This is a genomic window from uncultured Sphingomonas sp., assembly GCF_934560975.1.
In the GTDB taxonomy this organism is placed as follows: Bacteria; Pseudomonadota; Alphaproteobacteria; order Sphingomonadales; family Sphingomonadaceae; genus Sphingomonas_I.
In genome coordinates this window covers 1-55,428 of sequence record NZ_CAKTFO010000014.1, presented here as the reverse complement: position 1 = coordinate 55,428, position 55,428 = coordinate 1, and the positions used below count along the sequence as shown (strand labels likewise).

The 55,428-nt window shown below is 67.1% G+C and carries 54 protein-coding genes and 1 tRNA gene (1 of these 55 only partly in view); 29 read left to right on the top strand and 26 right to left on the bottom strand.

Annotation, left to right across the window (positions count from 1 at the left end; genetic code table 11):
* Positions 1–124, bottom strand: the 5' end (the start) of a protein-coding gene (locus Q0D93_RS10110) for an RNA-binding S4 domain-containing protein (RefSeq protein WP_294393515.1). 137 nt of this gene lie to the left of the window's left edge; the window shows 124 of its 261 coding nt (coding positions 1–124); it begins with the start codon at positions 122–124; its stop codon lies beyond the left edge, outside the window.
* Complete coding sequence (locus Q0D93_RS10105) at positions 124–2,634, bottom strand: helicase-related protein (protein ID WP_294393512.1); 2,511 nt, start codon at positions 2,632–2,634, stop codon at positions 124–126. Before Q0D93_RS10105 ends, Q0D93_RS10110 begins: the two co-directional genes overlap by 1 nt.
* A 210-nt stretch (positions 2,635–2,844) precedes the next feature.
* Here Q0D93_RS10105 and Q0D93_RS10100 point away from each other — a divergent pair, with 210 nt between their 5' ends.
* Positions 2,845–4,311 carry a M23 family metallopeptidase gene (locus tag Q0D93_RS10100; RefSeq protein WP_294393510.1) on the top strand — a complete coding sequence of 489 codons (1,467 nt, stop codon included), beginning with the start codon at positions 2,845–2,847 and terminating at the stop codon, positions 4,309–4,311.
* Here Q0D93_RS10100 and Q0D93_RS10095 read toward each other — a convergent pair.
* Positions 4,308–4,595, bottom strand: a complete 288-nt coding sequence (locus Q0D93_RS10095; protein WP_294393507.1) for a BolA family protein — start codon at positions 4,593–4,595, stop codon at positions 4,308–4,310. The two genes, Q0D93_RS10100 and Q0D93_RS10095, sit on opposite strands and share 4 nt — an antisense overlap.
* Positions 4,596–4,631: 36 nt before the next feature.
* Here Q0D93_RS10095 and Q0D93_RS10090 point away from each other — a divergent pair, with 36 nt between their 5' ends.
* Positions 4,632–5,222, top strand: a complete 591-nt coding sequence (locus Q0D93_RS10090; RefSeq protein ID WP_294393505.1) for a J domain-containing protein — start codon at positions 4,632–4,634, stop codon at positions 5,220–5,222.
* Positions 5,223–5,503: 281 nt separating this feature from the next.
* Here the strand turns inward: Q0D93_RS10090 and Q0D93_RS10085 are convergent, their stop codons facing one another.
* The 3 genes from Q0D93_RS10085 to Q0D93_RS10075 all read right to left on the bottom strand — a co-directional run bounded on the left by Q0D93_RS10085 (position 5,504) and on the right by Q0D93_RS10075 (position 6,700).
* Positions 5,504–5,947, bottom strand: a complete 444-nt coding sequence (locus Q0D93_RS10085) for a MucR family transcriptional regulator (RefSeq protein ID WP_294393503.1) — start codon at positions 5,945–5,947, stop codon at positions 5,504–5,506.
* Between the two features lie 191 nt (positions 5,948–6,138).
* Entirely contained in the window at positions 6,139–6,396 is a 258-nt protein-coding gene (locus Q0D93_RS10080) for an SWIB/MDM2 domain-containing protein (RefSeq protein WP_294393500.1), read from the bottom strand.
* Between the two features lie 97 nt (positions 6,397–6,493).
* The gene (locus Q0D93_RS10075; protein ID WP_294393498.1) at positions 6,494–6,700 is read right to left on the bottom strand and encodes a DUF2945 domain-containing protein; all 207 of its coding nucleotides are present in this window, start codon (positions 6,698–6,700) and stop codon (positions 6,494–6,496) included.
* Positions 6,701–6,782: 82 nt separating this feature from the next.
* On the opposite strand from Q0D93_RS10075, the gene Q0D93_RS10070 reads away from it, so the two are divergent.
* From Q0D93_RS10070 to Q0D93_RS10060, 3 genes are all read left to right on the top strand, one after another.
* Positions 6,783–7,898 carry a glycosidase gene (locus Q0D93_RS10070; RefSeq protein WP_294393495.1) on the top strand — a complete coding sequence of 372 codons (1,116 nt, stop codon included), beginning with the start codon at positions 6,783–6,785 and terminating at the stop codon, positions 7,896–7,898.
* Positions 7,899–8,004: 106 nt separating this feature from the next.
* Positions 8,005–9,540 carry an alpha-amylase family glycosyl hydrolase gene (locus tag Q0D93_RS10065; protein ID WP_366510272.1) on the top strand — a complete coding sequence of 512 codons (1,536 nt, stop codon included), beginning with the start codon at positions 8,005–8,007 and terminating at the stop codon, positions 9,538–9,540.
* Positions 9,541–9,548: 8 nt separating this feature from the next.
* Positions 9,549–10,568 carry a glycosyltransferase family 4 protein gene (locus tag Q0D93_RS10060; RefSeq protein WP_294393491.1) on the top strand — a complete coding sequence of 340 codons (1,020 nt, stop codon included), beginning with the start codon at positions 9,549–9,551 and terminating at the stop codon, positions 10,566–10,568.
* On the opposite strand, the gene Q0D93_RS10055 is transcribed toward Q0D93_RS10060, so the two are convergent.
* Positions 10,549–10,881, bottom strand: coding sequence for a DMT family protein (locus Q0D93_RS10055; RefSeq protein ID WP_294393607.1), 333 nt, complete (start codon positions 10,879–10,881; stop codon positions 10,549–10,551). The two genes, Q0D93_RS10060 and Q0D93_RS10055, sit on opposite strands and share 20 nt — an antisense overlap.
* A gap of 83 nt (positions 10,882–10,964) precedes the next feature.
* On the opposite strand from Q0D93_RS10055, the gene Q0D93_RS10050 reads away from it, so the two are divergent.
* Both Q0D93_RS10050 and Q0D93_RS10045 read left to right on the top strand, forming a co-directional pair.
* Entirely contained in the window at positions 10,965–11,687 is a 723-nt protein-coding gene (locus Q0D93_RS10050; RefSeq protein WP_294393605.1) for a metallophosphoesterase, read from the top strand.
* Positions 11,688–11,730: 43 nt separating this feature from the next.
* Positions 11,731–13,047 carry a dipeptidase gene (locus tag Q0D93_RS10045; RefSeq protein WP_294393489.1) on the top strand — a complete coding sequence of 439 codons (1,317 nt, stop codon included), beginning with the start codon at positions 11,731–11,733 and terminating at the stop codon, positions 13,045–13,047.
* Here the strand turns inward: Q0D93_RS10045 and Q0D93_RS10040 are convergent.
* The 3 genes from Q0D93_RS10040 to Q0D93_RS10030 all read right to left on the bottom strand — a co-directional run bounded on the left by Q0D93_RS10040 (position 13,008) and on the right by Q0D93_RS10030 (position 15,836).
* Positions 13,008–13,202, bottom strand: coding sequence for a hypothetical protein (locus Q0D93_RS10040; RefSeq protein WP_294393485.1), 195 nt, complete (start codon positions 13,200–13,202; stop codon positions 13,008–13,010). The two genes, Q0D93_RS10045 and Q0D93_RS10040, sit on opposite strands and share 40 nt — an antisense overlap.
* Before the next feature lie 301 nt (positions 13,203–13,503).
* Positions 13,504–14,475, bottom strand: a complete 972-nt coding sequence (glpX, locus tag Q0D93_RS10035) for a class II fructose-bisphosphatase (protein ID WP_294393483.1) — start codon at positions 14,473–14,475, stop codon at positions 13,504–13,506.
* 68 nt (positions 14,476–14,543) lie between these two features.
* Positions 14,544–15,836, bottom strand: a complete 1,293-nt coding sequence (locus Q0D93_RS10030) for a homoserine dehydrogenase (protein WP_294393481.1) — start codon at positions 15,834–15,836, stop codon at positions 14,544–14,546.
* Between the two features lie 106 nt (positions 15,837–15,942).
* Between Q0D93_RS10030 and Q0D93_RS10025 the strand changes: the two genes are divergently transcribed.
* Positions 15,943–16,161: a hypothetical protein gene (locus Q0D93_RS10025; protein ID WP_294393479.1), complete on the top strand. Its 219-nt coding sequence runs from the start codon at positions 15,943–15,945 to the stop codon at positions 16,159–16,161.
* The gene (locus tag Q0D93_RS10020) at positions 16,158–16,409 is read left to right on the top strand and encodes a hypothetical protein (protein WP_294393478.1); all 252 of its coding nucleotides are present in this window, start codon (positions 16,158–16,160) and stop codon (positions 16,407–16,409) included. The genes Q0D93_RS10025 and Q0D93_RS10020 overlap by 4 nt, the downstream gene beginning before the upstream one ends.
* Here Q0D93_RS10020 and Q0D93_RS10015 read toward each other — a convergent pair.
* Positions 16,406–16,687, bottom strand: a complete 282-nt coding sequence (locus Q0D93_RS10015; RefSeq protein WP_294393476.1) for a hypothetical protein — start codon at positions 16,685–16,687, stop codon at positions 16,406–16,408. The two genes, Q0D93_RS10020 and Q0D93_RS10015, sit on opposite strands and share 4 nt — an antisense overlap.
* 211 nt (positions 16,688–16,898) lie before the next feature.
* Between Q0D93_RS10015 and Q0D93_RS10010 the strand changes: the two genes are divergently transcribed.
* On the top strand, positions 16,899–17,168 hold the full coding sequence (locus Q0D93_RS10010; protein WP_294393474.1) for a hypothetical protein: 270 nt from the start codon (positions 16,899–16,901) through the stop codon (positions 17,166–17,168).
* A gap of 117 nt (positions 17,169–17,285) precedes the next feature.
* On the opposite strand, the gene Q0D93_RS10005 is transcribed toward Q0D93_RS10010, so the two are convergent.
* The gene (locus Q0D93_RS10005; protein WP_294393472.1) at positions 17,286–18,857 is read right to left on the bottom strand and encodes a sodium:proton antiporter; all 1,572 of its coding nucleotides are present in this window, start codon (positions 18,855–18,857) and stop codon (positions 17,286–17,288) included.
* Between the two features lie 186 nt (positions 18,858–19,043).
* Here Q0D93_RS10005 and Q0D93_RS10000 point away from each other — a divergent pair, with 186 nt between their 5' ends.
* The 3 genes from Q0D93_RS10000 to Q0D93_RS09990 all read left to right on the top strand — a co-directional run bounded on the left by Q0D93_RS10000 (position 19,044) and on the right by Q0D93_RS09990 (position 24,366).
* Positions 19,044–20,501: a hypothetical protein gene (locus Q0D93_RS10000; RefSeq protein WP_294393469.1), complete on the top strand. Its 1,458-nt coding sequence runs from the start codon at positions 19,044–19,046 to the stop codon at positions 20,499–20,501.
* A 183-nt stretch (positions 20,502–20,684) separates the two neighbouring features.
* Positions 20,685–22,469, top strand: a complete 1,785-nt coding sequence (locus tag Q0D93_RS09995) for a thiamine pyrophosphate-requiring protein (RefSeq protein WP_294393466.1) — start codon at positions 20,685–20,687, stop codon at positions 22,467–22,469.
* 115 nt (positions 22,470–22,584) lie between these two features.
* A complete protein-coding gene (locus tag Q0D93_RS09990) occupies positions 22,585–24,366 on the top strand; it encodes a glycoside hydrolase family 15 protein (protein ID WP_294393464.1) in 1,782 nt (593 codons plus the stop codon).
* 48 nt (positions 24,367–24,414) lie between these two features.
* Here Q0D93_RS09990 and gyrB read toward each other — a convergent pair whose 3' ends face one another.
* The 4 genes from gyrB to dnaN form a co-directional block, all read right to left on the bottom strand.
* Positions 24,415–26,883, bottom strand: a complete 2,469-nt coding sequence (gyrB, locus tag Q0D93_RS09985; protein ID WP_294393461.1) for a DNA topoisomerase (ATP-hydrolyzing) subunit B — start codon at positions 26,881–26,883, stop codon at positions 24,415–24,417.
* A gap of 58 nt (positions 26,884–26,941) precedes the next feature.
* On the bottom strand, positions 26,942–28,033 hold the full coding sequence (gene recF, locus Q0D93_RS09980) for a DNA replication/repair protein RecF (RefSeq protein ID WP_294393458.1): 1,092 nt from the start codon (positions 28,031–28,033) through the stop codon (positions 26,942–26,944).
* A gap of 31 nt (positions 28,034–28,064) precedes the next feature.
* Positions 28,065–29,540 (bottom strand): PQQ-dependent sugar dehydrogenase, encoded by a 1,476-nt coding sequence (locus Q0D93_RS09975; RefSeq protein ID WP_294393456.1) that lies wholly within the window; start codon positions 29,538–29,540, stop codon positions 28,065–28,067.
* Positions 29,541–29,609: 69 nt separating this feature from the next.
* Positions 29,610–30,719 carry a DNA polymerase III subunit beta gene (gene dnaN, locus Q0D93_RS09970; RefSeq protein WP_294393453.1) on the bottom strand — a complete coding sequence of 370 codons (1,110 nt, stop codon included), beginning with the start codon at positions 30,717–30,719 and terminating at the stop codon, positions 29,610–29,612.
* A gap of 100 nt (positions 30,720–30,819) precedes the next feature.
* Between dnaN and Q0D93_RS09965 the strand changes: the two genes are divergently transcribed.
* From Q0D93_RS09965 to Q0D93_RS09955, 3 genes are read left to right on the top strand one after another with little or no spacing between them, the layout of a single operon-like run.
* A complete protein-coding gene (locus Q0D93_RS09965; RefSeq protein ID WP_294393448.1) occupies positions 30,820–31,275 on the top strand; it encodes a hypothetical protein in 456 nt (151 codons plus the stop codon).
* 54 nt (positions 31,276–31,329) lie between these two features.
* Complete coding sequence (gene rlmN, locus Q0D93_RS09960; protein ID WP_294393445.1) at positions 31,330–32,526, top strand: 23S rRNA (adenine(2503)-C(2))-methyltransferase RlmN; 1,197 nt, start codon at positions 31,330–31,332, stop codon at positions 32,524–32,526.
* A gap of 28 nt (positions 32,527–32,554) precedes the next feature.
* The gene (locus tag Q0D93_RS09955; RefSeq protein ID WP_294393599.1) at positions 32,555–33,781 is read left to right on the top strand and encodes a cyclopropane-fatty-acyl-phospholipid synthase family protein; all 1,227 of its coding nucleotides are present in this window, start codon (positions 32,555–32,557) and stop codon (positions 33,779–33,781) included.
* 24 nt (positions 33,782–33,805) lie between these two features.
* Here the strand turns inward: Q0D93_RS09955 and Q0D93_RS09950 are convergent, their stop codons facing one another.
* The gene (locus Q0D93_RS09950; RefSeq protein WP_294393443.1) at positions 33,806–34,222 is read right to left on the bottom strand and encodes an EF-hand domain-containing protein; all 417 of its coding nucleotides are present in this window, start codon (positions 34,220–34,222) and stop codon (positions 33,806–33,808) included.
* A gap of 144 nt (positions 34,223–34,366) precedes the next feature.
* Between Q0D93_RS09950 and Q0D93_RS09945 the strand changes: the two genes are divergently transcribed.
* Together Q0D93_RS09945 and Q0D93_RS09940 are read left to right on the top strand one after the other, a co-directional pair.
* Positions 34,367–35,584, top strand: a complete 1,218-nt coding sequence (locus Q0D93_RS09945) for an argininosuccinate synthase (RefSeq protein ID WP_294393440.1) — start codon at positions 34,367–34,369, stop codon at positions 35,582–35,584.
* A 28-nt stretch (positions 35,585–35,612) separates the two neighbouring features.
* On the top strand, positions 35,613–35,906 hold the full coding sequence (locus Q0D93_RS09940) for a DUF167 family protein (RefSeq protein WP_294393437.1): 294 nt from the start codon (positions 35,613–35,615) through the stop codon (positions 35,904–35,906).
* On the opposite strand, the gene Q0D93_RS09935 is transcribed toward Q0D93_RS09940, so the two are convergent.
* The 3 genes from Q0D93_RS09935 to Q0D93_RS09925 all read right to left on the bottom strand — a co-directional run bounded on the left by Q0D93_RS09935 (position 35,903) and on the right by Q0D93_RS09925 (position 37,904).
* Positions 35,903–36,652: a TorF family putative porin gene (locus tag Q0D93_RS09935; RefSeq protein WP_294393434.1), complete on the bottom strand. Its 750-nt coding sequence runs from the start codon at positions 36,650–36,652 to the stop codon at positions 35,903–35,905. The two genes, Q0D93_RS09940 and Q0D93_RS09935, sit on opposite strands and share 4 nt — an antisense overlap.
* Positions 36,653–36,660: 8 nt before the next feature.
* On the bottom strand, positions 36,661–37,092 hold the full coding sequence (locus tag Q0D93_RS09930; RefSeq protein ID WP_294393431.1) for a hypothetical protein: 432 nt from the start codon (positions 37,090–37,092) through the stop codon (positions 36,661–36,663).
* A 137-nt stretch (positions 37,093–37,229) separates the two neighbouring features.
* Positions 37,230–37,904 carry an HAD-IB family hydrolase gene (locus Q0D93_RS09925; RefSeq protein WP_294393428.1) on the bottom strand — a complete coding sequence of 225 codons (675 nt, stop codon included), beginning with the start codon at positions 37,902–37,904 and terminating at the stop codon, positions 37,230–37,232.
* Positions 37,905–38,072: 168 nt separating this feature from the next.
* On the opposite strand from Q0D93_RS09925, the gene Q0D93_RS09920 reads away from it, so the two are divergent.
* Genes Q0D93_RS09920 through Q0D93_RS09905 form a run of 4 tightly spaced genes read left to right on the top strand, consistent with a single transcriptional unit; the run spans position 38,073 to position 41,605 of the window.
* Positions 38,073–39,176: an MlaE family lipid ABC transporter permease subunit gene (locus tag Q0D93_RS09920; protein ID WP_294393424.1), complete on the top strand. Its 1,104-nt coding sequence runs from the start codon at positions 38,073–38,075 to the stop codon at positions 39,174–39,176.
* Positions 39,173–40,054, top strand: coding sequence for an ABC transporter ATP-binding protein (locus tag Q0D93_RS09915; RefSeq protein ID WP_294393422.1), 882 nt, complete (start codon positions 39,173–39,175; stop codon positions 40,052–40,054). The genes Q0D93_RS09920 and Q0D93_RS09915 overlap by 4 nt, the downstream gene beginning before the upstream one ends.
* Positions 40,055–40,073: 19 nt before the next feature.
* The gene (locus Q0D93_RS09910) at positions 40,074–41,009 is read left to right on the top strand and encodes an MlaD family protein (protein ID WP_294393419.1); all 936 of its coding nucleotides are present in this window, start codon (positions 40,074–40,076) and stop codon (positions 41,007–41,009) included.
* Positions 41,009–41,605, top strand: a complete 597-nt coding sequence (locus tag Q0D93_RS09905) for an ABC-type transport auxiliary lipoprotein family protein (protein ID WP_294393416.1) — start codon at positions 41,009–41,011, stop codon at positions 41,603–41,605. The genes Q0D93_RS09910 and Q0D93_RS09905 overlap by 1 nt, the downstream gene beginning before the upstream one ends.
* Positions 41,606–41,669: 64 nt before the next feature.
* On the opposite strand, the gene pepN is transcribed toward Q0D93_RS09905, so the two are convergent.
* Positions 41,670–44,270 carry an aminopeptidase N gene (gene pepN, locus Q0D93_RS09900; protein ID WP_294393413.1) on the bottom strand — a complete coding sequence of 867 codons (2,601 nt, stop codon included), beginning with the start codon at positions 44,268–44,270 and terminating at the stop codon, positions 41,670–41,672.
* A gap of 76 nt (positions 44,271–44,346) precedes the next feature.
* Between pepN and Q0D93_RS09895 the strand changes: the two genes are divergently transcribed.
* The 6 genes from Q0D93_RS09895 (at position 44,347) to Q0D93_RS09870 (ending at position 50,547) form a co-directional block, all read left to right on the top strand.
* The gene (locus tag Q0D93_RS09895) at positions 44,347–45,105 is read left to right on the top strand and encodes an SDR family NAD(P)-dependent oxidoreductase (RefSeq protein ID WP_294393411.1); all 759 of its coding nucleotides are present in this window, start codon (positions 44,347–44,349) and stop codon (positions 45,103–45,105) included.
* 162 nt (positions 45,106–45,267) lie between these two features.
* A complete protein-coding gene (gene argE / locus Q0D93_RS09890; RefSeq protein ID WP_294393409.1) occupies positions 45,268–46,452 on the top strand; it encodes an acetylornithine deacetylase in 1,185 nt (394 codons plus the stop codon).
* Positions 46,453–46,505: 53 nt separating this feature from the next.
* Entirely contained in the window at positions 46,506–47,618 is a 1,113-nt protein-coding gene (locus tag Q0D93_RS09885; RefSeq protein WP_294393597.1) for a DUF47 family protein, read from the top strand.
* A 9-nt stretch (positions 47,619–47,627) separates the two neighbouring features.
* Entirely contained in the window at positions 47,628–48,626 is a 999-nt protein-coding gene (locus tag Q0D93_RS09880) for an inorganic phosphate transporter (RefSeq protein WP_294393408.1), read from the top strand.
* Positions 48,627–48,667: 41 nt separating this feature from the next.
* Positions 48,668–50,434, top strand: coding sequence for a single-stranded-DNA-specific exonuclease RecJ (recJ, locus tag Q0D93_RS09875; RefSeq protein WP_294393406.1), 1,767 nt, complete (start codon positions 48,668–48,670; stop codon positions 50,432–50,434).
* Positions 50,435–50,471: 37 nt separating this feature from the next.
* Positions 50,472–50,547, top strand: a tRNA-Glu gene (locus Q0D93_RS09870).
* 17 nt (positions 50,548–50,564) lie between these two features.
* On the opposite strand, the gene Q0D93_RS09865 is transcribed toward Q0D93_RS09870, so the two are convergent.
* The 5 genes from Q0D93_RS09865 to Q0D93_RS09845 form a co-directional block, all read right to left on the bottom strand.
* Positions 50,565–51,629: a hypothetical protein gene (locus Q0D93_RS09865; RefSeq protein WP_294393404.1), complete on the bottom strand. Its 1,065-nt coding sequence runs from the start codon at positions 51,627–51,629 to the stop codon at positions 50,565–50,567.
* Positions 51,622–51,879 (bottom strand): hypothetical protein, encoded by a 258-nt coding sequence (locus tag Q0D93_RS09860; protein ID WP_294393403.1) that lies wholly within the window; start codon positions 51,877–51,879, stop codon positions 51,622–51,624. Before Q0D93_RS09860 ends, Q0D93_RS09865 begins: the two co-directional genes overlap by 8 nt.
* A gap of 91 nt (positions 51,880–51,970) precedes the next feature.
* A complete protein-coding gene (locus Q0D93_RS09855) occupies positions 51,971–52,522 on the bottom strand; it encodes a hypothetical protein (protein WP_294393401.1) in 552 nt (183 codons plus the stop codon).
* A 283-nt stretch (positions 52,523–52,805) separates the two neighbouring features.
* The gene (locus tag Q0D93_RS09850; RefSeq protein ID WP_294393400.1) at positions 52,806–53,117 is read right to left on the bottom strand and encodes a hypothetical protein; all 312 of its coding nucleotides are present in this window, start codon (positions 53,115–53,117) and stop codon (positions 52,806–52,808) included.
* Positions 53,114–53,398, bottom strand: a complete 285-nt coding sequence (locus tag Q0D93_RS09845; protein WP_294393399.1) for a hypothetical protein — start codon at positions 53,396–53,398, stop codon at positions 53,114–53,116. Before Q0D93_RS09845 ends, Q0D93_RS09850 begins: the two co-directional genes overlap by 4 nt.
* Positions 53,399–53,920: 522 nt before the next feature.
* Here Q0D93_RS09845 and Q0D93_RS09840 point away from each other — a divergent pair.
* Positions 53,921–55,381, top strand: coding sequence for an ATP-binding protein (locus Q0D93_RS09840; protein WP_294393397.1), 1,461 nt, complete (start codon positions 53,921–53,923; stop codon positions 55,379–55,381).
* Positions 55,382–55,428: the final 47 nt, after the last annotated feature.

Genomic DNA, 55,428 nt, shown 5'->3' with positions numbered 1-55,428 from the left:
CTTCCGCATGGGCGCGATCGACCACCCGCCCGTCGAGGCGGATATGCCCGTCTGCGACCAGGTGCTGCGCCAGCCCACGGGTCTTGACCAGCCGGACGAAGAACAGGAACTTGTCGATCCGCATCAGAGCCGGAGGTCGGCCAGCGCGCCAAAGGCATTGCCGGGGCGGGCCAGCGCGGGGCGGTCGGCCGGGGCGGGGCGCTTGCCCTTCCAGATCCAGCCCTGCTCGCTTGCACGGAAGCCCAAGGCCAGCATCAGCTGGGTGAAACTGGCCGGCAGCAGGCCGAGCGAGGTGGCGAGGCCGGGGTCGGGCACGAAGGCCTTGCGCCCCGACCGGGCATCATGGGCATTGCGCGCCAGCCGTTCGATCTGGTCCACCCGCAGCATCTGCGCGCCGAGCGCGCGGAATCCGCTGATCAGAAAGGCGGTACAGGTGGCCGAGTCGCGCGGGGTGGAAACCGACACCGCGCCGATCGGGGGAAGGAGCGGCATGACGCCATTGTCCTGCGCCATCGCCAGCGCCACCCGCCAGCGGGCCGCTTCGGGCTTGAGCAGGGCTGGCACGAAGATGTCGAGCGTGCCGATCCGCACGCCCAGCCGATTTACAGGCCCGCGCAAATCGCGCTGGAGCGTGGCCAGCGCCGGTTCCAGTCCCTTGCGCTCAATCACGCCACCGGCCTCGCTCAAGGGCGCCAGCAGCGCGCGCGCGGCCGCCGGCTGATCGGGATCGCGGGCCGCCGCGTGGATCGCGGCAAGTGGGGCAAGGTGGCGGGCGATACCATGGTCCAGCCACGTCTGCAGCCGCGCGAACACGCCCTGGCGATCGGCCGGCGTCAGCGCATCCAGCGCGCGGTGCAGTTCCAGCTTGGGGCCGAGCAGCCCCTTGCCCCGGCGCAATCGGGCGACCACGTCGCCGCGCCAGAACAAAGCCACCGGCCGGCCGGCATCGGTGGCAAGGCTGAACTGCGCATCCTCGTCCGCGATCAGCGTCGCCGCCCTGCGGGCAAGCTCTGCCCCGAGCCGGCGTTCGGCGGCCGCCATCAGCCGCTTCATGTCGCCATGCCGGGCGGACGCATCCGCCTTGAAGCGGAAGCCGATCAGCTCGCCGATCGCCTCGCCGTCCACCGTGACGGTGCCGTCCTCCGCCACCTTGATCGGCAGCAGGTCCGCGCCCTTGGCGCCGAGATCGCGCATCAGCACGGACGTGCGCCGGTCGACGAAACGCTGGGTCAGGCGCTGGTGCAGCGCGTCCGACAATTTCTCCTCCAGCGCGCGGGTGCGCTCGGCCCACAGGCCGGGCTCCGCCAGCCAGTCCGGGCGGTGGGCGATATAGGCCCAGGTGCGCACCGCCGCGAGGCGATCGGCCAGGGCCTCCACATCGCCCTGGATGGTGTCGAGCCGCGCCAGCTCGTCCGCGAACCATTGCACCGGCAGGCGGCGATCGCCCTCGCTCAGGTGGCGGAAGATGCGCGCCACCATGCGGCTGTGCGGCTCCGCCCCGGTCTTGCGGAAGTCGGGCAAACCGCACGCGCTCCACAGCCGCGCCACCATCGCCTCCCCGCGCGCGCGCTCGCGCACCCACGGCTCGTCCGCCAGCCGCTTCAGCACCGCCAGGTCGATCGCCTGCGGTGCGGCGCGCAGCACCAGATTGTCGGGTCGGCGCTCCAGGTCCGCGATCAGGCGATCGACCGAGAGCAGGCTCGGCTGGCCGTCGCGCCAGTAGAGATGGTCGAGCGGCGGGAAGCGATGCTCCTCGATCGCCAATACCTCCTCATCCTCGAACTGGGCGGGCTGCCCTTCCAGTCCCAGGCTGCCGAAGGTGCCGTCGCGCTGGTGCCGCCCGGCGCGTCCGGCGATCTGTGCCATCTCCGCCACCGTCAGCCGGCGCGTCCTGCGCCCGTCGAACTTGCGCAAGGAGGCAAAGGCGACATGCGCCACATCCATGTTGAGGCCCATGCCGATCGCGTCGGTCGCGACCAGGTAATCCACCTCGCCCGCCTGGAACATCGCGACCTGGGCATTGCGGGTGCGCGGCGACAGAGCGCCCATCACCACGGCTGCCCCGCCCCGCAGGCGGCGCAGCATCTCCGCCACGGCATAGACCTCCTCCGCCGAGAAGGCGACCACCACCGATCGTTTGGGCAGGCGCGACAGCTTGGCCGGGCCGGCATAGGTCAGGGTAGAAAAACGCGGGCGAGTGATGATGTCGGCATCCGGCGTCAGCGCCTTCAGCATCGGGCGCAACGCCTCCGACCCCAGCAGCATCGTTTCTTCACGGCCGCGCGCGCGCAGCAGTCGGTCGGTGAAGACGTGGCCCCGCTCCGGATCGGCGCCCAGCTGCGCCTCGTCCAGCGCGACAAAGGCGAACTCCCGGTCGAGCGGCATGCTTTCGGCGGTGGTGAGGAAATAGCGCGCCTTGTCGGGCACGATCTTCTCCTCGCCGGTAACCAGCGCGACCGAATCCGCCCCCTTGATCGCGACCACGCGCTCATAGACTTCGCGCGCCAGCAATCGCAGCGGAAAGCCGATCATGCCGGAGGAGTGGCCGCACATGCGCTCCACCGCCAAGTGGGTCTTGCCCGTATTGGTCGGGCCCAGCACCGCAACCAGCGGCTCGGCGGCGAAACGCGTCATGGCAGGCTCAAGATGGCGCAAACCGAGCCAAAAGCAAGGGATCAACGGGTTCCGATGCAGATCATCGCTTTAGCGGGAAAACGCCGCATTTCGTCGCAGCTGTTACGGATAATAGGTCTGATTAGTTTGACTTTAACACCTGGTGTCCACAGTCCTGTCGCCCTGCCCGGCAAAAAGATCGGGAAGCCCAGGGATGGCAGGGGATCCGGCATGTATCTGCGCAACAGTGAAGGTTTCGGCGGTGGCGGCGCCATCGCGATCCAGGCGCCCGTGCCGATCCGCCTGACCCCGCGCGACCGGCTGCGCCACGGCCTGGACCGTGCGACCCAGGCCGAACTGGTGGTGGACCTCGGCCAGCGCATCGGCAGCCGCGAATGGTGGCGCGGGCTTGCGACCTGTACCGCCCTGTGCGGCGTGGCGCTGGCGTTCGCGCCGGGCATCCGCCCGCTGCCCGGCCCGGTTGCGGCGCCGCTTGGCCCTGCCCAGGCGCAGGAGATGCGGGCCCAGGCGATCAGTCCGACGGCATTCGGCGCGGACACGGGCCGCAAGGTGGTGCCGACCGCATTGGCCGAGCGCCTGGCGGATACGCCCGAGCGGCCGCAGGTTCAGGTGACGGCGACGCTCGGCTCGGGCGACGGCTTCGCCCGCGTGCTCCAGCGTAACGGCGTGGGCGAGGATCAGGCCAAGGTCGTCGCCGCCGCCGTCAGCCAGGCGGTCGCCCTGGGTGAGATCAGGTCCGGCACCAAGCTCGACATGACGCTGGGGCGGCGGGGCAGCAAGCGCGTGGCGCGTCCGCTGGACATGCTGGCGTTCCGCGCCAAGTTCGACCTGGCGCTGGAGGTCGAGCGCACGGGCGACAGCTTCCGCGTCAAGCGCATTCCGATCGCCGTGGACGATACGCCGCTGCACATTGTCGGCTGGGTCGGTTCCAGCCTGTTGTCCGCCGCACGCGCCGCCGGTGCGCCCGCCAGCTCGATCCAGACCTATCTGCGCGCCATCGCCCAGCATCTGTCGATCGGCAGCCTCCGCTCCAACGACCGCTTCGACATGGTGGTGGAGCATCGCCGCGCCGCCACCGGCGAAACCGAGACGGGCGGCCTGCTCTATGCCGGAGTCGATCAGGGCAAGCGCAAGCTGCGCCTGCTGAAGTGGATTCAGGGCGGCAAGCAACAGTTCTTCGATGCCGCTGGTGTGGGGGAGAGCCGCGGCGGCATGAAGATGCCGGTGGCGGGCCACCTCACCTCCAGCTTCGGCATGCGCTTCCACCCGGTGCTGGGCTATGGCCGCATGCACAAGGGGATCGATTACGGCGCGCCGATGGGCTCGCCGATCGTCGCCGCCACCACCGGCCGGGTTACCTTTGCCGGCTGGCATGGCGGGCACGGCAATTACGTCCAGATCCGCCACGATGGCGGGCTCGGTACCGGTTATGCGCATATGAGCCGGATCAAGGTTCATGCGGGTGAATCCGTCGCCGCCGGCCAGGTGATCGGCTATGTCGGTTCCACCGGCCTGTCCACCGGCCCGCACCTGCATTTCGAGGTGTTCCGCAACAATGTCGCGGTGAACCCCGCCGCCGTGAAGTTCGTGCAGGCGGCGCGTCTTGCCGGATCGGAATTGGCCCGCTTCCGGGCCACGCTGGCGCGGCTGACCTCGGTCCGGGTGTCCGGCTCCTAGGCTTCGTCCGGCGCGCGCGCCACGATGGCCAGAGCGTGGACGCGATCGCGCAGCAATTCCCCCAGCGCGCTGTTCACCAGCCGATGACGCTGCACCCGTGACGCGCCGGCAAAGGCGTGGGCGACGATCTCCACCGTGAAGTGGCTTTCCCCGCGCGGATCATGCCCGGCATGGCCGCGATGCTTGGCGCTGTCGTCGATCACGGCCAGCCGTTGGGGGGACAAGGCGGCCGCCAGACGCCGTTCGATTTCGGCCGCGACCGGCCCGGTGGGATGTTGCTCCATGGCGCCTATATAGCGGGGTTCAAGGGAGAATCACTGTTGCCCGACGCCAAGTCCCGTCAGCCCCGCTTCCATGGTCGTGTTCCCGGGGCCCGGGCGTGCAGCGCCCCCGGTTGCGTCGCCGCGGGCGAGTTCCGCGCGCCCGTCAGGGGTGGCACACGGCCGACAGCCGACAGTCCGGGCGACTATCAATGGCTGTGCCTGGATCATGTCCGCGCCTTCAACGCCAGCTACAACTTCTTCGAAGGGATGAGCGCGGAGGAGATCACCGCCCAGCAGACCCCCTATGCGGGTTGGGAGCGGGAGACGCGGGCGTTTGCGGCGGCATCCGGCGCGACCCCGCGCTGGGCCGACTTCATCGATCCGCTGGACGCGATCCAGGCCCGCTACGGCGCCGGTCGCCAGGCACCGCGCAATGACGGCAAGCCGTTGAGCGACGCGGACCGCCGCGCGCTCAAGGTGCTGGGGCTGGAGGCCGATGCCGACCGCCGGGCGCTTCGCCAGCGTTACAGCGAACTGGTCCGCCGCTACCACCCCGATCGCAACGGCGGCGATCGCAGCCAGGAGCGCGCCCTGCAGGCGGTGATCGAAGCCTATGGTCAGCTGAAGAAAGCGCCCGCCTTCGCCTAGGCATCACGGGGCGACCGTGCCGCCTGGGTTCGCCACGATCAACGGCAGTCGGTCTCGACGGCTGACAAGAGAGGATGAGGCCCGGAACGCGCATCGGCGCCAGGGCGAGCCGCCGTTACGGTCGGCAGGAAGATGCGGGGGCGGGCAATCTGGCGCCGCTGATGCGCCGCTGCGTTGCGTGCCGTGCCGAACCCGATGGCCCAGCGGATCGGCGTCCGCTCCCGTGCGGTGCCGGCGCCAAGCCGTATGGCTTGGTCCCGGACACCGCCTGGTCGAAGCGTTCAGACCTTCTTGCGGGTCCGGCGCGCGGCCGGTGCAGCCTCGCCGCTCTTGCGGCCCAGGCCAATCGCCTTGGCAAGGTCGCGGCGCTTTTCCGCATAATTGGGGGCGACCATCGGATAGTCCGCCGGCAGCTTCCACTTGGCGCGATATTCCTGCGGGGTCATGCCGTAATTCGTCTGCAGGTAGCGCTTCAGCATGGTCAGCTTCTTGCCGTCTTCCAGGCATATGATGTGATCCGGCTTGACCGAAGAACGGATCGACACGGCCGGCTTCTGCTCGGCCTGCTCCGGCTCCTGCGGCTCTTCGCCCAGACCGGACAGGGCGCTGTGCACCTTGGCGATCAATTCGGGTAGCTCGCTGACCGCCACGCGATTGTGGCCGACATGCGCGGCAACGATTTCCGTGGTCAGGGTAAGCAGGTCGATCGCGTTTTCTTCGGACATTGCATATGCTCTACTAAAGGATTTGGGAGGGCTAGCAGAAGCTTCGCTCCGGTGCGAGCATTTTAACTACGTGCGGCCCGACTTGGTTTCACCTGGATCAGTGCTTGTTTCTGTCGGAACCGAAACGAAACGGGCCGACACAACGTGCCGGCCCGACCGCAGGGATATGTCCCGCCAGAAACCCGTAAGGGTTACTTGACGTGGGCAGAGACGTGCTTGTTCATTTCAAACATGCTGACGCTCTTTTTGCCGAAGATCTTTTCGAGCTTGTCGTCGGCGTTGATCTGACGCTTGTCCTTGGGATCCTGAAGATCGTTCTTCTTGATGTACTCCCACAGCTTGCTGACGATCTCGCTGCGGGGCATCGCGCCCGAACCGACCACGGCTGCCAGATCTTCCGATGGAGTGACGGGCTTGTGGATGCCGCCTGTTTTTGCTGCCTGTGCCATAAAAAAAGTCCTCCTTTTGCGGCCCCTCTCTCAAGGCTCTCCTTGCTATCTCGCCGCAAAGGGATTTTGGCAAGCCCTGCCCCCGGTGCCCCGCGCTTCAGCCTTTATGGAGCGCGTCGGGCTTGTGGGCGGCGCGTTTGCCGTCGTCGGTCTCCACGATATATTCGGGATTGTCCTCGGACGCCGCGACATGGTGGCCCTTGATGTCGGTCGGGCTGGTCTGTTTCTTCACCACCTTGCCGTGGGCCGTTCCGCCGTGGCTGTTCCAGCTGACCTTGTCGCCTTTGTGCAGTTCGGACGCCATCTTCGCTCTCCTCGCGATCTGCGGGAGCCAATCGCCGGCCCGCGAATTGGTTGCACCATCGCGTAGTCGGGGGAGGGGCGGCATGAGCCAGGACAGCTTGATCTTCACGCCGGACGATGTCGATCTCGCCCGGTCGCCGCTGCGCCGCTCGCTGAGCGTGCCGACCTATGTGCTGGGCGCGTTCAATCCCGGCATGACGCGCCTGCCCAACGGCAATCTGCTGCTGATGGTGCGCGTGGCGGAGGCGTTGAGCGAGCCGGTGGAGGACGACCATGTCCGCGCGATCCGCTGGACGCCGGCCGGTTACGTGCTCGACGATCACCCGCTTGCCGGCGTGAACATGAGCGATCCGCGCCAGTTCGACGTCGGCGGCGGCAATTACCGGATGCTGGCGCTGACCTCGCTGTCGTGGCTGCTGCCGGTGGAGATCACGCCCGACGGCCGCGGCATCGTGGCGATCCATTACGACAAGGCGATCGAGCCGGCCGCGCCCTATCAATGCTATGGCGTGGAGGATGCGCGGATCACCCGCATCGGCGATCGCTGGTACATGACGACCTGCTCGGTCGCGCCGGAACGCCATTCCACCACGCTGCACGTTTCCGAGGACGGGTTGAATTATCGGCTGCTCGGCATCGTGCTGGACCACCAGAACAAGGATATGATCCTGTTCGAAGGGCTGGTGGGCGGCAAGTTCCTGGCGCTGACCCGGCCGCTGGGCGAAGTGTATTTCGCCTACCCGCACGACAGCGAGTGGATGGGCGGCCCGTCCATCAACCTCGCCCAATCGCCCGACGCGCTGCACTGGAAACCGCTCGACCAGCCGTTCCTGCGTCCGCGCAAGGGTGCGACCTCGTCCATGAAACTGGGTGGCGGCAGCCAGCCGATCCTGACGCCGGATGGCTGGTTGATGATCTATCACGGGGTCGAGACGCGCCAGAAGGTCGGCATCTACCGCAGCTTCTGGGCTCTGCTGGACCGGGACGAGCCGTGGCGCGTCCTGCGCCTGGAGGATAAGGAGCCCCTGCTGGAGGCGAATGCGGCCCTGACCGCGCCGATCGCACAGCAGCTCTATCTGCCGACGGAGGTGGTGTTCACCACCGGCATTGCGGACGCCGGCGACCATTATGTCGTCGCGTCGGGCGAAGCGGACCTCGCCTGCCGCATCACCCACATCCCCAAGGCGCGCTTCGCCTGACCCAGCGGAACCAAGCCGGAATATGGACGCTTGGCGACCAGCAACAGCGAAGGGCATCGATCTGACCGCGGCATCACCCCCGACACCGCGCTGGTGGGAGCGCGGCGTGATCTATCAGGTCTATCCGCGATCGTTTCAGGACACGAACGGGGACGGGGTCGGCGATCTCGCCGGCATCGAGCGCCGACTCGATCATCTGGTGGCGCTGGGCGTCGATGCAGTGTGGATTTCGCCCATCTTTCCGTCGCCGATGGTCGATTTCGGCTATGACGTGGCGGATTATACGGGCGTCCACCCATTGTTCGGCACGCTGGCGGATTTCGACCGATTGCTGGCGGCGGCCCATGCGCGCGGGCTCCGGCTGCTGCTCGACTTCGTGCCCAACCATTCGTCCGACCAGCATCCCTGGTTCGTGGAAAGCCGCTCCTCGCGCAGCAATCCCAGGCGCGACTGGTATATCTGGCGTGATCCCGCGCCGGATGGGGGGCCGCCCAACAACTGGATCAGCGATTTCGGCGGCTCCGCCTGGCAATGGGACGTCGGCACCGGCCAATATTATTACCACGCCATGCTGACCGAGCAGCCCGACCTCAACTGGCGCAATCCGGAACTGAGGGCGGCGATGCTGGACGCCATGCGCTTCTGGTTCGACCGTGGCACCGACGGTTTCCGCGTCGACATATTGTGGCACATGATCAAACATGCCGACTTCCCCGACAATCCCGCCAACCCGGACTGGCGCGAGGGGATGGCGGACATGCACAAGGTGCTGCAGCTCCATTCGACCGATCAGCCGGATGTGTTCGCCATCGCCGCCGAGATGCGGGCGCTGGCGGACAGCTATGACGACCGGGTGCTGGTGGGCGAGATCTATCTGCCGGTCGAACGGCTGATGGCCTATTACGGCAAGGACGGGGACGGCGTGCACCTGCCGTTCAATTTCCAGCTGATCGACGCGGCGTGGGATGCGCGCAGCCTGCATCGCATGATCCGGGACTATGACGCCGCCCTGCCGCAGGGCGGCTGGCCCAATTGGGTGCTCGGCAATCACGACCGGCCGCGCATCGCCACGCGGGTCGGGGAGGCGCAGGCGCGCGTGGCGGCGATGCTGCTGTTGACGCTGCGCGGTACGCCCACGCTCTATTATGGCGACGAGATCGGGCTGACCGACGGCGCGATCCCGCCCGACCGGGTGCGGGACCCGCGTGAGCTGCGCGAGCCGGGGCTCGGCTTCGGCCGCGATCCGGTGCGCACGCCGATGGCGTGGGACGGCGGCCCTCAAGCAGGTTTCTCCGCCGCCGAGCCATGGTTGCCGCTCCATGCCAACTGGCGGACCCGCAACGTCGCGGGCCAGGCGGATGACGCGCGCTCCATGCTGTCGCTCCACCGCGATCTGCTGCGGCTGCGGCGCGCGCATTCCGCGTTGGCGACGGGATCGCTGACCATGATCGAGGCGGAGGGCGACGTGATCGCCTACCAGCGCGTATCAGGGAGTGAGCGGATCGTCGTCGCGCTCAACCTGGGCCGTGATCCCCAGGCGGTGCCGGTTCGTGGCACGCTCCTGCTCTCGACCATCGGCTCGGACGTCTTCACAGGGCGGCTGGAGCCCGACGAGGGCGTCATTCTTCTGGTTCAGGACTGACATCATCTATGCGGATTGCCATGCTCGCGCCGATTTCCTGGCGCACCCCGCCGCGCCATTACGGACCGTGGGAACTCGTCACCAGCCTGCTGACCGAAGCCCTGGTCGCCAAGGGCGTGGACGTCACCCTGTTCGCGACGGCCGATAGCGAGACCGCCGGCACGCTCGCGGCGGTGGTGCCGGCCGGATATTCGGAGGACCGCACGCTCGACGCCAAGGTGATGGAGATGCTGCACGTCTCCCACGTGTTCGAGCGCGCGGGCGAATTCGACCTGATCCACAACCAGGCGGATTTCGTGCCGCTCGCTTTCTCCCGCCTGGTGGATACGCCGCAGGTGACGACGATCCACGGCTTCTCGTCCGAACGGATCGTGCCGGTGTTCAAGCGGTACGAGGACCGGGTCCATTATGTCGCCATCTCGGACGCGGATCGTCACCCCGATCTGCATTATGCGGCGACGATCCACCACGGCATCCGGCTGGATGAGTTTCCGTTCGATGCGGATGGCGGCGACGATCTGCTCTTCTTCGGACGGATGCACCCCGACAAGGGCGCGGCCGATGCGATCAAGGCGGCGGCCGCAACGGACCATCGGCTGACCATGGCCGGGATCATTCAGGACGAAGGTTATTATGCGCGCGAGGTCGCGCCCTTCATCGACGGCGACCGTGTCGTCTTCAACGGGCCGATCGGCGGCGCGGCGCGGCTGAAGGCCTTGGGCGGGCACAAGGCGTTGCTCCACCTGATCGGGTTCGACGAGCCGTTCGGCCTGTCGGTGGTGGAGGCGATGGCCTGCGGCACGCCCGTCATCGCCTATAATCGCGGCTCCATGCCCGAACTGATCGAGGACGGGGTCAACGGCTTCCTGGTCGACAGCTTCGACGAGGCGGTGGCCGCGATCGGGAGCGTGGACAGGATCGACCGCGCCGCCTGCCGCCGCTCGGTCGAGCAAAGTTTCTCGGTCGAGCACATGGCCGACCGCTATCTGGAATTGTACGAACGTATCCTCAGCGGCCGACAAACATGAAGCAGGCCGCCCCGCCGATGCAGGCGAAGGCACCGGCATAGCGCCAGCCGAGCGGCTCCTTCAGCACCAGCAGCGCGAAGACGGCGAACACCGCCAGAGTCACGCATTCCTGCATGATCTTCAGCTGGCCCGCCGACAATCCGTGCGCATGGCCGAAGCGGTTGGCCGGCACCGCCAGCCAATATTCGGCCAGCGCGATGCCCCAGCATGCGAACACCACCACCCACAAGGGCGCGGCCGGAAACTTCAGGTGACCATACCAGGCGGTGATCATGAAGCTGTTGGACAGGATCAGCAGGGCAAGCACGGTCAGGGATGGCGGCATGAGCGGGCTGTCTCCTCGATCAGGGGCGTCCTTTAGCGGAACCGGGGAGGCGCGCCATGCGTCCGCCAGTGATGACCCGTTTATTCCACGTCTCCGACATTCATTTCGGCCGCGAAGACCAGGCGGCGGTCCGCTGGTTCGCCGACATGGTGCACGCCGAACGACCGGACGCGGTGGTCTGCACCGGCGACCTCACCATGCGCGCGCGATCGCACGAGTTCGAGGCGGCGGGAGCCTGGCTGAAGAGCCTGGACGTGCCGGTCACGGTGGAGGTCGGCAACCACGATCTGCCCTATTTCAACCCGTTCGCCCGCCTGCTGAACCCCTATCGCCGCTACCAGGCGGTGGAATCGATGATCGAGGCCGAACTGGACCTGCCGGGCGTGCTGGTCGTCCCGCTGAAGACCACCGCGCGCTTCCAGTTGCGCAACCTGTCGCATGGGCGCGTGTCCAGGAGCGGATTGAAGGCGGCACTAGCCATGCTGGCGGACAAGCCCGCCGGCTCCACCGCCCTGATCGCGGCGCATCACCCGCTGATCCGCACCGATTTCGTCGGCCACGGCGATACCATACGTGGCCCGGAAGCCCTGACCATGCTGGCCGAGGCCGGCGCCGATGCCGTGCTGAGCGGCCATGTCCATGATGCGTTCGACGTCGAGCATCGTCATGCCGGACGCACGATCCGCCTGATCGGGGCGGGCACATTGTCCCGCCGGGTGCGCAGCACGCCGCCATCCTTCAACGAGATCGCGATCGGTCGCGGTCGGCTGGACGTCACCGCGCGCACCATGTGACGCGACGCTTGCCGATGGCGGGCGGGCAGGCCATCCTGGTCGGATGCGCCACCTGATCCTTGCCGCCGCCCTGCTCGCCATGCCCGCCGCCGCCGCGCCGGCCGACCCGATCACGGCGCGCGTCGCCCGCATCCTCAGGGCCACGCCCCTGATCGACGGTCATAACGACTGGGCGGAGGCGTTGAGCGAGCGGGAGGGCGAGGGCCGCTGGACGATCGACCTGACACAGGGGCTGGAACGCAAGCCCGTGCCCTACAATAACGACATCGACCGCCTGCACGCGGGCATGGTCGGGGGCACCTTCTGGTCGGTCTATGTGTCGCCGGCGCTGCCGCCGTTGGAGCAGATCAAGGATACGCTCCAACAGATCGATCTCGTGAAGCAGATTGCGGCGCGCTATCCCGACAGCTTCGCGCTGGCGCGGACCGCCGCCGACGTGCGCCGCATCCACAAGGCGGGGCGTATCGCCTCGCTGATCGGGGTGGAGGGCGGGGGGCAGATCGACGAGAGCCTGTCCGTGCTGCGTGCCTATCATGAGCTGGGCGCCGGCTATCTGACGCTGACCCATTCCCGCACCATCTCCTGGGCGGACAGCGCGACCGATACGCCCGCGCACGATGGGCTGACGCCCTTTGGCGAGGCGGTGGTGCACGAACTCAATCGGCTGGGCATGCTGGTCGACCTCAGCCATGTCAGCGAAGCGACCATGCGGGACGCGCTCCGCGTCTCCAAGGCACCGGTCATCTTCTCCCATTCCTCGGCCCGGGCGCTGGACGACCATCCCCGCAACGTGTCGGACGATGTGCTGCGGATGGTCGCCGCGAATGGCGGGGTGGTGATGGTCAATTATGCGCTCGCCTATGTGTCCGACGACTATCGCCGTTGGTCGGCGGATCGCCGCGCCGAGCAGACCCGGCTCAACGCGCCGCCCTTTGGCGGCCTGTATATCGGTCAGCCCGACAAGGCGGCGGCGGCGCTGGCCGAATGGGACAAGGCGCATCCGGCGCCCAAGGTCACGCTGTCGACCGTGGCCGATCATATCGACCATGTCGCCAAGGTAGCGGGCGTCGATCATGTCGGCATCGGTTCCGACTTCGACGGCGTGGAAAACGCCCTGCCCGAGGGGCTCGACAGCGTGGCGACCTATCCGGCGCTGATCGGCGAGCTGCTGCGCCGGGGCTGGACAGACGCTGACGCCGCCAAGCTTGCCGGGGGCAATATCCTGCGGGTCATGGCGGCGGCGGAGGCGGTCGCCGCATCCATGAAGGGTGAACTGCCCGGCACGGCCACCGTCGGCGCGCCGCCCCCCGCGCCCGACACTCAGGCGCGTAGCCGGAACGCGACGGCAGCCACGCAATAGAGCGCGATCGTCAGCTGGAGCCACAGGCACAGGGCGACCACCGCCGCTGCCCGGATCGCGATCGGCGGCAGCCCGCTCTGCCCGGCCGCCTGGGCACAGGCGCCGAGCAGGAAGGACCGGTGCGACGTGTCCCCGATACCGTGATGCTGGATCATGTCTGCTTCTCCACCGGAGAGGGCGCGCGCCTCAGCCGATCATCTGGACTGGGGCGGTCGCCGACAGGATGCAGGCGGCGCTGACGACGAAGGTGACAAAGCCGATGCCGAACTGGGCGGCGAGCGAGGACAGGACGATGTTCATGGTGTTTCTCCCTGGATGCATCGCCGTGGATCCGGCGATGTCTTCATTGTTGCAGGGAGCGTGCCAAGTTCGTCGCAGAGCGCATCGTGCCGGTATCGGCGTGAATGGCTGGTGGAATATCCTAACAGATGGCGTCGTTCATCCGGAGTTGGCGGATCATGCCTTGCGCTTGCGATGTTCGCCGCGCACCCAGCGCACCGTGCCGGAACTGGCGCGCATCACCACGCTTTCGGTCGACACGCAGCCCGGTCGCCGCTTGACGCCTTGCAGCAGCGATCCGTCGGTTACGCCGGTGGCGGCGAAGATGGCGTCGCCCTTCACCAGATCCTCCAGCTGGTACACGCGGTCGAGGTCGGTCACGCCCCATTTGCGGGCGCGGGCGCGCTCATCCTCGTTGCGGAACAGCAGCCGGCCCTGGAACTGTCCGCCGACACAGGCGAGCGCGGCCGCCGCCAGCACCCCCTCCGGCGCGCCGCCCGATCCCAGGTAGATGTCGATGGTGGTTTCCGGGTCGGTGACCGCGATCACGCCGGCGACGTCGCCGTCGGGGATCAGCATGATGCCGCAGCCGATCTGGCGCAGCTCCGCGATCAACTTGTCATGGCGCGGCCGGTCGAGCACGCAGGCGATGATCTCGTGCGAGTCGACGCCCTTGGCCTTTGCCAGCGCCTGCACATTCTCGGTCGGGGTGCGATCCAGCCCGACCAGCCCGCGCGCATAGCCGGGGCCGATCGCCAGCTTCTCCATATAGACGTCGGGCGCGTTGAGCAGACCGCCTTCCTCCGCGATGGCCAGCACCGCCAGCGCGTTCGGGCCCGATTTGGCGGTGATGGTGGTGCCTTCCAGCGGATCCAGCGCGATGTCGATCCTGGGACCGGTGCCGCGCCCGACCTTTTCGCCGATATAGAGCATCGGCGCCTCGTCGCGCTCACCCTCGCCGATCACCACCGTGCCGTCGAAGTCGAGGTCGTTGAAGGCGGCGCGCATGGCTTCCACCGCCGCTGCATCCGCCGCTTTCTCGTCGCCGCGTCCGATCAGGCCGGAGGCGGCGATGGCGGCGGCCTCGGTCACGCGGACCATCTCCAGCACCAGCACGCGATCGAGTGTTTTCGATGGTTCAACCGCCATGGCCCGTCTCCCCTTTTATCTGCGGGCGACGCTAGGCCGCACCCGTGACAAAGTCGAGAAGCGGCCGGTCAGCTGTCCAGAATGTGCATCAGCATCGGTGCGCCGAGCAGGCTGGACGAGCCCTGCAGCCGGTCGAGCGCGGCCGCGACGCAGCGTTCCGGCCCGTCATGCGTCACCATCACCAGCAGCACGCTGCCGTCGGCGGCGGCTCCGCGCTGGATCAGGCTTTCGATCGACACGCCGGCATCGCGCATCGCCGCCGTAAGCTCGGCCAGCACGCCGGGCTTGTCCGCGACGGTGAAGCGCAGATAGGCACGCCCCCGCCGCTCGCCCGCCGGCGCTGTTTCCGCCGTGGCCAGGCTCTGCACCGGCATGGAGAAAGCCGGGCCATATTCCCCGCGCGCGATGTCGATCAGGTCGGCCACCACCGCGCTGGCGGTCGGCCCTTCGCCCGCACCCCGCCCCTGGAACAGCAGCCGGCCGACATAATTGCCCTCCGCCACCACCGCGTTCAGCGATCCCGTGACATGCGCCAGCGGATGGTCGATCGGCACCAGGCAGGGGTGGACGCGCTGGAACAGGCCCTTGGTCCCCGCTTCGCCCAGGCCGACCAGGCGCACCTTGAAGCCGAGTGCGGCCGCCTCGGCAATGTCGGCGGCAATGACGTGGCGGATGCCGGTGACGGCCACGCTCGGAAAGTCGATGGTGGTGCCGAACGCCAGGCTGGAGAGGATCGACAGCTTGTGCGCGGCATCGATGCCGTCAATGTCGAAGCTGGGGTCCGCCTCCGCATAGCCCAGCGCCTGCGCCTCCGCGAGCACGTCGGCAAAGTCCCGCCCGGCCGTTTCCATGGTCGACAATATGTAGTTGCAGGTGCCGTTCAGCACGCCGTAGACATGGTGGATCGCGTTGGCGGCCGCGCCCTCGCGCAGGCCCTTGATGACGGGAATGCCGCCCGCCACCGCCGCTTCATATTTCAGGGCGGTGCCGGCGCGCTCGGCCGCTTCCGCCAGCTCAAGCCCATGGTGCGCGATCATCGCCTTGTTGGCGGTGACCAGCGCCTTGCCCCGGGCGAGCGCGGTACGGGCCAGCGTCAAGGCGGGACCATCCGATCCGCCGATCAGCTCCACCACCGCATCCACATCGTCGCGGGCGGCGAGGCTGGCGGTATCGTCGACCCACTCCACCCCAGACAGGTCGATGCCGCGGTCGCGGCTGCGGTCGCGGGCGGATACGGCGACCAGCGCGATCCCGCGGCCGGCGCGGCGTTCGATCAGCGCCTGGTTCTCCGCCAGAAGTTTCACCACACCGCCACCGACGGTGCCGAGCCCCGCAAGGGCGATCCGCAGCTTCTCTGTCATGGCGGCACCCTAGCGGTGCGTGCTGCCGTTGCAACCTGCCTGCCCCCATCCGGCTGGAACGGGCCGCCTTGCCCCTCGTTCTTGTCCCGTCCGAAGGAGAGAGACGATGACCGACCAGCAGACCAACACGCCGGACGATGTCGAGGCGATGACGGACGAGCAGCGCAGCGCCCTGTTGCAGGAAGAGGCGGCCCGCGGTGCGCAATTCGGCCAGCAGGGCGACCGCGTGGACACCGGCCTCGGCAAGATGGGTGGCGCGGGCGCGCAAGGCGGGATCGGGCCCGACATCGCCGAACAGAGCAACCCCGCGACAAAGCCGCTATGACCGGGCGTCCCGACCAGGGTGAGGTCCAGGGTGAGGTCCAGGGTGACGGCGGCGCGCTGGAGCGCGGCCATCACCCCACCTTTCCGGCCAATGGCGAAGTGCATGGCTCCGGTGCGGGGGCGGGCGGCGGCGGCACGCCGGAAGATTTCGATTCGGATGCGGCGAGCGGCGATGCCGGCGACCTGCAACCCAGCCGCCCGGCACCCGTGGGAACGGGTGCCGACGCGTCATCACATAACAGCCGTTAGTCGCGCGCCTTGCGCGTCCGGCGGGTCCGGGCCTTCGGCTCGGGCTTCGCCTTGCGTGCGAGCAGCGGCCCTGCGATCAGCAGACCGATCGCACCCGCGACCGCGCCACCGATCAGGGTGATGCCCAGCGCGCCCAAGGCGGTCGGCACGGCTGCCTCGGCGTTGTTCTTCTTGGCGACCGGCAGGTCGACGCGCGGCTGCGGCGCGGGGTGAGCCGGATAGGGCGCCTGCGCGGCGGGCGGCAGCGGGGTCGGCGCGGTGGTTTGGTCGTCTTGCATCAGATCTCCCCTTCATATCGGTCCAATTCGTTTCACCCAACGCACTGATCCCCATTCCGCCGCATATGGCTAATGGCGGTTTACAGCTGCGGTTTATGCAAGCGCCGTCGCGCGCTTCCAAATTGCCTACTGCACATGCGAATAATATTGTTGCGGTGCACAACGACAAAAAGACCAGCGAGAGGGCAAGTCCAATCCGATGGAGATTGCCATGATCAAGTTCGTTCTTCCGCTCGCCGCCCTGTTCACCGCCGCTCCCGCCTTTGCCGATGCCCCGCTCGCTTTCCAGCGCGACGGCATGGATGTGGTCGGCACCGTCAGCAACCAGGGCGATGTCCGCATCATCAAGGGTGTCGATCGCAACAGCGGCAAGCCGTTCGACCTTCGCGTCAAGAAGGGCTACGTTACCGGCTACATCGACGGCCAGCGCGTGTCCTATCCGGCGCCCAAGGCCAGTGCGGTGCAGCTCGCCAGCCGCTGATCGACCGTTCCTGAATGAAGCCAAGAGGCGGGGCCGCAAGGCTCCGCCTTTTGTCTGTGTGGCAATGTCCGGCTGCGACGATCGGCCTGCGCTATACGCCGCGCTGCGCCGCGCCGGTCAGGTAGCCTGCAGCTTGTTGTCCGCGAACGATCGCGCGTCGATCTCCGACCAGTCCAGCTCCTCCTGCAACCGCCGGTAGACATCGTCGGCGACGATGCTTTGGCGGCGCATGTCGTGCAGCATGGTACGTTGCCGGGCGATCACCTCCAGGTGCAGCCGGTCGAAATCGGACGCGGCCTGCGGATCGTCCGCGTGGGCCGCCACATGGCCGGCCGCGCCATAACGGGTGCGCAGTGCCCGTGCCGCCGCGTCGTCGCGCGTGCCGAGCGTGGTAAGGCCCGCCTCGATCAGTTGCTTGCGCGCGGTGGCGATCTTTTCGCCCAATTGCGCATCCTCCCCGATCCGGAGCCAGCGGATCAGCGGCCCGAGCGTCAGGCCCTGGATCACCAATGTACCGATCACCACGGTGAACGCCGCCAGCACGATCTGGTCCCGTCCGGGCAGCGCGGCCGGCAAGGCGAAGGCCGTGGCGAGCGTCAGCAGCCCCCGCATACCCGACCAGGAAATGACCAGGGCCGCCTTCCAGGGCGGCGGCTCGGGCAGCCAGGACGGGCTCCACCGCCGGGTGACAAAGCCCTCCAGCCAGCGGATCAGCAGGATCCAGGCGACGCGAACGACCAGTACCGTCGCCAGGATCAGCAGGGAAAAACCGATCATCGGCCACCGTTCCTGCGGCGCCAATCGGCCGAGCACCTCGCGCGATTGCAGCCCCATCAGCATGAACGCGACCACGTTCAGCACCAGGATCGCCGCCGCCCACACCGCCGAGGTCTGGACGCGGTCGCGCGCGGACTGGTTGATCGGACGATATTGCGAGATGATCATGCCGAACGACACCACCGCCAGCACGGGCGACAGATGCAGCCGTTCCGCCACCAGCCACACCGCGAAGGTGACGGCGAAGTCGACCAGGCTCGATCCCAGCGTGCCCGAGAAGAGTGGAATGATGCGGAGGTAGCCCCAGGATACCGCCAGCCCGAACAGGATGCCGCCCGGCGCCTCCGCCGCCAGCATCCATGGCGACTCGCTTTCCCCCACGCCCGCCGCCGACAGGGTCAGGGCCAGTCCGAACAGAAGCAGCGCGGTAGCGTCGTTGAGCAGGCTTTCGCCCTGCAGGATCAACAGGCCGCGCCGGGGTATGCCGACCTCGCTGACCACCGCCTCCGACGCGGCGGCGTCCGGCGGGGCGACGATTGCCCCCAGCGCCAGCGCCGATGCGAGCGGCAGGCCGCCGACCGCCATCCCGGCGAGCGTCACCGCCCCTGTCGTCACCATCACCGCGAACACGGCCAGCGACAGCAGCGGAAACCAGTAGCGCAGCAAGGCCCGCGGGCTGGTGTGATAGGCCGCGTGCAACAGAGCGGGCGCGATGAACAGCGCCAGGGCAAGGCTGGGGTCCACCGCGATGTTGGGCGCAAGCGGCAGGGCGGCGACGCCCAGCCCCGCGCCGGCCAGCAGCGTCGGGTAGGGAATGTTCAACCGGCGCGCCGCCACCAGCAGCATCAGCGCGGCGAGCAGGATCGCATCGAGGGTCTGGAAAAGGCGCACGCTGGTTAACGACCGCGACACCGGAGGGCTCCGCCCGATCGAGCGAGCACCGTATTTTGTCCGCGCATGGCAGGCGGGACGGCGCAAGCGGCCCGTCGCCTATCCAGTGCCGCCGATCCGCTGTAGAAACCATCGATGTCGGCATGACAGCGGGGGCGCGTGGACCAGCAGGCGCCGCCATGATCCGCGCCAGCCAGGAGATCGCACTTGAGAATATTGCCCGTGTTCGGCTCCGCCTTGGCGCTCCTGTGTACGCCGGCACTCGCGCCCGCGCCCGCCTTTGCAACCCCGCTGCATGGCATCCACGTCTCGCAGTTTCGCGATTACACGTCGGCCGAGCCGTTCCTGGACCAGGCACAGCTGCACCGCCCGTGGACGAACGCCGACCGGACCCCGGCCAGCGTCGGGGCGGACGGTTGGCCGCTCGGCAACAATGTCGGGCGGGTGATCAGCATGTTTCCGGTGATGCCGGGCACGCGCAGCTATACGATCATCAAGAAGGGCGAGATCAAGGCGCTCAGCCTCCGCAACGTGCCCGTCAAGTTCAACGGCAATCGCGGCACGGTCACGCTGACAGCGCCGTCGGACAATACCGTGCAGGCGAAGCTGGACCCGGCCGGCACCGGCCCGGTCAGCTTCGTGATGGTCGAGACCTCCCTGCTGCCGCGCTACCAGAAGGGCGAGATCTTCCGGCCGGACTATATCTACTGGCTGAAGCCGTTCGGCATGATCCGGTTCAAGAGTTGGGGCGACAATGACGGCGCCTTCCCGGGACTGCCCGCCCGCCATGCGAAGGACGCGGCTTTGCTGTCCAACATGCTGGGCGCGGACATGTGGTGGAACATCCACCGCGACATGACGGAGGCGCAGATCGTCGAGGAAGTGCGGACGATCGCCGCGACGCTCGACAGCAAGCGCAAGCTGGTGCTGGAATGGTCCAACGAATCCTGGGGCGGCATTCCCAACAACTACAAATATGTGAAGGCGCTGGGCGACCCGGACGAGGTCTATGGGCTGCGCTCGGGTCAGGCGGCCAGGGTGGTCGCCAGGATAACGCCGCGCGCGCAATGGGCGCTCAACGGCCAGTGGGCCACTCCCGCCCGTTTTACCAAGATCATGCGGGGTTGGGACCAGTCGGGTGCCCCGCGTAGCCTGATCCGCGCCTGGACGGTCGCGCCCTATATCGGGATCAGCAACAAGGAGGAGATGCAGACCGTCTGGAAGGGCTTCTCCGACCGCAACGATGTCGCGGGCGCGCTCGCCTATCTGGAACAGCGCCGGGTCGCACGCGCGCCGCTATTCGCCCAGCACAAGAAGCTGGCGGACAGCATCGGCGCCGAATTGTGGGCTTACGAGTACAACACCAGCATCTACACGCAGGCGCCCTTCATCTCCAAGGAGGACCGTCCGGCCGTGACCGAGTTTACCGGCCGGGTGCTGCACAGCCGGGAAGCGGCCGAGATCGTGCGCCGCATGATCCATGAAGGGACGGCCGCCGGCGTGCGCCACTGGAGCTTCTACGACCTGGCCGGCCCTGGCAGCCAATATGGCTTCTGGGGCGCGATCCCGAATACCGGCCTGAAACAGCCCTATCCGATGATGGACATGCTGCTGCAGGAAATCGGCCCCGCCAAGGTCCGCGAGCGTGGAGCATATCCGGGATAAGGATGCGGTTGCCGGCCGATATGCGCGGCCTTCGGGGCGCGTCGGTTGTACGCGGGCCATAACGGCCCCGGCCTGAACGGCGACCGCGTTCCCCGGTGCGAAAGCCGGCGGTTTCGCATGGCCCGACGGGGAACGGCCCCGACGCTCCGCCCGTTTACAGGGAAAGCGTTGAGGACAGGATCCATGGCCCAAACCGTCGGCGACTTCTTCTGGGATCGGCTGCACCAATGGGGTGTCAGGCGGATCTTCGGCTACCCTGGAGACGGCATCAACGGGCTGCTCGGTGCGCTGGACCGGGCCGGCGACCGGTTCGAATTCGTGCAGGTCCGGCATGAGGAGATGGCGGCCTTCATGGCATCCGCCCATGCCAAGTTCACGGGCGAGCTGGGCGTGTGCATCGCCACGTCCGGGCCGGGCGCGGCACACCTGCTGACCGGTCTCTACGATGCGCGGCTGGATCATATGCCGGTGCTGGCCATTGCCGGCCAGCAGGCGCGCACCGCGATCGGCGCGCATTACCAGCAGGAGCTGGACCTCCAGTCGATGTTCAAAGACGTGGCGGGCGAGTTCGTCGCCACCGCCAGCGTGCCCGCGCAGGTGCGGCACATCACCGACCGCGCGGTGCGGATCGCGTTGGGGCACCGCCGCGTCACCGCCCTGATCTTCCCCAACGACCTTCAGGAAATGACCATGGAGGAGCCGCCGCGCAAACATGGCGCGGTCTTCTCCGGCGTCGGCTGGAGCCGGCCGCGGGTGGTGCCGCAGGAGGCGGATCTCGCCCGCGCGGCGGAGATCCTGAACGCCGGGCGCAAGGTCGCCATCCTGGTCGGCGCGGGCGCGAAGGAGGCGACGGACGAGGTGATCGCCGTTGCCGACCGGCTCGGCGCGGGCGCGGCCAAGGCCCTGCTCGGCAAGCAGGTGCTGCCAGACGACCTGCCATGGGTCACCGGATCGATCGGGTTGCTCGGCACCAAGCCCAGCTATGACCTGATGATGGAATGCGACACGTTGCTGATGGTCGGGTCGGGTTTCCCTTATTCCGAATTCCTGCCCAAGGAAGGCCAGGCGCGCGGGGTGCAGATCGACCTCGACCCCGGCATGTTGTCGATCCGCTACCCCATGGAGCTCAATCTGGAGGGCGACGCCGGGCTGACGCTGGCAGCCCTGCTGCCGCTGCTCCGCCCCAAGGAGGACGATAGCTGGCGGGATACCATCAAGGGCTGGAACGACGATTGGCGGCAGGTCGTGACCGAACGCGCCCATGCCAAGGCGGACCCGGTCAATCCGCAACGCATCTTCACCGAACTGAGCGAGCGGTTGCCCGACGACGTGATCCTGACCAGCGATTCCGGCAGCTGCGCCAATTGGTATGCCCGCGACATCAGGATGCGGCGCGGCATGATGGGATCGCTGTCGGGCGGCCTCGCTTCCATGGGCGCGGCCGTGCCCTATGCCATCGCCGCCAAGTTCGCCTTTCCGGGGCGGCCGGTGATCGCCTCGGTCGGGGACGGCGCCATGCAGATGAACAACATGGCGGAGCTGATCACCGTCCAGAAATATTGGCGACAATGGGCCGATCCGCGCTTCATCGTCTGCGTGCTGAACAATGAGGATCTGAACCAGGTCACGTGGGAACAGCGCGTGATGGAGGGCAATCCCAAGTTCGAGGCGACGCAGAACCTGCCCGACGTGCCCTATCACAAGTTCGCTGAGCTGATCGGGCTAAAGGGCATCTATTGCGACGATCCCGACCGGATGGGGGCCGCCTGGGACGAGGCTCTGGCCGCCCGCGTGCCGGTGGTGCTGGAGGTGAAGTGCGATCCCGAAGTGCCGCCGCTGCCGCCGCACATCAACCTGACCCAGGCGAAAAGCTTCATGTCGATGCTGGTCAAGGGCGACCCGGAGGAGGCGTCGCTGATCAAGGATACGGCGCGGCAGGTGCTGCACCACATCCTGCCGGGTGATTGACACGCGCCGCACGGGCACCGTCGGCTAAGACAATCTTTGTCACCCCGCGCGGGGCACCCGCCGGTTATGAAGCGTCCGGCGCGTGACCCGGTGCGCGGCGGCGTAGGATGCAGGCATGGCGAAGCGGATCGAGGATTACGGCATGATCGGGGACGGCGAGACGGCCGCCCTGGTTGCGCGCGACGGATCGATCGAATGGCTGTGCATGCCGCGCTTCGATTCGGAGGCATGCTTCGCCGCTCTGCTCGGGAACGAGGACAACGGCCATTGGCGGATCGCGCCGGAGGGCGAAATCGTCCGGACCGAGCGGCGTTATCAGGACGACACGCTGATCCTGGAGACTGTGTGGGAGACCGACGGCGGCGGCGTGACCCTGATCGACTTCATGCCGATCCGGGGCGAGGCGCCGGACGTGGTGCGGATCGTGGAGGGGCGCTGGGGCACGACCACCATCCGTTCAACCTTGGCGCTGCGTTTCGACTATGGGCAGGTCCGGCCGCTGGTGGAGGTCCGCTCGCCGCGTGAGGTGTTCGCGGTAGCCGGTCCCAATGCGGTGGTGCTGCGCGCCGATGCCGACGTGACCCATGATTGCGGCACCCTGACCAGCCGGTTCGATGTGGCGGCGGGTGAGCGGGTCTGCTTCACCATGACGTGGTATCCGTCGCACGGACAGGAGCCGGAGCCGCTCCATCCGCCCCACGACCTTGCCAACACGCAGCGTTTCTGGCGGGACTGGATCGCCAAGCTGGACTATGACGGCCCCGACCGCGCGATCGTCGCCCGCTCCCTGCTGACGCTCAAGGCTCTGGTGCATCGCCCGACCGGCGGCATGGTCGCAGCCCCCACCACCTCCCTGCCCGAAGGCGCGGGCGGGACGCGCAACTGGGATTATCGCTTCTGCTGGCTGCGCGACGCCACTTTCACCCTGCTGGCCTTCCACCATGCCGGGTTCGAGGAGGAGGCGCGGGCCTGGACCGGCTGGCTCCGCCGCTCGCTGGCGGGCGAGCCGGTCGATGTCCGGCCGCTCTACACCGTTACCGGTCATCGCCATGCGGAGGAGTGGGAGGCGGAGTGGCTGGCCGGCTTCAACGGATCGCGCCCGGTGCGGATCGGCAATGCCGCGATCGATCAGCTCCAGCTCGACGTCTATGGCGAGATACTCAACACCTTGCTGCTCGCCTGCCACCATCGCCAGCGGGATGGCGACGATGCCCTGTTCCGCCTGCTGGTGAAAAAGGCCGAGGATCTGTGGCGGGAGCCTGATGCGGGCTTCTGGGAAAGCCGTGGCCCGCCGCGCCACCATGTCCAGTCCAAGGTGATGTGCTGGGTCGCGTTCGACCGCGCCGCGACCTGGTTCGAGCAGGACAGGGAGCTGGCGCGGCATTATCGCGACCTCGCCGATGCCGTGAAGGCGGAGGTGCTGGAACGCGGGTTCAGCACGGCGCGCAACAGCTTCGTCCGCGCTTACGACGATGATGCGCTGGACGCCGCGACGCTGGCGCTGCCGCTGGTCGGCTTCCTGCCGCCCGACGATCCACGCATCGTCGGCACCGTCGCGGCGATCGAGCGGGAGCTGATGGTGGGCGGCTATGTCCTCCGCTACGCGACCGAAGACACTGACGACGGCGTCGGCGGCGACGAGGGGGCGTTTATCGCCTGCAGCTTCTGGCTGGCCGATGTGTACGGGCTGCAGGGCCGCCACGATGATGCCCGCCAGCTGTTCGACCGGCTCTGCGCGACCGCCAACGATCTGGGACTGTTGTCGGAGGAAGTGTCGCTGTCCACCGGCCGGCTGATGGGCAATTTCCCGCAGGCGCTGTCGCATCTCTCGCTGGTGGCGTCGGCGCTGAGCCTCGGCAAGACGGGTGGACCCGCCCGGGAACGGCAGCAACGATAATGTGCGCCGTCCCCGATGAGGACGGCGCACATCGGTCTGTGACTCGGCTCAAACGTCGAGGTTGGCGACGCTCAACGCATTTTCCTGGATGAACTCGCGGCGGGGCTCGACCACGTCGCCCATCAGGCGGGTGAAGATCTCATCAGCCACGTCCGCCTGCGCCACCTCGACCTTGAGCATCGAGCGGTTGTTCGGATCCAGCGTGGTTTCCCACAATTGCTCCGCATTCATTTCGCCGAGGCCCTTGTAGCGGGCGATCGCTGCGCCCTTGCGACCGGCGGCCAGCACCGCTTCCAGCAGTTCGGACGGGCGTGCGATCCGCTTGACGCCCTTGGTGTCGGCGATGGGTGCGTCCTCGCCATCCTCCGCCGGTTCCTCCGCCTCGACCTTGCCGATCGGCACCAGCCGCGCGACGGTTGCGTAGCTGTCCGCCTGCTCGGCAACCAGCGCGTGCAGCTTGCGCGCTTCGGCGGAGTGGACGAAGCCGGCGTCGATCACATGGTGATCGGTCACGCCGCGCCAGATGCGGCGGGCATGGAAGCCGCCTTCTTCGGTGGCTTCCACTTCCCATTTGGCTTCTGGATCGGCCCGGCCCAGCCAGCCGGCGACGGCAGCCGCCACACTGCTGCGGTCTGACAATTCGGGGTTCAGCGCGCCGGACAGCGCCAGCGCTTCTACCACATCCAGCGCGTAACGGCGCGGCACGTAAGCCATCAGCCGCGCCATGCGCTGCGCATGTTCGACCAGGTTGCGCAGGTCGTTGCCGCCCCGCTGCCCTTCGCCGCCCTCCAGCATCACGCCGGACAGGCCATTGTCGAGCAGATAGGCGTCGAGCGCCGCCTGATCCTTCAGGTAGCGATCCTGTCGGTTCTTGGTGACTTTGAACAGGGGCGGTTGGGCAATGAACAGGTGCCCGCGTTCGATGATGTCGGGCATGTGCCGGTAGAAAAAGGTCAGCAGCAGGGTGCGGATGTGGGCGCCGTCCACATCTGCGTCCGTCATGATGACGATCTTGTGGTAGCGCAGCTTTTCCATGTTGAATTCGTCGCGGATACCGGTGCCGAGCGCCTGGATCAGCGTACCGACCTCCTTGGACGACAGCATCCGATCAAGACGGGCACGCTCCACGTTCAGGATCTTGCCCTTCAGCGGCAGGATCGCCTGCGTATGCCGGTCGCGGCCCTGCTTGGCCGATCCGCCGGCCGAGTCACCCTCGACCAGGTAGAGTTCGCACTTGGACGGATCGCGCTCCTGGCAGTCGGCCAGCTTGCCGGGGAGGGAGGCGATGCTCATCACGCTCTTGCGGCTGGCCTCGCGCGCCCGGCGGGCGGCCTCGCGGGCGGCGGCGGCGTCGATCGTCTTCTGGATGATCGACTTGGCGTGATGCGGATTTTCCTCCAGCCATTCCGCAAGCTTGTCGGCCATCAGGCTTTCCAGCGGCTGGCGCACCTCGGACGAGACCAATTTGTCCTTGGTCTGCGACCCGAACTTGGGATCGGGCAGCTTGACCGAGACGATCGCGGTCAACCCCTCGCGCATGTCGTCGCCGGTCAGGCTGACCTTCTCCTTCTTCATCATGCCGGACTTGTCGGCATAGGCGTTGAGGGTGCGGGTCAGCGCCGCGCGAAACGCCGCCAGGTGGGTGCCGCCGTCACGCTGCGGGATGTTGTTGGTGAAGCAGAGGACCTGCTCGTAATAGCTGTCATTCCATTCCAGCGCGACGTCGATGCCGATATCGTCGCGCTGTCCGGTGACCGAGATCGGATCGGGGAACAGCGGCGCCTTGGCGCGATCGAGATACTTCACGAACGCGCCGATGCCGCCCTCGTAATACAGCTCATGCTCCTGATGCTCGGCATGGCGCGCGTCGACCAGGAAGATGCGGACGCCCGAGTTGAGAAAGGCAAGCTCGCGGTAGCGATGCTCCAGCTTCTCGAAATCGAACTCGGTGATCTTGAAGGTGGCGGGGCTGGGCAGGAAGGTGACCTTGGTGCCCTTCTTGCCCGCCGGCGCGGGGCCGACGACCTTCAGCGGCGCTTCGGCGTCGCCGTGGCGGAAGCGCATGAAATGCTCCTCGCCGTCGCGCCAGATGGTGAGGTCGAGATGCTCGCTCAACGCGTTCACCACCGAAACGCCCACGCCGTGCAGGCCGCCCGACACCTTGTAGGCATTGTCGTCCGACGTATTCTCGAACTTACCGCCGGCGTGAAGCTGGGTCATGATGACCTCCGCCGCCGACACGCCCTCTTCCGGGTGGATGCCGGTCGGGATGCCGCGGCCATTATCCTCGACCGACACCGATCCGTCGGGATTGAGGGTGATGATGATCCGGTCGCAATGGCCGGCCAGCGCCTCGTCGATCGCGTTGTCGCTGACCTCGAACACCATGTGGTGCAGGCCCGATCCGTCGTCCGTGTCGCCGATATACATGCCGGGACGCTTGCGAACCGCGTCGAGGCCTTTCAGCACCTTGATCGAAGAGGCGCCATATTCGTTGGTCTGGGGATCGGTTGCCATAGCGATTATATAGGGATTCCGGGGTCGAAACCCAAGCGAAATGGACGGGCGCGGGCGGTCAGCCGGGGGCGGGGGCGAGCAGCCCGTCGGCAACCGTGATCCGGGTCGCGTGCGCGGGCGCGACCGCAAACGGCGCGGGCTCCGTGCCGGTCATCCACACCTGGCCGCCGGCACGGTCCAGCCGGTCGAACAGGGCCGCGCGGCGCAGCGGATCGAGATGGGCCGCCACCTCGTCCAGCAGCAGGATCGGGCGGCTCCCCCTGTGCTCCGCCACCAGATCGGCATGGGCCAGCAGCAGCCCGAGCAGCAGCGCCTTCTGCTCGCCGGTCGAACAGAGTTCCGCCGGTTGTGCCTTGTCGAGATGCGTCACCGCCAGGTCGCTGCGATGCGGCCCCGCCAGCGTGCGCCCGGCGGCGGCATCGCGGCCGCGCCCCGCCCGCAGCGCATCCGCCAGCGCGCTGCCGGCATCGTCAGCCGGCGCCAACCAGCCGGTCAACGCCAAACCGGCGCGCGCGAACGGACCGGCGGGCTGGTCGTGCAGGCGGGCGGCGAGTGCGTCCACCGTCCGCCCCCGCGCCTCCGCCACCGCCGCGCCATGTTCGGCCATGCCCGCCTCCAACGCCGCCAGCCAACCCGGATCGGCGCCATCGGGTTCGGCCAGCAATTTGTTGCGGGCGCGCATCGCGGCTTCGTAGCGGCTGGCATGGTGGGCATGGGTGGGCTCGCGCGCCAGCACCAGCCGGTCGAGAAAGCGCCGCCGCCCGCTCGCCCCCTCCGTGAACAGGCGGTCCATGGCGGGCGTCAGCCACAGCAGCGACAGCCGCTCCCCCAGCGCGGCGGCGGTCGCATCGCCGCCGTTGATCCGCACCTGCCGCCGTTCGGGGGCGGTGGGCGACGTGCCGGTGCCGATCTCCACCTCGTCCGCCAGTCGCGCATGGATGGCGAAGCCGCCCGGGCCCTGCCCCCGCGCCATGTCGGACAACGTGGCGCCGCGCAGGCCCCGCCCCGGCGCGAGCAGGGACAGCGCCTCAAGGATGTTGGTCTTGCCCGCCCCATTCTCGCCCGACAGGATCACCAGACCGGGGCCCGGCGCGATCAGGGCATCGGCATGGTTGCGGAAGTCGGACAGGGCAAGGCGGCGGACGGCCATCCCTACCTGTTAGCGGACGATCCGCCCGGCGTCAGGCCCGACACAGCCGACGCTGGCGACGCAGCCGCCAGCCGAGCAGGCCGAAGCCCGCCAGCGCCATCGCCCATGTCTCTGGCTCCGGCACCGCCTGCATGAGGCGGTAGATGTCGCCATTGCCCTTGCTCAGCAGGTAGATTTCGCCGCGATCGTCCACCCCCAGGCGCAAATCGACCCGCTTGGCGGTGGCATAACCCTCCAGCGCGCGCATGGTGGTGGGCAGGCCGTCCAGCGTCAGGGTCAACTCGCGGAACATGGCCCGGGGATCGTTGGGGTCGAGATAGAAGAGCCGCCCCGATACCAGGTCACTGACCAGCAGCTTGCCGACCAGTTCGGGCACCAGGCTGCCTTCGTAGAGAAAGGCGCTGCCCAGGCTGGCGAGTGAAGAGATGCCGTCGCGCACGATCTCCTCATGGTCATATTGCGCGATCGGATCGACGAACATGCCGGGGTTGGCGGGGGTGTCGTAAATCTTCTGGTCGGACCCCGTGCCGCGGGCATAGCTGCCCTCCCGGATCGGCCAGCCATAATTGGACCCGGCCTTGCCGAGATCGACTTCCTCGATCTGCGCCTGGCCGATCTCCCCGATGAACATGCGGCCGTCGGCGCTCCAGCTGAAATGCTGCGGATTGCGCAAGCCATAGGCCCACACTTCGCCCCGCGCCCCGGCCTGACCGGCAAAGGGATTGTCCGTGGGCACGCCATAGCTCAACGGGCCCGCGCCGTCGGGATCGGCGGGGTCGATCCGCAGGATCTTGCCGAACGGGCTTTGCAGGTTCTGGGCGTTGCGGGAGGGATCGTTGACCCCGCCGCCGTCGCCCAGGCCGACATAGAGTTTCCCGTAATCGGCACTGCCGGGCTTTGCGGAGCTGTTGAAGGCGATGGTGCCCGGACCATGGTCGCTCCTGGGCTGGGAAAGGCGCATCACCTCGCGCATGCCCGTTACGGTCGCGACAGAAGCGGCGGGGTCGGCCACGGTCCATTCCCGCACCACGTCGTGATGGCTCACCGGCTGACCGGGAAGGCTCCACGTCGCCGTGCCCGCCGACGCGGCGGTGGTGTCGATCGTGTAGGCGGTGCGATAGCCCGGCTGCGACGGGTCCTGGTTGAAATTGGGATGGAAGGCGAAGCTCATCAGCCCCGTCTGGGTGCTGTTGGCCGCGTTGGAAAAGCCGATATTCTGCGCACGCAGGTCCAGGTAGGGCTTCGGCGTGGCACCGGCCTTGTTCGTGACATAGAGGATGCCGCGCGTGTCGTTGACGAACAGGCGGCCGCTCTTGTCGCCGACCGGCTTCAGCTGCTGCACACCGGTCTGAGGCCGCCCCGCCTGCGTGCCCGGGATCGTGGTGAAATGTTTTATCCGCGCGCTGATCCCCGGCTGGATCGCCGGAAACGGATTCACCACCACCGCGCCCCATGCGGCTCCACCGCAGAGCGACATCGCCGCCCACGCCATCACAACCTTGCGCATCGCGCACTTTCCCCCCGAAAAGCCGTGCCCCCAACAGGCACGGCTTTGTCTCACGTCAGGGAAGGGGCGTCAAACCCGCATCGGCATCAGCACGTACAGCGCCGGTGCCTTGTCATTTTCGCGAATCAGGGTCGGGGCGGAGGCATCGGCCAGGTGAACCTCGACCAGGTCGCCGTCGATCTGGTTGAGAATGTCGAGCAGGTAGCGCGCGTTGAACCCGATCTCGAACCCCTGCGCGGCATAGTCGCCGGGCACTTCCTCGGCGGCGGTGCCGTTTTCCGGGCTGGTCACCGACAGGGTGATCTTGTCGCGTTCCAGCGCCATCTTCACGGCGCGCGTCTTTTCGCTGGCGATGGTGGCGACGCGGTCCACGCCCTCCTCGAAGCTGCGCGGATCGATCCGGAGCAGCTTGTCGTTGGCGGTCGGGATGACGCGCGAATAATCCGGGAAGGTGCCGTCGATCAGCTTGGACGTCAGGATCGCGCTGCCCAGGCCGAAACGGACCTTGGTGGGCGACAGCGACACTTCGACCGATCCGTCGACCTCGTCCAGGAGCTTGCGCAGCTCGCCCACGCACTTACGCGGCACGATCACGTCGGGCATCCCCTCCGCGCCGTCGGGACGGGCAACGGTGACGCGGGCCAGGCGATGGCCGTCGGTCGCCGCCGCCTTCAGCACCGGCTGGGCATCGTCCGACACATGGAGGAAGATGCCGTTCAGATAATAACGCGTCTCCTCGGTGGAGATGGCGAAGCGGGTCTTGTCGATGATCTGCTTCAGCGTTTCGGCCGGCAGGTCGAACCGGGTCGGCAGCTCGCCCTCGGCGATGACCGGAAAATCCTCGCGCGGCAGGGTTTGCAGGTTGAAGCGGGCGCGCCCCGCCGTGATCTGCATCTTGCCCTCGGCCGCCGCCAGCTGGACCTGCGACCCTTCCGGCAGCTTGCGGACGATGTCGAACAGGGTGTGCGCGGACACGGTGGTCGCGCCCGGCGTGTCCACCGCCGCGGCGATGGTTTCCACCACCTGCAGGTCGAGGTCGGTCGCCATCAGGCGCAGCCCGCCTTCCATTGCCTCGATCAGGACGTTGGAGAGGATCGGGATCGTGTTGCGGCGTTCCACCACCGACTGGACGTGTCCCAGGCTCTTCATCAGGGTTGCACGTTCGATCGTCGCCTTCATTGATCCGCCCCAATCCACTGTGGCCGATCGTTATAGCGTGGGCGACCGCCGGTGCCAGAGGCTTGTTGCGCAACGGCACGTAAGCGGGCGAAGGGGCGTCATGCGTGTCGCGATCTCTTTCCTGCTACTCGTTACGGTCGGGCTCGGGCTTGCGCCCGCCGCCGCCGCGCGAACCGCGATCGGCCAATATGGCCGGTGGGGGGCGTTCCGGGACGATCGGGCGGGCGGCTGCTATGTGATCGCCATGCCGAAGCGGGGGGAGGGCTTCGCCGCCGTCGCCGCCCCGCCCGCCGTGCCGCGCCTGACCGTCCGCCTCAGCCGCGCCGCGCAGGCGGGCAGCGTGTCGGCGCTGATCGACGGCACGCGCTATCTATTGTCGGGCGGGGGCCGGGACGCCGCACTGGCCGGTCGCCGGATGGTGGTGGTGCTGCGCGGGGGCGAGCGGCTGCGGCTTTCGGCGCGGGAGCCGGGCGGGCGGCGCTTTGTCGACGACTATGACCTGGCGGGGCTGCCCAGCGCGCTGGATGCCGCGACCATCGCCTGTCTGCCTCGCTGACGCCGCCCAAAGCCGGTACTGGCAAAAATCCGCCACTTCGCTTATGTGCGGCGCATGAACGCGCCCATGGCGATCCCCGGCCACATCGATCCTGTTCCCGTCCCCCGCCCGCTGGCGGCGCGTGCCGATGGCCGCGTCGACCTGATTGGCCTGACCCGCGAAGAGCTTGGCGCTTTGCTGGCCGAGCATGGGCTCGACCCCAAGCAGGCGAAATTGCGCGCCAAGCAATTGTGGCACTGGATCTACAATCGCGGCGCGACCGAGTTCACCGCGATGACGGACATCGCCAAGACGATGCACCCCTGGCTGGCCGAACGGTTCGTGATCGCCCGTCCGCAGGTGGTGGAGGCGCAGAAGTCCAGCGACGGCACCCGCAAGTGGCTGCTCCGATCGGATGACGGCCATGACTACGAGATGGTGTTCATCCCCGACGCGGATCGTGGCACCTTGTGCGTGTCGAGCCAGGTCGGCTGCACCCTCAATTGCTCCTTCTGCCATACCGGCACGATGCGGCTGGTCCGCAACCTGACCGCGGGCGAGATCGTGGGCCAGGTGATGCTGGCGCGCGACGGCCTGGGCGAATGGCCGAGCCAGCCGGAAGGCCGCATGCTCACCAACATCGTGATGATGGGCATGGGCGAGCCGCTCTATAATTTCGACAATGTCCGCGACGCGCTGAAGCTGGTGATGGACGGCGAAGGCCTGGCCTTGTCCAAGCGGCGTATCACGCTCTCCACCTCCGGCGTGGTCCCGATGATGGAGCGCGCGGGCGAGGAGATCGGCGTCAACCTGGCGGTGTCGCTGCACGCCGTGACCAAGGACGTCCGCGACGAACTGGTCCCGCTCAACAAGAAATACGGGATCGAGCAGCTGCTGGAGGCGTGCGCGGCCTATCCCGGCGCCAACAATGCCCGCCGCATCACGTTCGAATATGTGATGCTGAAGGACAAGAATGACAGCGACGACGATGCGCGCGAGCTGGTCCGCCTGCTGCGCAAGTACAAGCTGCCGGCCAAGGTCAACCTGATCCCGTTCAATCCGTGGCCGGGCACCCCGTACCAATGTTCCGACGCGGAGCGGATCCGGCGGTTCTCGGACATCGTGTTCCAGGCCGGCATTTCCGCCCCTGTTCGCACGCCGCGCGGGCGCGACATCGACGCGGCCTGTGGGCAGCTGAAAACCGCCGCCGAAAAGCGCAGCCGCGCCGAACGGGACAGGGATGCTGCCGAAAAGGCACTGGCGGAAGCGTAACGGATTCGCCTAGTGTGCGGTCATGGGCATGCTGCTGTTCGATCGCGCCTTCCAGAAGCTGATCAAGCGGGGCGAGTTGACCGTCCACGCGGCCGATGGGAAAACCTACCATTATGGCAAGCCGGAGCCGGGCCGCGATCCGGTGACGGTCCGCTTCACCGATGGCGCCACGCCGCGCAAGGTCGTGCTGGCGCCCTCGCTCGCCGCGGGCGAGGCCTATGTGGACGGGCGGCTGGTGATGGAGCAGGGCGACATTCACGCGCTGCTGGATCTGGTTACCTGGAACAATCGCTGGGAAAGCCGCAGCGACCGCAGAAATCTGGAAGCACGCGCCCGTATGCCCGGCGATCCGTTCGGCTGGCTGCGCACCTACAATCAGGAACGGCAGTCCAGGCGCAACGTGGCGCACCATTACGACCTGTCCGCGCGCCTCTACGACCTCTTCCTCGACGCCGACCGCCAATATAGCTGCGCCTACTTCACCGATCGCGACAACAGCCTCGACCAGGCGCAGCTGGACAAGAAGGCGCATATTGCCGCCAAATTGTACCTGAAACCGGGCGTGAGGGTGCTGGACATCGGCTGCGGCTGGGGGGGCATGGCGCTGTACCTGCACCAGAAGACCGGGGCGGAGGTGCTGGGCATCACCCTGTCCGAAGAGCAGTTGAAGATCGCGCGCGCGCGGGCCGAGGAGGCCGGCGTGGCCGACAAGGTGCGGTTCGAGCTGATCGACTATCGCAAGGTTTCCGGCAAGTTCGACCGCGTCGTGTCGGTCGGCATGTACGAGCATGTCGGCCCGGCCCATTTCCGCACCTTTGCCGCCAAATGCCGCTCCCTGCTGACCGATGATGGCGTGATGCTGCTCCACACGATCGGCCGGCTCGGCATGCGCCGCCCGACCGACACCTGGACCACCAAATATATCTTTCCCGGCGGCTACATCCCCACCTTGTCCGAGATTGCGGAGGCGTCCGAATCCGCGCGGCTCATCACCGCCGATGTGGAGACGTTGCGCCTCCACTATGGCTACACGATCGAGCATTGGCTGCGGCGGACGCAGGCGCGCAAGGCGGAGATCGTCGCCATGTATGACGAACGCTTCTACCGCATGTGGGAATTCTATCTGGCGGGGTCGGTGACCGGCTTCATCAACAGCCAGATGGTCAATTACCAGGTGCAATATATCCGCGATCGCACCGCCTTGCCGATCACGCGGGATTACATGGCGGAGGCGGAGCGGCAGCTGCGCGGCTGACGCATCCGCCCGGGACGCTGCGGACTATTGCGCGCGCGGCGGACGCGAGCCCATCTGCGCGCGCCACGCGTCGCGCTCGGCCGGGCTGATCGTGCCGTCATGGTCGGTGTCCATCCGGTCGAACAGGGTCAGCGCCTGCTGCTCGAACTCGGCGGCATTGAGCTTGCCGTCGCCATCCGTGTCGAGCCGGCCGAACTGGCCGCTGCGGCCGTCGCCCTGCGGTGCGCCAGGACGTTGCGGCAGTTCTTCGGGCGTGAGGATGCCGTCCATGTTGCGGTCGAGCCGGGTGAAACGCTCCCGCGCGCGGGTGGTCGCTTCGTCGCGGGTGGCCGGCAGCATTAGCCCGGGGCCGCTTTGCACTCCGGGCGCGGGCGGCGGCGCGTCCTGCGCCATTGCGGCACCGGCAGCGGCCAGCCCTGCCAGCAGACATGCACCGATCATCGAGCTTTGCATGAAAATCCTCCGTGCCCTTGCACCGCCAAGCTTTAACATGCCCGCCTGTATGCGCGTTGAACAGGCCATCCCGTTGCGCGCGGGCACCGTGCGTGCCAAAGGCCCGCGCGATTTCCCTTGCGGAGTGATGCAATGAGCGACGTTCGCCGCGTAGTGCTCGCCTATTCGGGCGGACTCGACACCAGCGTGATCCTGAAGTGGCTGCGTGAGACCTACAATTGCGAGGTCGTGACCTTCACCGCTGACCTCGGTCAGGGCGAGGAGCTGGAGCCTGCGCGCGCCAAGGCGAAGCTGATGGGCGTCCGCGACGAGCATATCTTCATCGACGATCTGCGCGACGAATTCGTGCGCGACTACGTCATGCCGATGATGCGCGCCAACGCGCTGTACGAAGGGCTGTACCTGCTCGGCACCTCCATCGCCCGGCCGTTGATCGCCAAGCGCCAGATCGAGATTGCCAGGCAGGTCGGCGCCGACGCGGTCAGCCATGGCGCCACCGGCAAGGGTAACGACCAGGTGCGGTTCGAGCTCGGCTATTATGCGCTCGCCCCCGACATCCGCGTGATCGCGCCGTGGCGGGAATGGGACCTGACCAGCCGTACCCGCCTGATCGAATATGCCGAACAGCACCAGATCCCGGTGCCCAAGGACAAGCGCGGCGAGAGCCCCTTCTCGACCGACGCCAACCTGCTCCACACCTCGTCCGAGGGCAAGGTGCTGGAAGATCCGTGGGAGGAGGTGCCGGACTATGTCTATTCGCGTACCGACAACCCGGAGGACGCGCCCGACACGCCCGAGATCATCACGATCGATTTCGAGCGCGGCGATGCGGTGGCGGTGAATGGCGAAGGGTTCGGCCCGGCGGCGTTGCTCGCCAAGCTGAACGAACTCGGCAAGCGCCACGGCATCGGCCGGCTCGATCTGGTCGAGAACCGCTTTGTCGGCATGAAGTCGCGCGGCATGTACGAGACGCCGGGCGGCACTATCTACCATCTCGCCCATCGCGGGATCGAGCAGATCACGCTGGATCGGGGCGCCGCGCACCTCAAGGACGAACTGGCGCCGCGCTATGCCGAGCTGATCTACAACGGCTTCTGGTTCTCGCCCGAACGCGAGATGCTGCAGGCCGCGATCGATCATAGCCAGGACAAGGTAACGGGCACCGTCCGGCTGAAGCTGTACAAGGGCGGCGTCCAGGTGATCGGCCGCAAGTCGCCCCACACGCTCTACTCGGAAAAGGTCGTGACGTTCGAGGACGACCAGGGCGCATATGATCAGCGCGACGCGGCGGGCTTCATCAAGCTCAACGCCCTGCGCCTGCGTCTGCTGGGGCGGCGCGACGGCCACTGAGGCGCCTTACTCCGTCGAGGGTGACGGCGTGATCCTGACGATCCGGGTCACGCCGCGGACCTCGCGGACGGGGCCGGCCGGGGTGCAGGCGATGGCGGACGGGCGCAGCGCGCTGGCCGTGCGGCTGGCGGCCCCACCGGTGGATGGCGAGGCCAATGCGGCCCTGCTGCTATGGTTGGCGAAAACCCTGAGCGTGCCGCGCCGCGCGGTAACCCTCCACTCCGGCGATACCGCACGATTGAAGCGGGTGCGGATCAGTGGAGATCCGGATGCGATCCGTGCCGCGCTCGACGTCCTGCTGCGTAGCGCCGGGGCCGTTTAGAACGACACCCGGGCAAAGGCAGACAGGCGCTCCCCCGTGTTGCGGGCGAGCAGGGGTGCCACCGACCGGTCGAACTGATCGTCGGCCGTGCCGGTGAAGCGCACCCCCATCGTCAGCGCGCTCAGCACATAATCGAACCCGACCATATAGTCGGCATAGTCGCCGCGCGGGCGCAGCCGGAAGGCGCGGCCCCCGCGTGGCCCCTCGCGCGCATCGCCGCTGCTGCGACCGATCCCGGCGCGGGCGGTGAAGGGCGTGCCGATCACCGCCACCGACAGGTCCGCGCCGAGATGGAGGTTGTCGCCGCCGATCGCGTCCTGGCGCGGGGCATAGGATGCGCGCGCACCCAGTCGCGCGGGGCCGAGCAGCAGCGATCCGCCGCCGTCCAGCTCGACATAGGCAAGCCCGCCTGCGCCGGGAAAGAGGTGGCCGATCACCCCGCCGTCAAGGCTGATAGCGCCCAGATCATGGTCGTACCGCCCCGCCACGTCGATTGCCGCATCGGCGCGTCCATGACGCGGATCGCCGCGCGTGGTCAGGGCCTCCGCCTCCACCGCGAACGACCCCACCGGCAGGCGCGCGAAGACGGAGGCGGCGGCCTGCCCGTCGCTCCAGCTGATGCCGCGCCGGCGATAGTCGGTAATTGCCTCGACACTGACCTGCGGCGGTCCGATCACGGCCGCGCCCGCACTGCCCTGGACAAGCGCCAGCGCGGCGAGCGCGCCGCAGCGGGGGACGCGCCGCACCCGGTGGATCAGTTCATCGCCAGCGCGCGGGCGGCGTCGATCTCGGCATGCAGGTCCGTCCGGTCCCGCTCGGCCACCGCGATCACGTGCGCCCGCACGTCGTCGCTGCGTCGCGCCACCTCCTGCGCGATCCCGTCCCGGGCGGCCCGACAATCGCCATGGCGGCTGCCGGTCAACGTCCGCGAATCCGGCAGGGTCTTGCTCAGCGCCCGCTCGCCGCCACCTACCACGTGGCGTTGCACCTCGACATTGGCGGTCCACAGGCAGCGTTCGGTGCTCATCCGGGTGCCCGCCGACATGCCGACCTGCTCCAGGCGGGTCGTCACCTTGGCATCGTAGCGCGCCTCCAGCGGCGCGCCGCGATGCTCCACGGCCACGCGATGGAGGCCGGGTGACTCGCTCACCAACGTCGCGGCGGCCAGCAGTGCGATCGACATCATAACAGCATCCTCTCGTCTGATCGCCGCCCGATTTGCAGGCTGTTCCGCCTGCTTTCCGGGCATCCCTGCTATAACGGCGGGCACCTTGCTGGCGTGTTTCTCAGCTGTGAAGATGATTGGCAAGGGTCGATCCGCGCTTACATGCCCCAGTCGACCACTTGCCAGCCCCGCTTCGCGGCCATGTGGCGGAGGCCCCGGCTGGGGTTCACGGCAAAAGGTTCGTCCGCCCAGGCCAAGGCCGGCCAGTCCGACACATGATCCGAATAGAAGCGCACCTTGACGCTCGCCCGATCGATCCGCTGCTCCTCCATCCACGCTTCGATCAGGCGCAGCTTGGCCGGCCCGTAATTATTGTCGCCGTCGATGCGGGCATGGATGATGTCGTCCAGTCCGGCGACCGAACCCGTGGCGATCACGTCGTCGAAGCCCAGCCGCTCAGCGATCGCCTCCACATAGAAGCGGTAGGATGCGGTGGCGAGCACCAGCCGGCGCCCGGCGCGGCGATCCTCCGCGATCTGGCGCAGCGCGCCGGGATGGATGTTGGTTTTCAGGACCAATTCGGCGAAGCTCTCCACCGCCGGGTGCAGCCTGGCGCGCGGCACCGCGCCGCCGATCAGCAGCCACTGGTTCAGCTCCTTCAGCCGCCGCCGGTCGATCAGCTTCGCGGCATAGGCCGCCATGGTGAAGGGCACCATCGGCGCCAGCGCCAGCCGCAACGGGTTCAGCGCCCTGGCCGCATGCAGCAGGAAGGGCGTATAGGTGCCGGTGCGCGTCACCGTGCGGTCCATGTCGTAGATGGCAAGATCGGCCACGTTGTTCCTTTGGCTGGGTTCGTGGATGCGGTTGGCACCAACGCCCACGCCGGCACAAGGTGGCATAACCGTGTCCTTCGGGAACATTACGGCTCCGCAAGCGTCAGGACGGGCGATGTCTCCTGTTCCGACTGTTGCGCCTCGGCCGCCTTGCACTAAGCTGACGGCATGACCGCGCCGGCCGATTACACGCTTTCAGATGACGGCCGCACGCTGCGGTTCACCGGCGCGCTGACGCTGGCCCGCATCGGCGACCTGCCGCAGCGGCTGGACAATGTCGCCACCACGCCGCAGCAGATCGACCTGTCCGGGATCGAGCGGATGGACACGGTCGGCGCGTGGCTGATCCATCGCATGGCGCGCGACCACGACATCGCGATCCAGGGCGCGAACGACGACGAAAGCCATTTGCTGGAACAGGTGGCGGCCGCCGACAAGCCGCTCAAGATCCGCCCGGACGCCCGCTCTTCCTTCACGCGGGTGCTGGACGAGGTCGGTAGTGCGACGATCGCCGCCGCCCGCACCCTGCTGAACCTGATAGCCTTTTTCGGCGCGGTGCTGATCACCATGGCCGATCTGGTGCGCCATCCGCGCCGGATCCGCTGGAATGCCGTCGTCCGCCAGTTCGAGGTGGTCGGCGTCGACGCACTCGGCATCGTGGGGTTGATGAGCTTCCTGATCGGCGTGGTCATCGCCCAACAGGGCGCGATCCAGCTGCGTCAGTTCGGGGCCGAGGTGTTCACCATCAACCTGGTGGGCCGGCTCACCCTGCGCGAACTGGGCGTGCTGATGACCGCGATCATGGTCGCGGGACGTTCCGGCTCCGCCTTTGCCGCGCAGATCGGGTCGATGCGCCTGGCCGAGGAGGTCGACGCGATGCGCACGATTGGTGTCGCGCCGATGGAGGCCCTGGTCGTGCCGCGCGTGCTGGCGGGCGTGATCATGATGCCGCTGCTGGCCTTCTATGCGGCAATAGTGGCGCTGGTCGGCGGCGGGCTGTTCGCCTGGTACAGCCTTGATATTCCGCCGGTAACCTTTGTCAGCCGGGTGCGCGAAGTGGTGCCGATCACCGATCTGTATCAGGGCCTGCTGAAGGCGCCCGTATTCGGCGCCATCATCGCCATCGCCGGCTGTTTCAACGGCATGCAGGTCGAAGGCAATGCCGAGGCGGTCGGCTTGCGCACCACGGCCGCGGTGGTGCAGTCGATCTTCCTCGTGATCGTGCTGGATGCTTTCTTTGCGGTGTTCTTCGCCTCGGTGGGGTGGATATGAGCGCGCGGACCAAACCGGCGGACGAGGTGATCTGCGTCCGTGGCCTTACCAACCGGTTCGGCGAACAGGTGGTGCACGACCAGCTCGACCTGGACGTCCGGCGGGGCGAGATTCTGGGCGTGGTCGGCGGATCGGGCACCGGCAAGTCGGTGCTGATGCGCTCCATCATCGGCCTGCAGCATCCGTCGGCGGGCGATGTCCAGGTGTTCGGCCAGTCCATGATCGACCGCGAGGATACGGAGGCGCGCGAAGTGCGCCGCCGCTGGGGCGTGCTGTTCCAGGGCGGGGCGCTGTTTTCGACGCTGACCGTGGCCGAGAATGTGCAGGTGCCGCTGCGTGAATATTTCCCCCACCTCGACAAGCGGTTGCTGGACGAGATCGCCGCCTACAAGGTCGCCATGACCGGGCTGCCGGCGGAGGCGGGCCCGAAATATCCGTCCGAACTGTCGGGCGGGATGAAGAAGCGCGCGGGTCTGGCCCGCAGCCTGGCGCTGGATCCCGAACTGCTGTTCCTTGATGAGCCCACCGCTGGCCTCGATCCGATCGGTGCGGCCGCGTTCGACGACCTCATCAAGAGCCTGAAGGAAACGCTGGGGCTTACCGTGTTTCTGATCACCCACGACCTGGATACGCTGCACGCCATCTGCGATCGGATCGCAGTGCTGGCGGACCGCAAGGTGGTGGCGGTCGGAACGATCCCGGAATTGTTGGCGTTGGATCATCCGTGGATTCAGGAATATTTCAATGGCCCGCGCGGGCGGGTGGCGCAGGACGCTGCGGAACGCCATGGCGGCGAGGATCCGCTGGAAAACATGAAAAGACGCAATGCCGCTCTGGCATCGGCGGGTGGAGACACCGCGCCGGATGCGATCGGATGAAGGGGGCCAGGACAGGCTGATGGAAAACCGTTCCAACCACCTCCTGGTCGGCGGCGTCGTATTGGTGCTGGTGGCCCTCGCGCTCGCCTTCACCGTGTGGCTGGCCGGCTTTGGCGGCACCAATGACAAGAGGTTCGACATCCTGTTCAAATCGTCGGTGGACGGTTTGGCCAAGGGTTCGGCGGTCACCTTCTCGGGCGTGCCGGTCGGCAAGGTTGAGGAAATCGCGATCATGCCAAACCAGCCGGAGCTGATCCGCGTCCGCATCTCCGTCAAGGAAGACACGCCGGTCCTGCAGGGCACGACCGCCACCATCGCGGGCGTCGGCTTCACCGGCGTCAGCCAGATCAACCTGGACGGCGCAGTGCAGGGCGCGCCCCCGATCGACCAGCCGGGGCCGTTCGGTGAGCCGCTGATCCCGCCAAAGACGGGCGGGCTCGGCGCGCTGCTCAACAATGCGCCGGCCCTGCTGGACCGGCTGACCACCCTGACCGAGCGCGTCACCGACCTGCTCAACCCGCAGAATCAGCGGTCGATCACCGGCATCCTCGCCAATTTCGACCGGATTTCGGGCTCGCTCGCCGAGCGTAGCGACGACATCGCCGCGACGCTGGCGGAGGCGCGGGTCGCCATCCGTCAGGCCGGTGCCGCCTCCGAACAATTCGGCAAGCTGGCGGCCACCACCAACCAGAATATCGGTCCGCTGCTGACCAACCTGAACGATGCGATCGGGTCGGCCAAGCATAGCATGGCCAATCTGGATTCGGCGATCAACGATGCGCGGCCGGGCCTGAAGGCGATCTCGACTCAGACCGTGCCGGCCGCGAACCAGCTGATCCGTGACCTGGCGGATACCGCGTCATCGTTGCAGGCCGTGTCCAGCCGTTTCGAAAATGGTGGCGCCGGTGGCCTGCTGGGTGGCCAGCGTCTGCCCGACTACAAGCCGAGGAAGTGATGAAGACGATCCATTATACCTTCCTCGCCCTGGCCGCGGCGTTGCCGCTGTCGGGCTGCATCAGCCTGGGCCCGAAGACGCCCGACCGGCTGCTGGTGCTGACGCCGGCCAGCCCGCTGGCGGCGGGGCCCGCGCGGGTCGCCGGTGATGCGCAGACGGTGGCCGTGGCTCCCCTTACCGCCATTCCCGCGCTGGTGACGCCACGGGTGCTGGTGAGCGACGGCACCAACGGCATCGCCTATCTGCGCGAGGAACGCTGGACCGCCGCGCCGCAAATCCTGTTCCGCTCTTTGCTGGCGGAGACGATCACGGCCCGCACCGGCCGGGTCGTGCCCGATCCGCGCCTGCTGGCGGTGACGCCGAACACGCGCCTGTCGGGCCAGCTGTCCAGCTTCGGCTATGACGCGGCGAACCGGACCGCGATGGTGGTGTTCGATGCCACCATCGTGCGTGAGGGCAGCGACCGCCTTGAGGCCCGCCGCTTCTCCGCCAGCGCACCCGTCGCCTCCGAAGAGGGGGCCGTGGTCGCCGCCGGGATCAACCAGGCCGCCAACCAGGTCGCGGCCGAGGTGGCCGACTGGGTGGGCTCGCGCTGAAGATTGCGTCCTGCCGGGTGAACCGGTACTCCCGCACGCGCGGGAGCCCGGGCCCGGGGCTGCCTCAATCGAGGCTTCGGGAGACCTGTTCCAGCACGTCCTTGCTGAGCGACGGTGCTGCCATGATCCGTTCGAGTTCGCCCCGCATCGCCGCCGCGCGCACCGGCTCGTAGCGGCGCCACCGGCCGAGCGCGGGCACCAGCCGGGCGGCGCTTTGCGGATTCTTGGGGTCCACCGCCAGGATCATGTCCGCGACGAAGCGGTAGCCGCCCTGCTCCAGATCGTGGAACGCCCGCTGGTTGAGCGCGAATGCCCCCACCAGCGCGCGCAGCCGGTTGGGATTGCCGATGGTAAAGTCCGGATGTTCGGCCAGCGCCTGCACCGCCGCGGGCGTGTCGTCGCGAGTCGAGAGCGCCTGCGCGCTGAACCACTTGTCCAACACCAGCGGATCATGACGATAGCGATCGTAGAACGCCTCCAGCGCCTGCGCCCGCTCCGGTGAATCCCCGTTGGCGAGCACGCCCAGCGCACCCTGACGATCGGTCATGTTGTCGGCCTGCGCGAACTGCTCCCAGGCGAGCGCCTGCGCGTCCGCCGCTCCGCTTGCGGCGATATAGCCCAAAGCCACCGTGCGCAGCCGGCGCGCGCCCTTGGCCGTGGGCGTATATTCGAAATGGCCGGCGCGGTTGGCGGAATAAGCCTCGCGCCAGCTGTCGATCAGGGTGCGGCCGAGATCGCGGCGCAGTGCTTCCCGCGCGCTGGCGATCCGGTCGGGGCGCACCTCGCTCAGTTGGTCGCCGATCAGCGCCTCGGACGGCAGCAGCACGGCTTCGGCGACAAAGGCGGCATCCAGATCGGGATTGGCGAGCGTGTCGCGCACCGCGGCGATCACTGCCGCATGATCGGCGGGGTTGCCGGCCACGCTGCCGATCAGCGTGTCGAGCATCAGCTGCTGCATCGCCTCATAACGGGCAAAGGGATCGTCATCGTTGGCCGACAGAAAGGCGAGGTCCGCAGGGCTGCGATTGGTGTGGAGGATGACCGGCGCGGAGAAGCCGCGATTGATCGACAGCACCGGCCGCTCGGTCAGCCCGTCGAACAGCACCTCGCCGCTGTCCGCATCCAGCGTCACCAGCCGTTCGCCACCCATCGGCGTGCCGGTGCGATCGCCCAGCAGCGCGACCCTGAGCGGGATCGGCACCGGCTGCTTGGCCGGCTGCCCCGGCGTGGGCGGCACCGTTTGGCGGAGCTTCAGCCGCGCGCGTCCGCCCGGCGCGTCATAGTCCAGCACGGCCTTGACCTGCGGCGTGCCCGCCTGGCTGTACCACAGTCGAAACTGGCCGAGGTTATGGCCGGTCGCATCCTCCATCGCGCGGACGAAATCCTCGCAGGTGGCGGCCTGACCGTCATGCCGCTCGAAATACAGATCGGTGCCGGCGCGGAAGCCGGGCTCGCCCAGCATCTCCCGCATCATGCGGATAACCTCAGCCCCCTTGTTGTAGATGGTGGCGGTGTAGAAGTTGCTGATCTCGATAAAGGATTCCGGCCGGATCGGATGCGCCAGCGGGCCGGCATCCTCCGGGAACTGCCCGGCGCGCAGCGCCCGGACATCCTCGATCCGCTTCACCGCCGGGCTGCCCAGGTCGGCCGAGAATTGCTGGTCGCGCAACACGGTGAAGCCTTCCTTGAGGCTCAGCTGGAACCAGTCGCGGCAGGTGACGCGATTGCCCGACCAATTGTGGAAATATTCATGCGCCACCACCGCCGCGATCGCGTCGTAATCGGCATCGGTGGCGGTATCCGGATCGGCCAGGATGTAACGCGAGTTGAAGATGTTGAGGCCCTTATTCTCCATCGCGCCGAAGTTGAAATCGCTGACGGCGACGATGTTGAAAATGGCGAGGTCATATTCACGGCCATAGACACGCTCGTCCCATGCCATGGACGCCTTCAGGCTCTCCATCGCATGCGCGGTCTTGGACAGATCCTCGGCCCGCACCCAGATGCCGAGTTCCACATCGCGTCCCGAACGCGTGGTGAAGATGTCACGATTGGCGACCAGATCGCCCGCGACCATCGCGAACAGGTAGCTCGGCTTGGGAAACGGATCGCGCCACAGGGCATAATGCCGTCCATCGGCGGCATCGCCCCCATCGACCGGATCGCCATTGGCGAGCAGCACGGGAAAACGCTCACGATCCGCCTCCATCCGCACCGTGTAGCGGCTGAGCACGTCCGGCCGATCGGGGAAGAAGGTGATGCGGCGGAAACCCTCCGCCTCGCACTGGGTGCAGAGCAGGCCGCTGGATTCGTACAGGCCCATCAGCTTGGAATTGCTGGCGGGTGCGATCTCCACCTCGGTCTCGACCAGATGGTCGTCGCCGGGCAGGTCGATCACCAGGTCTGCGCCGTCAATCCGCCACGCATCGCGCGCCTCCTCGCCGTCGATCCGCACCGCGACCGGCGCCAGGCCATCGCCGTTGAGGCGCAGCGGATGGCCGTGTGCGCCGTTGCGGCGCACCGTGAGCCGCCCCGTGATCCGGGTGGCGAGCGGATCGAGCAGGCAGTCGAGCGCGACCTCAGGCACCAGCCAGTCGGGCGGACGATAATCTTCGCGCCGGATCAGGGCGGGCGGGGTCAGGTCGGCAGAGGCTGCATCTGGCATTACGGGCATGTATGGTGTCGTCGCGGTGGAGGCCAGCCCAAACCCTCCGGCGCGCAGTCTGTGGCGAAGGAGATGCATGGCCCGCTTGGTTCTGTTCGGTCCCGGCTATGTCGGCGGCCATCTCGTCGCGCGATTGCGGCGGGAGGGCTGGGATGTGGACGCGTTCGGCCGCCATGCCGATCCGCAGGAGGTTGCGGCGGCACTCGCCCGCGCCAGCCATGTCCTGTCCAGCGCCCCGCCGGAAGCGGGCCACGACGCGGTGCTGGACCGGTATGGCGCCGCGATCGAACGGGTCGGCTGGATCGGCTACCTCTCCTCCACCGGCGTTTACGGCGATGCGGCCGGCGCATGGGTCGATGAGCAAGCGCCGCTGAACGGGCGCAGGCCAGAGCGGATCGCCGCCGATCGTGCCTGGCTCGGCCTTGGCGCGCGGGTGTTCCGCTTGCCCGGCATCTATGGTCCGGGCCGGTCGGTGGTGGAGCGGCTGCAGCAGGGGCAGGCGCATCGCGTGGCGCTCCGCACCCAGGTATTCAGCCGGGTGCATGTGGCCGACATCGTGTCGGCGGTAGTGGCGGCGAGCGCGCGCGGACCGGCCGGAGCCTACAACCTTGCCGATGACGAGCCCGCCTCCCAGAATGCGCTGATCGAATGGGTCTGCGCCCGCGCGGGCTGGCCGCTTCCCGCGCTGATCGCGCCCGACGATCCCGATCTGTCGCCGGCGGCGCGCGCTTTCTATCGTGAGAATCGGCGGGTCGCGAATGGCAAGGCCAGGCGCCTGCTCGGCTGGCGACCGGCCTTTCCCAGCTTTCGCGAAGGCCTGTCCGCCGCATTGTAGGGGGGCGAGGCGGGCGCCGACCGGAGTCTGCGTGAGTCGGCGCCCGCAGCCAGACTAAGCGCGGCGCAACCCGAGTCCAGCCGCCGCATATTGTCCCACGGCGAAGTGTGTCCGGAAAACGGCCGGCCTTGTTCCGGCCCGCGCATGGTTTAGCCTGTGTCCATGCCTGCGCTTCCGTCCGCCCACGACCTCACCCGCGATGCCATCGCGACCCTTGCCACATTGGTGGCGTTCGACACCACCTCCCGCAATTCCAACCTGGTCCTGATCAGTCATGTCGAGGGGGTGCTGGCCGACCTCGGCATCGCCTCCACCCGCATCCCCAGCGCGGACGGGCGCAAGGCCAACCTCTACGCCACGCTGGGGCCGATGGCGGAAGGCGGCGTCGTGCTGTCCGGCCATACCGATGTGGTGCCGGTCGACGGACAGGCGTGGAGCAGCGACCCGTTCGTGCTCAGCGAGCGGGACGGCCGCCTCCACGGACGCGGCACGTGCGACATGAAGGGGTTCCTGGCGCTGGCCCTCGCCGCCGCGCCGCTCTTTGCCGAAGCGGGGCGGCTGGCGCGACCGGTCCACCTGGCCTTCTCCTATGACGAGGAGGTCGGCTGCCTGGGCGCGCCGGCAATGATCGCGGAGATGGCGGCGCACCTCCCGCGTCCGGCGGGCGTGATCGTGGGCGAGCCGACCAACATGGAGGTGGTCCACGGCCACAAGGGGATCACCTCCTACATCGTCACGGTGACCGGGCATGAGGCGCATTCCAGCCTGACCCATCTCGGCCTGTCCGCCAACATGATGGCGGTGCGGCTGATGCACGACCTGACCCTGTTGGCCGCACGGCTGGAACAGGAGGGCGATCCCGCATCGCCCTTTGTCCCGAAGCACGCCACGCTCACGATCGGGCAGGTTCAGGGCGGAACGGCGGTCAACATCCTGGCCGGGCGATGCACCTTCCTGTTCGACCTGCGCTGCCCGCCGGGGATGGATCCCCAAGCCGTGCTGCAACCCTTCCTGGCCGAGGCGGAGCGGCTGGACGGGGAGATGAAGGCGCGCTTCCCGGACACAGGCGTGCGGGTGGAGCGCCGATCGCTCACCCCGTCCTTCGCGCCGGAGCCGGACGGCGCGGCCGAGCGGATCGCGCGCCCGCTGGCGGGGGGCGATGGTCCGCCGCGCGTGGTACCCTATGCGGCGGAGGCGGGGCAGTTCCAGCAGGCGGGCTTTTCCACCGTGATCTGCGGCCCCGGATCGATCGAGCAGGCGCACCAGCCGGATGAATATGTCACCCACGCCCAAATGGAGCATGGGGCAGCGTTCATGCTGCGACTGGCTGAAATGCTGGCCCGTTAACGTGATTTCCAGATCGACAGGGATAGTATAGAATAGAGAAAAGGAGTTTATCCATCCGACAAGTTGCAGCTTTGCCATACCGGACAGAAAATGATGGCCGGGTTTGCGTGCTGCTGATCACCAGTCGGGATACGCGCCGCTGGGTGCTGCCCAAGGGCAATCCGATCCGGGGTCTGACCCATCACGAATCCGCCGCGCAGGAAGCGTTCGAGGAGGCCGGGATCAGCGGCATCGCTTGCCCCACGCCTCTTGGAAGCTACCGTTATCGCAAGGAAAAAGCGGATGGGCGGAGCAAGCGGGCAAAGGTCGCGGTGTTTCCGTTTGCCGTGGTCGATCAGGCCGCGCACTGGCCCGAACAGCATGAGCGCGAGACCCGCTGGTTCGACCTGTCCGATGCCGCCGCGGCGGTGCACGAAGCCGATCTCAGCCATCTTATCGCCCGCTTCCGCGTGCAACGTCCCTCTAGACGGCGCGAGCGGCTCTTGTCATGGGCGCGCCGGCAAGGGGAGACTTTACCTATGTTGCGCTGGTTCCAGGCGCTTATGCCGAAGCAGGGCCGGTTTTTCGAGCAGTTCGAGGCGCACGCCACCACCCTGGTGGGGGGCGCCGATGCGCTCGCGCGCTTGCTGCACGGCGGCCCCGACGTGACCCTCCACATCAAGGAGATCCACGATCAGGAGCATGTCGCCGACGACATCACCCGCGACGTGCTGCAGGATGTGCGCCGTATCCTGATCACGCCGTTCGACCGCACCGCCATCACCGGGCTGATCGCGTCCATGGACGACGCGATCGATCAGATGAACCAGACGGCCAAGGCGATCGCGCTCTACGGCTTCGACCGGTTCGAGCCACAGATGCGCGACATGAGCGGCATCATCGTCGAGGCGGCGCGCGTCACGGCGGAGGTGATGCCCCTGCTCCGCTCCATCGGCGACAATGCCAGCCGCATCCTGGAGCTGACGGCGCGGCTGATCCAGCTGGAAGGTCATGCCGACGAGATCCACGATTCGGGGCTGAGCGCGATCTTCAAGGCCGCGACGGAAGTGCAGCGCCCGATGGACTTCGTGGTCGGGCGCGAAATCTACAGCCATCTGGAACGGGTGGTGGACCGGTTCGAGGATGTCGCCAACGAGATCCAGGGTCTCGTTCTCGACCACGCCTGATCGCCTGTCATGGTGCATATCGCATTTCCGATGCTGATCGGCCTGATCGCTGTCGCCTTGCTGTTCGACCTTCTGAACGGCCTGCACGACGCGGCCAATTCGATCGCGACCGTGGTGTCGACCCGCGTGCTCAGCCCGCAGGTGGCGGTGCTGTGGGCGGCCTTTTTCAACTTCATCGCCTTTCTCGTCTTCGGCCTCCATGTGGCGGAAACGGTGGGCAAGGGCATCGTGTCGGCCGAGATCATCGATGCGCAGGTGATTTTCGGCGCGCTGATGGGGGCGATCAGCTGGAACCTGATCACCTGGATCCTGGGCATTCCCTCCTCCTCCAGCCATGCCCTGATCGGTGGGCTGGTGGGCGCCGGCACTGCCAAAGCGGGCCTGTCCGCCGTGATCTGGTCAGGCGTGGGCAAGACGGTGGCGGCGATCTTCCTGTCGCCGCTGATCGGCCTGTTGCTGGCGCTGGTGATGGTGCTGATCACCAGCTGGCTGTTCGTGCGCCAGACGCCCGCTTATGCCGATGGCGTGTTCCGCAAGCTGCAATTGGTGTCGGCGGCGCTCTACTCGCTTGGCCATGGTGGCAATGACGCGCAGAAGACGATGGGGATCATCGCGGTCCTGCTCTATTCGCAGGGGCTGCTGGAGGGTGGCTTCCACGTGCCCTTGTGGGTCGTGCTGTCCTGCCAGGCGGCGATGGGCATCGGCACGCTGCTGGGCGGCTGGCGGATCGTCCACACGATGGGGTCGAAGATCACCCGCCTGACTCCGCACCAGGGCTTCTGCGCGGAAAGCGGTGGCGCGATCACTCTGTTCCTCGCCACGTTCGGCGGCATCCCCGTGTCCACCACCCACACCATCACCGGCGCGATCGTCGGCGTCGGTGCGGCGCGGCGGATGTCGGCGGTGCGGTGGAGCGTCGCGTCCAGCATCGTCGTCGCGTGGATCGTCACCCTGCCGGCGGCGGCTTTGGTGGCGGCCGGCTTCTACGAACTGACGCGTTTGTTCTGAGGGGATTCCCGCCGGGTCACGGGTCGCCTATCTAGGGTGGCATGCGTTCCGTCCTGTCCGTCTCCCGTTCCATCCTCGGCCAGCCCTGGCGCTGGCGGGGCAAAGCGGGGGACGGAGGGGAGGACGGCTTTTCCAACGACGATCTGGTCGCGCAACTGCTGCTGTCGCGGGGCGTGCCGCGCGAGGCGATCGACCAGCATCGCACCCCCACGATCCGCGGCTTCATGCCCGACCCCTCCGTGTTTCGAGACATGGATGCCGCCGCCGCCCGGATCGTCGCGGCGGTGGAGCGGGGCGAGGCGGTCACCATCTTCGGCGACTATGACGTGGACGGCGCCACATCGGCTGCGCTGCTGGTCCGGCTGCTGCGCGGGCTCGGCCTCGATCCGCAGGCCTATATCCCCGATCGCCTGATGGAGGGCTATGGTCCGAGCGGCGAGGCTTTGGTGCGGATCGCCCGCGGCGGCGCCAACCTGATCGTCACGGTGGATTGCGGCGCGCAGGCGTTCGAGGCGCTGGAGATGGCGGCGGCCGAGGGCGTCGACGTGATCGTGGTCGATCATCACAAATGCGCGACCCTGCTGCCGCGCGCATTGGCGGTGGTGAACCCCAACCGGCTGGACGAGGCGGAGGAAGGCGCGGCGCACGGCCACCTCGCCGCGGTCGGTGTCGCGTTCCTGCTGGGCGCGGCGGTGGTGCGGCTGCTGCGCGGGCGCGGCTGGTTCGCCACCCGTCCCGAGCCGCGCCTGCTTGACCTGCTGGATCTGGTGGCGCTGGGCACGGTGGCGGATGTGGCGCAACTGAGGGGGCTCAATCGCGCCTTCGTGACGCAGGGATTGAAGGTGATGGGGCAGGCGCGCAATCCCGGCCTCGCCGCCCTCGCCCGTGCGGCCCGGCTGGCCGATGCGCCGACCTGCACTGATCTCGGTTTCGCGCTGGGGCCTCGGATCAATGCCGGCGGGCGGGTTGGGCGCGCCGACCTCGGCGTCCGTCTGCTCACCACCGAGGATCCGGCGGAGGCGGAGGCGATCGCCGCCGAACTCGACCGCTACAATGAAGAACGGCGCGCCATCGAGCTGGCGGTGACCGAGGCCGCCGAGAACCTGGCGGCGGCGCAAGGCAATCGCGCGGTGATAGTGGTGTCCGGCGCGGGCTGGCACCCCGGCGTGATCGGCATCGTCGCGGGCCGGCTCAAGGAACGGCTCGGCCGTCCCGCCATCGTGATCGCGACCGACGAGCAGGGGATCGGCAAGGGTTCCGGCCGCTCGATCAGCGGCGTGGACCTGGGCGCGGCGATCCTGGCCGCCAAGGATATGGGGCTATTGGTGGCGGGTGGCGGACATGCCATGGCGGCGGGGCTGACGGTGGACGCAGCCCGGATCGATGCGCTGGCGGACTTTCTCGACCAACGCCTCGGCGAGGACGTGGCGCGCGCACGGGAGGATCGCGCCCTGCTGCTCGACGCCGTGCTGGCGTGCGGCGGCGTGGCGGCTTCGCTGGTTGAGGCGATGGATGCGGCCGGCCCCTATGGCGCGGGCTGGCCGAGCCCGCGCGTGGCGGCCGGGCCGGTGCGGGTGATCAAGGCGGACATTGTCGGCAACGGCCACGTCCGTGCGGTGGTGGCGGGCGACGACGGCCGCTCGATCAAGACCATCGCCTTTCGCCAGGCGGACACCGAATTGGGGCAAGCCCTGCTCGGCGCGGGACCCCACCGGCGGCTGTGGCTGGCCGGCCGGGCCAAGATCGACAGTTGGTCTGGCAGCGGAAAAGCGGAACTTCATGTCGATGATGCGGCCTGGGCGGATTGACGAACCGTTGCGACCCCCCTAAGCGGGCCGTCCGGATGGCCCCTTCGTCTAGCGGTCTAGGACGCGGCCCTTTCACGGCTGAAACACGGGTTCGATTCCCGTAGGGGTCACCATCCTGATTTCGTTGCATTTATTTAGCCCCTCCGGGGGAGCGTCCCCCTTTTAGCGGGATGACGTCCCCCCGCATGATCGTTTCTGCGGCTCCACGGGCAATCATCAGGGCGCGAGCGCGCTTGGTGTAATGGCGCACCGTCTGAGGAGTCATTCCGCAGATCGCGCCGATTTCGGTATCGCTCAGGCCAAGCTCGGCCAGGTAGCAGGCGGCGTTCTTCCGCAGGCCATGAAAGCTGTAGAGCCGGGCCTTGCCATTGCTGAGGTAGGTCGGGGAGCCGATCTCCGCCATCAGCCGTCGCATGCGTTCCTGCACGATCTTGGGCTCGCTGAACGGCTTGCCCGCGCGATCGTAGAGCAACGTCACGCTACAGCGCGGCAGCTTGCCCAGTTCGTCCAGCCAGAACGGGTGCATGGGTATTGCCACGTCAGCACTGTTTTTGCCGGTGCGCAGCTGCATGATGCGGCCATCATGCCAGCCGTGCTGCATCTTGATGCAGTCGCCGATGCGGGCACCGCTGCACAGCCCGGTGACGATCGCCAGCCGCATCATGGGCAAGGCGGTCGCTAGGGCTCGCTCCAGCACATCGGCCGGCCACGGCTCCTGCTCTCCAATGTCGAGCGGCTTGATGCCGGCGGCCGGGTTGTCCCGACGCCAGTCGTTGTCCGCCGCGAACGCCATGAGCTTGCGGAAGGTGGCAAGCCAGTTGTTCGCCTTGCCCGGCATCTCCGCGTAAGCGTCGCGCATCCGGTTCACGTCGCTTCGGCGGCAGCCCGCAACGCTGCGATGCCCGTGCACTTCTTCGATCATGCTCAAGTAGCGCGTCGTGTTCTCGCGCGTCTTCTTTGCACGGATCGTCGTGTAGGCACTGCTGAGACGATACGCGGCCACAAGGGCCCCGATCGTGCCAGCGCTAGGGCGCTTCCGGACCGCGTCCGGTCGAGCCGCCTTGGCGTAGGCTTCCGCGAAGCGCGGATCGTCCAGCGCAGGCAAGCGAATATAGGTGTCGCGCCCACCGATCTTGCGGCGGAAGTAGAGGCGACCGTGTTTGGTGCACAGACCCGGCAGCTCCGTCCTACCCACGCAAATCTCCCCAGCTGCCATCCTCGTCATTGTCGGAGACGATGCCGAATTGAGCTTCCACGAAGCGATCGAGCTGGACACGTGACCACAGCACCCGGCGACCTTCCTTGGCCGGCTTTGGATAACGGCCGTCCTGCCAACCTTCGCGGAACGTGGTCTTGCTGACGCCAAGATAGGCCGCGCTCAGATCCTCGCTGAGCCGGGCTGGCCAATTGGGGAGCTGAGCCGAGGCCATCAGCGTGGCGCGCATTGCTGGCGAACAAGCACGATCGTGCCCGCGGTGCGCTCTGAACTCTCCAACGAGAAACGCACAGCCGCCTGTCCAATTTTATCCGAAAAGGTCAAGAGGGATCCTCCTCAGTGGCCACTGCCTGCGCAAATTCTAGCAAACGCGACATTACGCGGCCTGAGTTCAGCACAGTGTAGGGCGGTGGATATCCATTGTGATTATGTCTGAACTTACCATCTATAGTGTGCCACTCTCCTCCAGATTCTAGAAAAACAATAGGATCCGGAGATGCGCTGTCTGCCATAATCAATAAGTTGCGAAGAGTGCGTGATACTTCGGCGGCGGGTATTTTTTGCTCACGGACATACCTCATGTCTTCGAGCAATAATTCCAAAACTGGCGAAAACTGCTTCGCCGCTGCACCAGCTACTGCGATCGGCACGAACGACTCTTTTATCAGGCTATCGCTAATTAGGAGTCCGAACAGGTCCCGGAGGGTGAAACTCCAGCGGCCACTCTCAGTCCGAGCACCGAATGGCAGCACACGGCGATCCAACCCAGCGCGAAACTGGCGGTCACCCATCGAGACGAGTGCAAGCGCCCGTCCATAAGAAACGATCGGCTCGTCGAGGCGGGGAGGTGACGATGGGGCCAAATCGCTCATGCGTTCTTTCTACATGCCTTTGTAGAAAGCGCGCAAGCGCAATCTACAAAGGCATGTAACTTTCTTCTCTGCTCGCTTGCATGCACCGCCTCTGGTGCGGGCACGCCGGCTAAAGATAGCGCTCGCCATTCATCCAGCCCGCCCACTGTTGCGTGGGGCGCTGTGTCTCGGATCATGCGGAACGTTGGCAGCATGTCCGATCGAATGAGATGCGCTGTATGCCGGGTGCTGATCCGGAGATGCGTCGCAATCATCCCTATCCCACGAAGGAGTTTGGGTGCGCTCATGCCTCACCGCCCCACCCTTGATGGGCTCTCGCATCGATTGTGGTGGCCTCGTTCAGCATCAACTCTGCAAGGGAGATCAGCAGATCGATGCCTTCCATGGCTTGCGCCTTCACGACGCCGCTGAGCAGGTCGAACTCGTCGTCTGCCTTCTCGGCGCGAAATGCCGCCGCCAGCGTGCCAGCAACGCCGCGTGCCGCAGCGAGGATTGGAACAGCCGCCTCCACTGGAGTGCTGCCGGGAAAAGGCGTGAGCCCTTCGAAAGTTTGGAAGCTGGTCAGACCAGCACTGATTGGTCCCATGACGCTCATGCCGCCAGTCTCCCGAGCATGGCGCCTAACGCAGTCAGGCGCGCCAAACCGCGCATCGCCTGCACGGTAAGTGCATTGTTGAGTGGTCCGTGATCCTGATCGAGGCTGCTTTCCAGCGCCACCAGCAAGGCATGGACTTCGCCGAACAGCTCCGCCGACCCCTCGCGATCGTCCAGGCCGCCGAAAGCGGTGACATCGTTGATCCGGTAGCTTTGAACGACCTCGCGCGCGACTTGCTCGCGTTCGGTCTGCTCCTTTGCGGCGACCCGGCGGGCAGCCATGTCAGGATGTTTTTCAGATGCGCGGGCATGATGTGCGCTGCTAAGGGCGGCTGTAGCCATGATCGATCTCCATAGGATCGGTTGCGGTCAGAGCCGGCGCGAGGGGCCTAATCCTTGCGTCGGCTCGTCTTTTGTGGCACCCCTAATTAACCATGTCAATTCCGGGTGCCACAAAAAAACGAGGCCGTCCCGCCACGGGACGTGGCGAGAGCGTGAACGTTCGTTTACAGCCTGACCAACTTACTGCCCTTGATGCCTGGATAGGTCAGCAAGAACCTCAGCCCTCCCGGCCAGAGGCAATCCGCCTGATCCTGCGCGACCACCTCAGCGCCCGCTAGACCTGACATGGACCGGCCGTCCCGCCGCCATTTCGACGGCAAGCTGCGGACCATCTTCTTTTTGCTGACCAGCAGGCTGTGGCTTACCCCTCGCGGTTCTGCGCCGACGAGTCGATCCAGAGCTGGAAAGCGGCAGCCTCCTGTCTCCTCATCGCTTCGCTCATTACGGCATGGCTGACCCAATGTGCGCGATGCTGACGATGCCACCAAAGAGCACTGGGCTTTCCGGCACGGTCATTTCTTCGGTCGTATTCTTGGAGCATCGACGATCGATACCGACCATTGTAGCGTCGTGGCGGAAGCGAGACCATCGTCGAATATGACCCATCATAAGATAGAGCTAACGGCACACCACCTCACGCGCTTCGCATCGACGAATCCTCTGGATGCGGTGTCCGAGCTGATATGGAATGGCCTCGACGCCGACGCGAGTCGTGTGACGGTCACAACCGAGTTCGATGTTTTACAGTCGATGTCGGCGATCGTAGTGGCCGACAACGGCGAAGGCATCCCCTTCGACCAGATCGTCGGGCGCTTCAAGCGTCTAGGCGACTCCTGGAAGCGCTCATCCCGGCTGTCGAAGAAGCAGGGCCGCTTCCTGCACGGCAAGGACGGCCAGGGGCGGTTCAAGGCGCTCTCGCTCGGACGCGTGGTTGGGTGGACCATTACCTACGCGGACGGCGATCAGCACTTCTCCTACACTGCCCGACTGATCGCCGATGATCCTACCGATCTGATCATCTCGGACGCGCCTGAAAAGACCTCGCGCCCCACGGGGGTTACAGTCCGCGTTACAGAGCTGAATCCGCCAACCCGCGCTCTGATGAATGTCGACGCCCTAAACCGGATCGGAGAGAAGTTCGCCCTCTACCTGAACCAGTATCGCGACGTGGAGATAAACTTCCGCGGAACCCTCATACGGCCCGAAACCTACATCGTCTCCGTCGAGCCGTTCACGTTGGATCCCATCGTAGACGGCGAGCGGACCTTCGCGGTCGAATATGACATTGTCGAATGGGCCGTGCGGAGCGAGCGCCGCATATATCTGTGCGATGCCGAGGGCTTCCCCTTGGCAGAGCGCAATCCTCGCTTCCATGTCCCTGGTCTCGACTTCGTCGGATACATCCGTTCCGACTACTTCGCTGCACTAGCCGAGCAGAACCTGATCGACGTCGACGGCCTCGACAGCAACGTCGCCGACATCCTCGAACAAGCGAAAGACCTGACGAAAGCCTTTTACCGGAAGCGTCGCGTCAATGACACGCGATCCGTCATCCAGAAATGGAAGGAGGAGAAGGTCTACCCCTACGAGACGGAGGCACTAACCGTCGCACAGGAAACCGAGCGGCAGGTTTTCGATCTCGTGGCCGTCTCCGTAAAGGACCACATCCAGGACTACGACGCGCTGCCGGCCACTGCACGCAGGTTCAACTTCGAACTTCTCCGCCAGGTTATCGAGCGCAACCCAACCGAACTACGCTCAGTATTAGAACACGTCATCAAGCTGCCAGAAAACAAGCTAGCCGAACTTGCCTCCCTATTGGAGGACGTTACCCTCTCTAATATCATTGAGGCATCGGCGACCGTCGCTGACCGCCTGACCTTCGTCCACGGCCTAGGGCTGGGACTCACAACCACCACATGATGGCGGCGGCGAGATGGATGCTGCCGAGGAAGTTGGCGGCGAGCCGG

Bases quoted from the DNA above. Each gene is read 5' to 3' on its own strand.
- Q0D93_RS09880 (WP_294393408.1), top strand. From the start codon at position 47,628: ATGGTGCATATCGCATTTCCGATGCTGATCGGCCTGATCGCTGTCGCC.
- Q0D93_RS10060 (WP_294393491.1), top strand. From the start codon at position 9,549: ATGCGGATTGCCATGCTCGCGCCGATTTCCTGGCGCACCCCGCCGCGC.
- Q0D93_RS09995 (WP_294393466.1), top strand. From the start codon at position 20,685: ATGGCCCAAACCGTCGGCGACTTCTTCTGGGATCGGCTGCACCAATGG.
- Q0D93_RS10015 (WP_294393476.1), bottom strand. From the start codon at position 16,687: ATGCAAGACGACCAAACCACCGCGCCGACCCCGCTGCCGCCCGCCGCG.
- Q0D93_RS09990 (WP_294393464.1), top strand. From the start codon at position 22,585: ATGGCGAAGCGGATCGAGGATTACGGCATGATCGGGGACGGCGAGACG.
- Q0D93_RS09850 (WP_294393400.1), bottom strand. From the start codon at position 53,117: ATGAGCGTCATGGGACCAATCAGTGCTGGTCTGACCAGCTTCCAAACT.
- rlmN (WP_294393445.1), top strand. From the start codon at position 31,330: ATGAACGCGCCCATGGCGATCCCCGGCCACATCGATCCTGTTCCCGTC.
- Q0D93_RS09915 (WP_294393422.1), top strand. From the start codon at position 39,173: ATGAGCGCGCGGACCAAACCGGCGGACGAGGTGATCTGCGTCCGTGGC.
- Q0D93_RS09930 (WP_294393431.1), bottom strand. From the start codon at position 37,092: ATGATGTCGATCGCACTGCTGGCCGCCGCGACGTTGGTGAGCGAGTCA.
- recF (WP_294393458.1), bottom strand. From the start codon at position 28,033: ATGGCCGTCCGCCGCCTTGCCCTGTCCGACTTCCGCAACCATGCCGAT.
- Q0D93_RS09905 (WP_294393416.1), top strand. From the start codon at position 41,009: ATGAAGACGATCCATTATACCTTCCTCGCCCTGGCCGCGGCGTTGCCG.
- Q0D93_RS09920 (WP_294393424.1), top strand. From the start codon at position 38,073: ATGACCGCGCCGGCCGATTACACGCTTTCAGATGACGGCCGCACGCTG.
- pepN (WP_294393413.1), bottom strand. From the start codon at position 44,270: ATGCCAGATGCAGCCTCTGCCGACCTGACCCCGCCCGCCCTGATCCGG.
- Q0D93_RS09855 (WP_294393401.1), bottom strand. From the start codon at position 52,522: ATGAGCGATTTGGCCCCATCGTCACCTCCCCGCCTCGACGAGCCGATC.
- Q0D93_RS09965 (WP_294393448.1), top strand. From the start codon at position 30,820: ATGCGTGTCGCGATCTCTTTCCTGCTACTCGTTACGGTCGGGCTCGGG.
- Q0D93_RS09860 (WP_294393403.1), bottom strand. From the start codon at position 51,879: ATGCGCGCCACGCTGATGGCCTCGGCTCAGCTCCCCAATTGGCCAGCC.
- Q0D93_RS09955 (WP_294393599.1), top strand. From the start codon at position 32,555: ATGCTGCTGTTCGATCGCGCCTTCCAGAAGCTGATCAAGCGGGGCGAG.
- Q0D93_RS10080 (WP_294393500.1), bottom strand. From the start codon at position 6,396: ATGGCACAGGCAGCAAAAACAGGCGGCATCCACAAGCCCGTCACTCCA.
- Q0D93_RS10050 (WP_294393605.1), top strand. From the start codon at position 10,965: ATGACCCGTTTATTCCACGTCTCCGACATTCATTTCGGCCGCGAAGAC.
- Q0D93_RS09975 (WP_294393456.1), bottom strand. From the start codon at position 29,540: ATGCGCAAGGTTGTGATGGCGTGGGCGGCGATGTCGCTCTGCGGTGGA.
- Q0D93_RS09895 (WP_294393411.1), top strand. From the start codon at position 44,347: ATGGCCCGCTTGGTTCTGTTCGGTCCCGGCTATGTCGGCGGCCATCTC.
- glpX (WP_294393483.1), bottom strand. From the start codon at position 14,475: ATGGCGGTTGAACCATCGAAAACACTCGATCGCGTGCTGGTGCTGGAG.
- Q0D93_RS10085 (WP_294393503.1), bottom strand. From the start codon at position 5,947: ATGTCCGAAGAAAACGCGATCGACCTGCTTACCCTGACCACGGAAATC.
- argE (WP_294393409.1), top strand. From the start codon at position 45,268: ATGCCTGCGCTTCCGTCCGCCCACGACCTCACCCGCGATGCCATCGCG.
- gyrB (WP_294393461.1), bottom strand. From the start codon at position 26,883: ATGGCAACCGATCCCCAGACCAACGAATATGGCGCCTCTTCGATCAAG.
- Q0D93_RS10100 (WP_294393510.1), top strand. From the start codon at position 2,845: ATGTATCTGCGCAACAGTGAAGGTTTCGGCGGTGGCGGCGCCATCGCG.
- Q0D93_RS09910 (WP_294393419.1), top strand. From the start codon at position 40,074: ATGGAAAACCGTTCCAACCACCTCCTGGTCGGCGGCGTCGTATTGGTG.
- Q0D93_RS10025 (WP_294393479.1), top strand. From the start codon at position 15,943: ATGACCGACCAGCAGACCAACACGCCGGACGATGTCGAGGCGATGACG.
- Q0D93_RS09845 (WP_294393399.1), bottom strand. From the start codon at position 53,398: ATGGCTGCCCGCCGGGTCGCCGCAAAGGAGCAGACCGAACGCGAGCAA.
- Q0D93_RS10020 (WP_294393478.1), top strand. From the start codon at position 16,158: ATGACCGGGCGTCCCGACCAGGGTGAGGTCCAGGGTGAGGTCCAGGGT.
- Q0D93_RS10070 (WP_294393495.1), top strand. From the start codon at position 6,783: ATGAGCCAGGACAGCTTGATCTTCACGCCGGACGATGTCGATCTCGCC.
- Q0D93_RS09945 (WP_294393440.1), top strand. From the start codon at position 34,367: ATGAGCGACGTTCGCCGCGTAGTGCTCGCCTATTCGGGCGGACTCGAC.
- Q0D93_RS09950 (WP_294393443.1), bottom strand. From the start codon at position 34,222: ATGATCGGTGCATGTCTGCTGGCAGGGCTGGCCGCTGCCGGTGCCGCA.
- recJ (WP_294393406.1), top strand. From the start codon at position 48,668: ATGCGTTCCGTCCTGTCCGTCTCCCGTTCCATCCTCGGCCAGCCCTGG.
- Q0D93_RS10075 (WP_294393498.1), bottom strand. From the start codon at position 6,700: ATGGCGTCCGAACTGCACAAAGGCGACAAGGTCAGCTGGAACAGCCAC.
- Q0D93_RS10105 (WP_294393512.1), bottom strand. From the start codon at position 2,634: ATGACGCGTTTCGCCGCCGAGCCGCTGGTTGCGGTGCTGGGCCCGACC.
- Q0D93_RS10010 (WP_294393474.1), top strand. From the start codon at position 16,899: ATGATCAAGTTCGTTCTTCCGCTCGCCGCCCTGTTCACCGCCGCTCCC.
- Q0D93_RS10030 (WP_294393481.1), bottom strand. From the start codon at position 15,836: ATGACAGAGAAGCTGCGGATCGCCCTTGCGGGGCTCGGCACCGTCGGT.
- Q0D93_RS10040 (WP_294393485.1), bottom strand. From the start codon at position 13,202: ATGATCCAGCATCACGGTATCGGGGACACGTCGCACCGGTCCTTCCTG.
- Q0D93_RS10045 (WP_294393489.1), top strand. From the start codon at position 11,731: ATGCGCCACCTGATCCTTGCCGCCGCCCTGCTCGCCATGCCCGCCGCC.
- dnaN (WP_294393453.1), bottom strand. From the start codon at position 30,719: ATGAAGGCGACGATCGAACGTGCAACCCTGATGAAGAGCCTGGGACAC.
- Q0D93_RS10095 (WP_294393507.1), bottom strand. From the start codon at position 4,595: ATGGAGCAACATCCCACCGGGCCGGTCGCGGCCGAAATCGAACGGCGT.